Source organism: Helicobacter canadensis MIT 98-5491, from assembly GCF_000162575.1.
In the GTDB taxonomy this organism is placed as follows: Bacteria; Campylobacterota; Campylobacteria; order Campylobacterales; family Helicobacteraceae; genus Helicobacter_D; species Helicobacter_D canadensis.
In genome coordinates this window covers 1269629-1327299 of record NZ_CM000776.2, presented here as the reverse complement: position 1 = coordinate 1327299, position 57671 = coordinate 1269629, and the positions used below count along the sequence as shown (strand labels likewise).

General features: G+C 34.3%; 52 protein-coding genes (1 of these 52 cut by a window edge). 20 read left to right on the top strand and 32 right to left on the bottom strand.

The window, feature by feature from the left end; translation table 11 throughout:
- Both HCAN_RS06520 and HCAN_RS06515 read right to left on the bottom strand, forming a co-directional pair.
- Positions 1 to 639, bottom strand: the 5' portion of a protein-coding gene (locus tag HCAN_RS06520; RefSeq protein ID WP_006656313.1) for a glycosyltransferase family 2 protein. It extends 291 nt beyond the left edge of the window; only the first 639 of its 930 coding nucleotides appear in the window; its start codon is at positions 637 to 639; its stop codon lies beyond the left edge, outside the window.
- A gap of 27 nt (positions 640 to 666) precedes the next feature.
- Positions 667 to 2373, bottom strand: coding sequence for an ABC transporter ATP-binding protein/permease (locus HCAN_RS06515; RefSeq protein WP_006656934.1), 1707 nt, complete (start codon positions 2371 to 2373; stop codon positions 667 to 669).
- A gap of 159 nt (positions 2374 to 2532) precedes the next feature.
- Between HCAN_RS06515 and tviB the strand changes: the two genes are divergently transcribed.
- The 7 genes from tviB (at position 2533) to cutA (ending at position 9037) form a co-directional block, all read left to right on the top strand.
- Positions 2533 to 3786, top strand: coding sequence for a Vi polysaccharide biosynthesis UDP-N-acetylglucosamine C-6 dehydrogenase TviB (gene tviB / locus HCAN_RS06510; protein WP_006656311.1), 1254 nt, complete (start codon positions 2533 to 2535; stop codon positions 3784 to 3786).
- Between the two features lie 126 nt (positions 3787 to 3912).
- Entirely contained in the window at positions 3913 to 5340 is a 1428-nt protein-coding gene (gene gatB, locus HCAN_RS06505; RefSeq protein ID WP_006656310.1) for an Asp-tRNA(Asn)/Glu-tRNA(Gln) amidotransferase subunit GatB, read from the top strand.
- A 124-nt stretch (positions 5341 to 5464) separates the two neighbouring features.
- Entirely contained in the window at positions 5465 to 7195 is a 1731-nt protein-coding gene (locus HCAN_RS06500) for a M3 family oligoendopeptidase (RefSeq protein ID WP_006656933.1), read from the top strand.
- A 22-nt stretch (positions 7196 to 7217) separates the two neighbouring features.
- Entirely contained in the window at positions 7218 to 7697 is a 480-nt protein-coding gene (locus HCAN_RS06495) for a hypothetical protein (RefSeq protein ID WP_006656308.1), read from the top strand.
- Positions 7698 to 7844: 147 nt separating this feature from the next.
- Entirely contained in the window at positions 7845 to 8426 is a 582-nt protein-coding gene (locus HCAN_RS06490; protein ID WP_006656307.1) for a hypothetical protein, read from the top strand.
- Positions 8426 to 8707, top strand: a complete 282-nt coding sequence (locus HCAN_RS06485) for a hypothetical protein (RefSeq protein WP_006656306.1) — start codon at positions 8426 to 8428, stop codon at positions 8705 to 8707. Before HCAN_RS06490 ends, HCAN_RS06485 begins: the two co-directional genes overlap by 1 nt.
- Positions 8708 to 8710: 3 nt before the next feature.
- Positions 8711 to 9037, top strand: coding sequence for a divalent cation tolerance protein CutA (cutA, locus tag HCAN_RS06480; protein WP_006656305.1), 327 nt, complete (start codon positions 8711 to 8713; stop codon positions 9035 to 9037).
- Positions 9038 to 9040: 3 nt separating this feature from the next.
- On the opposite strand, the gene HCAN_RS06475 is transcribed toward cutA, so the two are convergent.
- From HCAN_RS06475 to HCAN_RS06410, 14 genes are all read right to left on the bottom strand, one after another.
- Positions 9041 to 9265, bottom strand: coding sequence for an HP1242/YdcH family protein (locus HCAN_RS06475; RefSeq protein WP_006656304.1), 225 nt, complete (start codon positions 9263 to 9265; stop codon positions 9041 to 9043).
- 68 nt (positions 9266 to 9333) lie between these two features.
- Entirely contained in the window at positions 9334 to 10524 is a 1191-nt protein-coding gene (argJ, locus tag HCAN_RS06470) for a bifunctional glutamate N-acetyltransferase/amino-acid acetyltransferase ArgJ (RefSeq protein ID WP_006656303.1), read from the bottom strand.
- The gene (locus tag HCAN_RS06465; protein ID WP_006656302.1) at positions 10517 to 11647 is read right to left on the bottom strand and encodes a potassium channel family protein; all 1131 of its coding nucleotides are present in this window, start codon (positions 11645 to 11647) and stop codon (positions 10517 to 10519) included. Before HCAN_RS06465 ends, argJ begins: the two co-directional genes overlap by 8 nt.
- A gap of 20 nt (positions 11648 to 11667) precedes the next feature.
- Complete coding sequence (rpmB, locus tag HCAN_RS06460) at positions 11668 to 11856, bottom strand: 50S ribosomal protein L28 (protein WP_006656301.1); 189 nt, start codon at positions 11854 to 11856, stop codon at positions 11668 to 11670.
- Positions 11857 to 11940: 84 nt separating this feature from the next.
- On the bottom strand, positions 11941 to 12897 hold the full coding sequence (locus HCAN_RS06455; protein WP_006656300.1) for an NAD(P)-binding domain-containing protein: 957 nt from the start codon (positions 12895 to 12897) through the stop codon (positions 11941 to 11943).
- A complete protein-coding gene (ccoS, locus tag HCAN_RS06450) occupies positions 12894 to 13091 on the bottom strand; it encodes a cbb3-type cytochrome oxidase assembly protein CcoS (protein ID WP_006656299.1) in 198 nt (65 codons plus the stop codon). Before ccoS ends, HCAN_RS06455 begins: the two co-directional genes overlap by 4 nt.
- Positions 13088 to 13639: a septum formation inhibitor Maf gene (gene maf / locus HCAN_RS06445; RefSeq protein WP_006656931.1), complete on the bottom strand. Its 552-nt coding sequence runs from the start codon at positions 13637 to 13639 to the stop codon at positions 13088 to 13090. The genes ccoS and maf overlap by 4 nt, the downstream gene beginning before the upstream one ends.
- A 60-nt stretch (positions 13640 to 13699) precedes the next feature.
- On the bottom strand, positions 13700 to 14068 hold the full coding sequence (acpS, locus tag HCAN_RS06440; protein WP_006656642.1) for a holo-ACP synthase: 369 nt from the start codon (positions 14066 to 14068) through the stop codon (positions 13700 to 13702).
- 3 nt (positions 14069 to 14071) lie between these two features.
- Complete coding sequence (fliL, locus tag HCAN_RS06435) at positions 14072 to 14605, bottom strand: flagellar basal body-associated protein FliL (protein ID WP_006656930.1); 534 nt, start codon at positions 14603 to 14605, stop codon at positions 14072 to 14074.
- A gap of 43 nt (positions 14606 to 14648) precedes the next feature.
- Complete coding sequence (gene pheA / locus HCAN_RS06430; protein ID WP_006656296.1) at positions 14649 to 15713, bottom strand: prephenate dehydratase; 1065 nt, start codon at positions 15711 to 15713, stop codon at positions 14649 to 14651.
- Between the two features lie 9 nt (positions 15714 to 15722).
- Positions 15723 to 16979: a diaminopimelate decarboxylase gene (gene lysA, locus HCAN_RS06425; RefSeq protein ID WP_006656929.1), complete on the bottom strand. Its 1257-nt coding sequence runs from the start codon at positions 16977 to 16979 to the stop codon at positions 15723 to 15725.
- Positions 16980 to 17032: 53 nt separating this feature from the next.
- Entirely contained in the window at positions 17033 to 18196 is a 1164-nt protein-coding gene (locus HCAN_RS06420; protein WP_006656294.1) for an FtsW/RodA/SpoVE family cell cycle protein, read from the bottom strand.
- Complete coding sequence (locus tag HCAN_RS06415) at positions 18189 to 19097, bottom strand: methylenetetrahydrofolate reductase (protein ID WP_006656293.1); 909 nt, start codon at positions 19095 to 19097, stop codon at positions 18189 to 18191. Before HCAN_RS06415 ends, HCAN_RS06420 begins: the two co-directional genes overlap by 8 nt.
- 32 nt (positions 19098 to 19129) lie before the next feature.
- Complete coding sequence (locus HCAN_RS06410) at positions 19130 to 19555, bottom strand: hypothetical protein (RefSeq protein ID WP_006656928.1); 426 nt, start codon at positions 19553 to 19555, stop codon at positions 19130 to 19132.
- Positions 19556 to 19669: 114 nt separating this feature from the next.
- Between HCAN_RS06410 and HCAN_RS06405 the strand changes: the two genes are divergently transcribed.
- From HCAN_RS06405 to tcuB, 6 genes are all read left to right on the top strand, one after another.
- Positions 19670 to 20914, top strand: a complete 1245-nt coding sequence (locus HCAN_RS06405; RefSeq protein WP_006656290.1) for an aromatic amino acid transport family protein — start codon at positions 19670 to 19672, stop codon at positions 20912 to 20914.
- The gene (locus HCAN_RS06400) at positions 20914 to 22542 is read left to right on the top strand and encodes an N-6 DNA methylase (protein ID WP_006656927.1); all 1629 of its coding nucleotides are present in this window, start codon (positions 20914 to 20916) and stop codon (positions 22540 to 22542) included. Before HCAN_RS06405 ends, HCAN_RS06400 begins: the two co-directional genes overlap by 1 nt.
- Before the next feature lie 58 nt (positions 22543 to 22600).
- Positions 22601 to 23251, top strand: coding sequence for a GntR family transcriptional regulator (locus tag HCAN_RS06395; RefSeq protein ID WP_006656288.1), 651 nt, complete (start codon positions 22601 to 22603; stop codon positions 23249 to 23251).
- A gap of 250 nt (positions 23252 to 23501) precedes the next feature.
- Positions 23502 to 24809 carry an MFS transporter gene (tcuC, locus tag HCAN_RS06390; protein ID WP_006656287.1) on the top strand — a complete coding sequence of 436 codons (1308 nt, stop codon included), beginning with the start codon at positions 23502 to 23504 and terminating at the stop codon, positions 24807 to 24809.
- Positions 24809 to 26206 carry an FAD-dependent tricarballylate dehydrogenase TcuA gene (gene tcuA, locus HCAN_RS06385; RefSeq protein ID WP_006656286.1) on the top strand — a complete coding sequence of 466 codons (1398 nt, stop codon included), beginning with the start codon at positions 24809 to 24811 and terminating at the stop codon, positions 26204 to 26206. The genes tcuC and tcuA overlap by 1 nt, the downstream gene beginning before the upstream one ends.
- A gap of 9 nt (positions 26207 to 26215) precedes the next feature.
- The gene (gene tcuB / locus HCAN_RS06380) at positions 26216 to 27328 is read left to right on the top strand and encodes a tricarballylate utilization 4Fe-4S protein TcuB (protein ID WP_006656926.1); all 1113 of its coding nucleotides are present in this window, start codon (positions 26216 to 26218) and stop codon (positions 27326 to 27328) included.
- Positions 27329 to 27449: 121 nt separating this feature from the next.
- Here the strand turns inward: tcuB and feoB are convergent, their stop codons facing one another.
- The 11 genes from feoB to HCAN_RS06325 form a co-directional block, all read right to left on the bottom strand.
- Positions 27450 to 29567, bottom strand: a complete 2118-nt coding sequence (feoB, locus tag HCAN_RS06375; protein ID WP_006656925.1) for a ferrous iron transport protein B — start codon at positions 29565 to 29567, stop codon at positions 27450 to 27452.
- Positions 29560 to 29790, bottom strand: a complete 231-nt coding sequence (locus HCAN_RS06370; protein ID WP_006656283.1) for a FeoA family protein — start codon at positions 29788 to 29790, stop codon at positions 29560 to 29562. The genes feoB and HCAN_RS06370 overlap by 8 nt, the downstream gene beginning before the upstream one ends.
- Before the next feature lie 397 nt (positions 29791 to 30187).
- Positions 30188 to 31888: an AAA family ATPase gene (locus tag HCAN_RS06365; RefSeq protein ID WP_006656282.1), complete on the bottom strand. Its 1701-nt coding sequence runs from the start codon at positions 31886 to 31888 to the stop codon at positions 30188 to 30190.
- A 155-nt stretch (positions 31889 to 32043) separates the two neighbouring features.
- A complete protein-coding gene (locus HCAN_RS06360; protein ID WP_006656281.1) occupies positions 32044 to 32829 on the bottom strand; it encodes a type ISP restriction/modification enzyme in 786 nt (261 codons plus the stop codon).
- Between the two features lie 153 nt (positions 32830 to 32982).
- The gene (locus HCAN_RS06355; RefSeq protein ID WP_006656280.1) at positions 32983 to 34005 is read right to left on the bottom strand and encodes a PDDEXK family nuclease; all 1023 of its coding nucleotides are present in this window, start codon (positions 34003 to 34005) and stop codon (positions 32983 to 32985) included.
- 3 nt (positions 34006 to 34008) lie between these two features.
- On the bottom strand, positions 34009 to 35034 hold the full coding sequence (locus HCAN_RS06350; protein WP_373973705.1) for a DNA cytosine methyltransferase: 1026 nt from the start codon (positions 35032 to 35034) through the stop codon (positions 34009 to 34011).
- Positions 35025 to 37208 carry a glutamine-hydrolyzing GMP synthase gene (gene guaA / locus HCAN_RS06345; protein WP_006656278.1) on the bottom strand — a complete coding sequence of 728 codons (2184 nt, stop codon included), beginning with the start codon at positions 37206 to 37208 and terminating at the stop codon, positions 35025 to 35027. Before guaA ends, HCAN_RS06350 begins: the two co-directional genes overlap by 10 nt.
- A gap of 13 nt (positions 37209 to 37221) precedes the next feature.
- A complete protein-coding gene (locus tag HCAN_RS06340) occupies positions 37222 to 38172 on the bottom strand; it encodes an HTH domain-containing protein (RefSeq protein WP_006656277.1) in 951 nt (316 codons plus the stop codon).
- Positions 38173 to 38610: 438 nt separating this feature from the next.
- Positions 38611 to 39645 (bottom strand): aldo/keto reductase, encoded by a 1035-nt coding sequence (locus tag HCAN_RS06335; RefSeq protein WP_006656274.1) that lies wholly within the window; start codon positions 39643 to 39645, stop codon positions 38611 to 38613.
- A 127-nt stretch (positions 39646 to 39772) separates the two neighbouring features.
- Complete coding sequence (locus HCAN_RS06330) at positions 39773 to 41026, bottom strand: MFS transporter (RefSeq protein WP_006656273.1); 1254 nt, start codon at positions 41024 to 41026, stop codon at positions 39773 to 39775.
- A 99-nt stretch (positions 41027 to 41125) separates the two neighbouring features.
- Positions 41126 to 42481: an ArsB/NhaD family transporter gene (locus tag HCAN_RS06325; protein WP_006656924.1), complete on the bottom strand. Its 1356-nt coding sequence runs from the start codon at positions 42479 to 42481 to the stop codon at positions 41126 to 41128.
- 178 nt (positions 42482 to 42659) lie between these two features.
- Here HCAN_RS06325 and HCAN_RS06320 point away from each other — a divergent pair, with 178 nt between their 5' ends.
- Both HCAN_RS06320 and HCAN_RS06315 read left to right on the top strand, forming a co-directional pair.
- Positions 42660 to 46139 (top strand): proline dehydrogenase family protein, encoded by a 3480-nt coding sequence (locus HCAN_RS06320; RefSeq protein WP_006656271.1) that lies wholly within the window; start codon positions 42660 to 42662, stop codon positions 46137 to 46139.
- A gap of 11 nt (positions 46140 to 46150) precedes the next feature.
- Positions 46151 to 47941 (top strand): sodium:solute symporter family transporter, encoded by a 1791-nt coding sequence (locus HCAN_RS06315; RefSeq protein ID WP_006656270.1) that lies wholly within the window; start codon positions 46151 to 46153, stop codon positions 47939 to 47941.
- A gap of 27 nt (positions 47942 to 47968) precedes the next feature.
- On the opposite strand, the gene HCAN_RS06310 is transcribed toward HCAN_RS06315, so the two are convergent.
- The gene (locus tag HCAN_RS06310; protein ID WP_006656269.1) at positions 47969 to 48805 is read right to left on the bottom strand and encodes an HpcH/HpaI aldolase/citrate lyase family protein; all 837 of its coding nucleotides are present in this window, start codon (positions 48803 to 48805) and stop codon (positions 47969 to 47971) included.
- Between the two features lie 96 nt (positions 48806 to 48901).
- Entirely contained in the window at positions 48902 to 50368 is a 1467-nt protein-coding gene (locus HCAN_RS06305) for an L-aspartate oxidase (protein WP_006656268.1), read from the bottom strand.
- A gap of 102 nt (positions 50369 to 50470) precedes the next feature.
- On the opposite strand from HCAN_RS06305, the gene HCAN_RS06300 reads away from it, so the two are divergent.
- Positions 50471 to 50911: a hypothetical protein gene (locus HCAN_RS06300; RefSeq protein WP_006656923.1), complete on the top strand. Its 441-nt coding sequence runs from the start codon at positions 50471 to 50473 to the stop codon at positions 50909 to 50911.
- Entirely contained in the window at positions 50899 to 52737 is a 1839-nt protein-coding gene (gene uvrC / locus HCAN_RS06295; RefSeq protein ID WP_006656265.1) for an excinuclease ABC subunit UvrC, read from the top strand. Before HCAN_RS06300 ends, uvrC begins: the two co-directional genes overlap by 13 nt.
- A gap of 6 nt (positions 52738 to 52743) precedes the next feature.
- Here the strand turns inward: uvrC and ubiE are convergent, their stop codons facing one another.
- Genes ubiE through hemJ form a run of 3 tightly spaced genes read right to left on the bottom strand, consistent with a single transcriptional unit; the run spans position 52744 to position 55308 of the window.
- On the bottom strand, positions 52744 to 53463 hold the full coding sequence (gene ubiE, locus HCAN_RS06290; RefSeq protein ID WP_006656264.1) for a bifunctional demethylmenaquinone methyltransferase/2-methoxy-6-polyprenyl-1,4-benzoquinol methylase UbiE: 720 nt from the start codon (positions 53461 to 53463) through the stop codon (positions 52744 to 52746).
- Positions 53453 to 54865 carry an argininosuccinate lyase gene (gene argH / locus HCAN_RS06285; RefSeq protein WP_006656263.1) on the bottom strand — a complete coding sequence of 471 codons (1413 nt, stop codon included), beginning with the start codon at positions 54863 to 54865 and terminating at the stop codon, positions 53453 to 53455. Before argH ends, ubiE begins: the two co-directional genes overlap by 11 nt.
- A gap of 14 nt (positions 54866 to 54879) precedes the next feature.
- Entirely contained in the window at positions 54880 to 55308 is a 429-nt protein-coding gene (gene hemJ, locus HCAN_RS06280) for a protoporphyrinogen oxidase HemJ (protein WP_006656262.1), read from the bottom strand.
- A 147-nt stretch (positions 55309 to 55455) separates the two neighbouring features.
- On the opposite strand from hemJ, the gene HCAN_RS06275 reads away from it, so the two are divergent.
- The 3 genes from HCAN_RS06275 to HCAN_RS06265 are packed head-to-tail and all read left to right on the top strand — an operon-like array spanning position 55456 to position 57547.
- Positions 55456 to 56124, top strand: coding sequence for an amino acid ABC transporter permease (locus HCAN_RS06275; RefSeq protein ID WP_006656261.1), 669 nt, complete (start codon positions 55456 to 55458; stop codon positions 56122 to 56124).
- On the top strand, positions 56124 to 56777 hold the full coding sequence (locus tag HCAN_RS06270) for an amino acid ABC transporter permease (RefSeq protein ID WP_006656260.1): 654 nt from the start codon (positions 56124 to 56126) through the stop codon (positions 56775 to 56777). The genes HCAN_RS06275 and HCAN_RS06270 overlap by 1 nt, the downstream gene beginning before the upstream one ends.
- 8 nt (positions 56778 to 56785) lie before the next feature.
- Positions 56786 to 57547, top strand: coding sequence for an amino acid ABC transporter ATP-binding protein (locus tag HCAN_RS06265; protein WP_006656922.1), 762 nt, complete (start codon positions 56786 to 56788; stop codon positions 57545 to 57547).
- Positions 57548 to 57671: the final 124 nt, after the last annotated feature.

Genomic DNA, 57671 nt, shown 5'->3' with positions numbered 1-57671 from the left:
GGATTCGGCGTGTATTCGATAAAATTTCAAAGGGCGATGGAGATAAAAACAGGGGCTTTGCTTGTGCATTCTAAGCCATAAAAGTCCGACATTTCCACGCTTTAGATTTTCATTAAAACGCCTTGTTCCAAGCAATTTTCTTTCAAAAAGTGTGATAAATTCTCCTTCTAGCTTACCGCATAAAACTTCTTTAAAAGACACTTCTCGTGTTTCATTGATACCTTTGCCAGAGAGAAATCCATCATCGCTTCTTGTGCAGTTTGCAAGAATGATTCCATAATGTTTGTTGAATTGCAAATAAACTTCTACCATTTGAGAAATAGCTTCTTTAAAAAGTAAATCATCATCATCTAAAAGCAATACCAAATCCCCGCTTGCATAATCTAAGCCATTATTGCGATTCCCAGCAGAACCTTTAGAGTGAGCATTTTGGACAACTTTAATATTAGGATGATCTTGGGCGTATTCACAGGCAAAGGCAAAGGTATTATCGCTTGATCCATCATCGCTAATAATGATTTCTAAATTTGGATAATCTTGTTCAAGGATACTCTCAATGGCTTCTGTAAAAAAGTATTCGCGGTTAAAAGTCGTAAGAATGACGCTCACCTTGGGAAGAGCTATATCTTTAGAAATCATTTGCGTCCTTGTTTTTGAAATCGTATTTTATAAATCGTCATAAGAAATCTTTTTTGGAATCCCTTTTTTAATTTGATAAATGGAATCGCATTTTTGAATAGTGCTTAGGCGGTGTGCTATGATGAGTAAAGTTTTGTTTTGGGAGATTTGATAGATTTCTTCCATAATTTTTTGTTCGGTTTGATTATCTAAAGCGCTTGTCGCTTCATCTAAGACAAGAATCTCAGGATCTCCATACAATGCTCTTGCAATAGCAATTCTTTGTTTTTGTCCGCCACTAAGTGCGATTCCGCTATCTCCTACTTGAGTGTGGATACCCTCTTTGGTTGTTAGAAAATCGTAAATATTGGCTAATTTTAAGCAATTTATCATTTTTTCTTCATTAAATTCCCTGCCAAAGGCGACATTATCTGCGACATTACCATCAAAGAGATAGACATTTTGTGGAATATATCCTATTTTGCTTCTCCAACTTTTAAGATTTTTATCGCAAAGCTTGGTTTGATCAATGTAAATTTCTCCACTATTTGGTTCTAAAAGGCTGATAATGAGATCCACTAATGTGCTTTTTCCACTACCTGATTCTCCAATAAAGGCAGTTTTGGAGCCTTTTTTGAGAGTTAGATTTACATTTTCTAACACCTTTTTATCTTGTGTATAGCCAAAACAAATATTTTTAAGTTCAATTTTTTCGCAGAATTCAATTTTTTCATCACCTAGTTTTTTGGTTTGCATTTGAATATCTTGATAGATGATTTCTAAAGAGCGGTAGTTAAAAAGGATTTTATTGTATGAATCTAAAATCCGATTAATAGAAGGTAAAAGCCGATAGAGAGCAAGGACATACATTGATAATAAAGGGAGATAAGCCGACATATTTTTGCCATCGGTGATAAAGAGATACAAGACAACAGCAATCATCATACAAAATCCAATGGCTTCCAGTAAAAGGCGAGGAATATGAAAAAAAGTTTGATTTTTGATATTAGCCAATGAATAACCCCAAGAGCTTTGAGTAAAATTGTCCAAAATGGTTTGGTTGTTGCTTTGAAGTTTGATGATTTTATAGTTTCCAAAACTACTTGCAAGACTTTCAAAGAAGCTTTTTTGGTAGAATTCTTTTTGTTTGCCTTGTTTTTTGATTTTTTGTGAGACAAATTTACTCATTAAAAGCCCAAAGAATCCAAGCATAATGGTAAGCCCTAGCGTGATTTTAAAATTAACAAACAAAAGCGTTCCATAAATCAAAAGCACTACAAATATTTCTGAAGTCATAAATAAAATTGCCGCAAGTAAAATAGTGAAATTATGAGCTTCAGTTGTGATTGTTTTGGTGAGATAACTTGTATTTTTAGTTAAAAAATCTTGGTAATTCATACCTAAATAATTCACAAATAAACGCCCTACAATAAGATGATATCGCCCAAAGGTAAAACGCGCTAAGAGATGTTGATAGATAAGGTTGGTAATACTTCTAAAGCAATAAAATAACAAAAGTGCAATTCCAAAAAAAATAACAAAATGATAAGTGGAATCAAACTTAAAAAGATGATAAAAATAAGCATAATAAGGTTTATTTTCTATTAATGATAAATCGCTTGCTATAGAAATAAAAGGAGCAATAGCAGAGATTCCTATTAATTCAATTAATGAAACAATAAGAGAAATAAAAAGCAAAAAATAAATATAGATTCTATCTTGTTGGGAGAGAATCAAGTTAAGTTTAGCAAACATATTTACCTTTTTTATTTAAAAGATTTTTATAATTATAAAACAAACTTAGTGTGAAATTTTTTAATTTTAGCAGATTTCTTTAAGAAGTTTGTATCTTTATAGGGTTTATTTAACTTAAAATAAAGTAAAATTCTATAAATTTTAAAAAAGGAATAAATAATGAAAACCTTAGCTGTGATTGGACTTGGTTATGTTGGATTGCCCCTAGCTGTAGAGTTTGGAAAGAAATATAAAGTGATTGGATTTGATATTTATCAAAAACGCATTGATGAATTAAAAGAGGGCTATGATAGGACTTTAGAAGTAGGAAAAGAAGAGTTGCAAAGTGCTAAGGGTTTGAGTTATACAACTAATTTAGAAGATTTAAGGGAAGCACAAATTTATATTGTTACTGTTCCTACTCCCATTGATCATTACAATAAGCCCGATTTAACGCCACTTCTTAAAGCTTCTAGTAGTGTGGGTAAAGTGCTAAAAAAAGGCGATATTGTGATTTATGAAAGCACGGTTTATCCAGGTTGCACCGAAGAAGATTGTGTGCCAATTTTGGAGCGTGAGAGTGGATTAAAATTTAATGTAGATTTCTTTTGTGGATATTCTCCAGAGCGAATTAATCCAGGAGATAAGGAGCATCGATTGCCTAATATTAAAAAAGTTACAAGCGGTTCTACACCACAAATTGCTGAAGAAGTCAATGCACTCTATGCGAGTATTATTGTAGCAGGCACTCATAAGGCTTCAAGCATTAAGGTAGCTGAAGCCGCTAAAGTCATTGAGAATTCCCAAAGGGATATTAATATTGCTTTTGTAAATGAACTTTCTTTGATTTTTGATAAAATGGGAATTGACACTCTTGATGTATTGGAAGCTGCAGGGACAAAGTGGAATTTCTTGCCATTTCGTCCAGGGCTTGTTGGAGGGCATTGTATTGGAGTGGATCCTTATTATCTCACACATAAAGCAGAATCATTGGGTTATCATTCTCAAGTGATTCTAGCGGGGCGACATATTAATGATAATATGGGTGTTGTAGTAGCAAATAAAGTGATTAAATTAATGATTAAACAAGCACATCAAATTGTGGGTAGTAAGGTGGCAATTTTAGGGATTACTTTTAAAGAAAATTGTCCTGATATTCGTAATTCTCGCGTAGTAGATATTATTAAGGAATTAAAAGATTTTGATTGTTGTGTTGAAGTGTTTGATCCTTGGGCTGATTTAGCAGAAGTGAAGCATGAATATGGATTGACACTAAAAGAAGTTAAAGACTTTAGAATGCAAGATTATGCCGCGGTTATTGTAGCAGTGGCACATAATGAATTTAAAAAGCTTGATTTTAGCAATAAAGGTAAGACAATCGTTTATGATTTAAAGGGAATTTTACCAAAAGAACAAGTGAATGGGAGATTGTAATGCAAAAATAATATTTGGATATTTAACATTTTTGTAAGTTTTATGGAAAACGCATTAAGAAATGAAGAATATCCATTTTTTTAAGCAAAAGATTGATAAAATTTTGTTAAAAAATCAAGGATTTTAATGAGTGCTTATGAGACCATCATCGGACTAGAAGTGCATGTCCAACTTAACACCAAAACTAAAATCTTTTGTTCGTGTGCCACGAGCTTTGGCGCAGAGCCAAATACCAATGTCTGCCCTACTTGCTTAGGACTTCCAGGTGCATTGCCAGTGCTTAATAAAGAAGTGGTAAAAAAAGCTATTGCTTTTGGCACCGCTATTAATGCACAGATTAATCAAAACTCGGTATTTGCACGCAAAAATTATTTTTACCCCGATTTACCAAAAGCCTATCAAATTAGTCAATTTGAAATCCCTATTGTAGGGCGTGGAAATATCGAAATAGAAGTCAATGGTGAGAAAAAAATCATCGGCGTTACACGCGCACATATGGAAGAAGACGCAGGAAAAAATATCCACGAACACGATTGCTCCAAAGTCGATCTAAACCGCGCTTGCACGCCGCTTTTGGAGATTGTGAGTGAGCCAGATATGCGTAGCAGTGATGAAGCAATTGCATATCTAAAAAAGCTCCACTCTATCGTGCGATTTTTGGATATTTCTGATGCGAATATGCAAGAAGGAAGTTTTCGCTGTGATGCCAATGTTTCTATCCGCCCAAAAGGAGATTCTAAACTCTATACGCGCGTAGAAATTAAAAATCTTAATTCATTTAAATTTATCCAAAAAGCTATCGAATACGAAGTGGAGCGACAGATTGAAGCGTGGGAAGATGGCAAGTATCAAAGCGAAGTAGTGCAAGAAACGCGTCTTTTTGATACTGCAAAAGGCATAACGCGATCTATGCGTGGCAAAGAGGAAGCTGCGGATTATCGCTATTTTCCTGATCCAGATTTATTGCCTGTATATATTGATGAAGTGCTTATGAAAGAGGGGAGAGAGATTCCAGAAATGCCTGATGAAAAAAGAGAGCGCTATGTGCGAGAATTTGGCATTAAACCCTATGACGCAGGGGTGCTTACCTCTAGCCTAGAGCTAACACAATATTTTGAATCTATGCTTGGGTTTGGTGCAAGTGCCAAAGGTTCTCTCACTTGGCTTACCACAGAGCTTTTAGGGCGTCTAAAAGGTGAGAATACTTTGCAAACTTGTGGGGTAGATTCACGCACGCTTGCGACTTTGGTGTGTCGCATTGATGAATCCAAGATTAGTGGCAAAAGTGGCAAAGAAATTTTAGATGTCTTGGTGGAGCAAAAAGGCGGTGATGTAGATAGCCTTATAGATTCTATGGGATTAGCACAAGTTAATGATGATAGTGCGATTCTTAGTGCTATAGAATCTGTGCTATCTGCCAATGCCGATAAAGTCGCGGAATACAAAAGTGGCAAAGATAAACTCTTTGGATTTTTTGTCGGTCAAGTGATGAAAAATAGCAAGGGAGCAAATCCTGCTAGAGTAAATGAGCTTTTAAAAGAAAAATTACAATAATGAGTTTGATTTTAATGCAAGAGATTCTAAGGGGTGAATTTGTATTAAGATTGGGCGAGATTTAAAGGACAAAATTATTAAATTTTATGCAGATTTATGCAATCAATAATATTTAGGAGAGTTTATGTGTAATTCACAAGATTTGTGGAATCTTACTCCGCTTTTTTCTAGTAAAGAATCATTAGAAGAATCGCTTTTTAGCGAAATTAATCGCGCAGTCAAGTTTGAGCAACAATACAAAGGACAATTAGCTACGCTTGATTACCATTCTTTTTCTCAAGCTATTAAAGGGTATGAAAAAATTTGTGAGAATCTATCAAGAGTAATGACTTATGCATTCTTATGTTTTGCAGCTAATACGAAAGAGGGTGCATTTTTAGCAAAATGTGAAATGGAAGTTAATAAAGCACAAGATAAATTATTGTTTTTTGATTTGGAATTTAATGCATTAGAAGAATCGCAAAAAAAAGATTTAATTTGCAATGTGAAAGAATATAGCTATTATTTGGAGCTTTTGGCTAAAAATGCAAAGCATCAACTCACTTTACCTGAAGAAAAAATACTGCTTAAAACGCAACCTGTAGGCGTAGATAGCTTCAAACGCCTTTTTGATGAGCATTTAAGTCGCTTGAAGTTTGAATTTCAAGGTAAACAATTAAGTGAAGAGGAGATTCTAAGCTTTCTTTATGATAAAAATCAAGCGATGAGAAAAGAAGCAGCAAAATCCCTTAGTGTAACCTTGAAAGAGAATTTGGAGCTTTTGGCTTATATTTATAATGTGGTGCGTAAAGATTTGAGAATCACAGCAGAATTAAGGGGCTATAAAACACTAGAAGAATCACGCCACAATGATAATCAAATTACCCAAAAAAGCGTAGATAGTATGGTTAAGACTATCAATGATTCAGTGGGGATTGTGGAGGAGTATTATTCTTTAAAAGCAAAGCTTTTAGGGTTAGAGAAATTATATGACTATGATCGTTATGCTCCACTTTTATGTAGTGAAGATTCGGAATTTCCTTATGAAGAATCAAAAAAAATCGTTTTGGAAACTTTTAGGGAGTTTTCACCGAGATTCTATGAGATTGCCAAAAAGGCTTTTGATGAAGGGTGGATTGATTCGCATCCAAGAGAAAACAAAAGAGGAGGTGCTTTTAGTCATAGTGCAGTGCCAAGTGTGCATCCCTATTTAATGTTAAATCATACTAACAAAAGACGAGATGCTTTCACAATGGCTCACGAATTAGGGCATACGATTCATCAATATCTTTCTTATAAAGTTGGTTATTTGAATGCAGACACTCCTTTGACAACGGCCGAAACTGCTTCTGTTTTTGCTGAAATGCTTTTGTTTGATAAAATGAAAGAAATGTTGCCAAAAGAAGAAAAGATCGCGCTTTATGCGGGGAAATTGGAAGATATTTTTGCGACACTCTTTAGACAAAATGTTTTTACTAATTTTGAAAGAAGAGTGCATCAAGAAGAAGCAGAGTTAAGTGTAGAAGAATTTAGTCAAATATGGCAAGAAGAGAATCAAAAAATGTTTGGCAAGAGCGTGATTTTGACCGAGGATTATCGGTTGTGGTGGTCTTATATTTCTCATTTTATTCATACTCCTTTTTATTGCTATGCGTATAGTTATGGGCAACTTTTGGTTATGGCGCTTTTTGGCGTTTATAAAAAAGAAGGAAAGAGTTTTGTAGGGAAATATGAGGAGTTTTTAAGTTTAGGTGGTAGCAAATCCCCAAGGGAATTAGTAGGTATTTTTGGCTTAGATATTGAAGATGATAATTTTTGGAAAATAGGGATTAAAGAAGTGGAATCATTGCTAAAAGGATTAAAAGCGATTTTATAAAGAAAAAAGGGAGATAATAACTATGAATTTAGATAAAATCTTGCACGATAAAAAATTTGTAGAGCTTAATAAATCGCATTGCCGTGAGATACTAGAGTATCTAATTCATAAAAAAATTAATTTTTCCATTGTTTGCAATGTTTCTTGTGTGAAGTTTGAACCAGAGCTTCCAAGTGAAATTAAAGCAGCTTTTAGTGAGCTAACCGTATTTATTTTGGCGGGTTATACTTTTGAGAGTTTGGAGCTTGATGAGAATAATCTCTATTTTGAAGCAGGGTTTGGTGAAGAAAATTTGGGTAGTTTTGTAACAACTCCTCTAGAATCTATTGTTCAAATTTTGCTTCCTAATGAGACAGATATTCGTGCTGATTTTTGCGTTTTTATTAATCTTTTAGCGACTTATGCTACACCTAAGAGTAAGGATAATTTTAGTGATGAAGGGGTTAATAGTTCTATGAAAGCTTTATTGTCAAATCCAAAAAATCATAAATTTAAAAGATAAAATGGGTTATATTTGGATTCTCTTTAAGAGTAGTGTATGGAAAAGAAAAGAAGCTTAAAAATATTCTGATTTGATGTGCAGACAGATTATTTATCTTATTTTTCAAAATTGCAAATTTGAGAAAAATTTCACAATAAAGAGAGTGTAATGAAGGAGTGTATTTTATTGCATAAAGTTTTTTACTCTAAAAGTGTTTTTATATTGATAAAAGATTTAAAGAATCTTTGTCAAAAAGTGGAGATTCCATTGACTGAAACGCTAAAAATTCGTTGTGAGAATCGATTATTGACTTTTGTGGATGAGTTAAAGTGTTATGGACTTTTAGCAGAAGCCAAGAGAAAAAAGAGTAAGCCTCTGATATATGATAGTCAAACTATGCTTGGAATTTGGAATTTTTTTAAAAAATATTATGAGTATTTGGAATTTAAAGAACAATTATTGAAGGATTTTGGCATAGAAGTAGATATTTTAGAATTGGAGGAATGTTTTGCTTTTATACTAGAAGCGATTTTGCAAAAGATTAAGGGGTTAAACAATAAAAATAGAAAAGAAAGTTTTAAATGTGTATTTTTATTAGATAGAGAGTTAGAAAGTGAAAATATTTTTAGATGCGATGATTTAGAGATTTCAATCTTGCTTATTCCTCAAGTATTTTTAGTGATATTTGAAGAGTGTAGAGTAATTAATCTTTTGCTTGATCAACATATTATAACTCCAAAGATGTTTTAATGATTACTATTTTAAAAGTTATTATATCATTAATTATTGCGATGATTTGGTATCAGCTTACTTCAAATCAAGAGACTGCTATTTTCTTTTTTATTTTAATGTTGATTATTTTTTTTATTCGCCCTATTGCTTACCAGAGTCCTACAGAAAGGCAAGAATATTTAGAAAAATTTCGTAAAGCAAAAGAAAGACAAGTCAATATCGAGCAACTTCGTAGAGAAGAAAAAAAGAAAGCACAAGAAGAACGCAATAGAAAAAAGTCTAAAGAAACAAAGGAGTAGCCAATGTCTTTGATGCTCTTACAGACAACCACAACAGAAGAAAACTCTCAAGTATTAATGAAAGATGCCTTAAAGAGTGGTTTGGTTTCTTGTATTCAAAAAGTGCCTATAGAGAGTTATTATTATTGGGAAAATACCTTAAAACAGGATAAGGAAATTTTATTAACTTTCAAAGTTAATCAAAGTGATTTTGAAAAATTGAGAGTTTTAATAGAAGCAAAGCATATTTATGAGATTCCAGAGATAGTAGGAATGCCTTTAGATTATATTTCTAGCAAATATCAAAGGTGGCATAATGAAACGATAAAAACCCTAAAAGATAAATTTTAGGGTTTATTTTTTGTTTTCTTTATATTCCATAATCATTGCTAAAGCTTCATCTTTTAAGCTAAGCTTTTTCTTTTTTAATTCACTTAGTTCAACATCTGTCGCGTGTTCTCTGCCCTCACTAATGTCTTGTATTTTTTGATCAAGTTCATTGTGTTCATCAAAAATTTTTGCAAAATGTGCATTCTCTTGTTTAAGCGCTGTGATCTCATCTCTGTATTCGTGTAGCATTTTTACTCCTTTAAAATAAAATAATATTATAAACAAAATTGCCTTAAAAACATTAGGTAAAACAAAATTTAAGTGCGATAATCTGCGTTGATTTTTACATATTCATAGCCCAAATCACAACCATAGGCGACAAAAGATTCTTTGCCTAAGCCAATATTGCAAGAGATTTTAAAAGAGTCTTGCTTTAAGACTCTAGCAGCTTTTTCTTCATTAAGGCTATCAAAATAGATTTTACCCTCGCTATACACGCAAATATCTCCAAAATAAATCTCTAAAGTATTAGGATTGCATTCAATCCCACTTGCGCCAATAGTAGAAGCGATTCTTCCCCAATTTGGATCGCAGCCAAAAAGTGCAGTTTTTACTAGCGGAGATTGGCTAAGAGCTTTAGCACAAATCTCAGCTTCCTTTTCTGTTTTAGCACCTTTAACTTCAAAGGCAACAAGCTTAGTAGCACCTTCCCCATCTCGCACAATATCTGTGGCAAGTTTGTGCATAATTTTTTCTAATGCAAAGAGAAACGCTTCTTTATCATAGTTTCCACTTTTTTGGTTACTAAGCAAGAGAATCGTGTCATTTGTTGAAGTATCACCATCGACACTAATGGCATTAAAAGTTGTTTTTGCAGCTTTAAGAAGAAGTGGGCGTATATCTTCTTTGGGGATAGCTGCATCGGTGGTAATAAAACATAACATTGTAGCTAAAGAGGGATTAATCATTCCTGCTCCCTTGCAAATAGCACCAATCTTAAAGCTTCTTGTGTCATCCAAAAAAACTTCAAAAGCAATGGTTTTATTGAAGCGATCAGTTGTCATAATGGCTTGAGAAGCGTTTTGATTATTTTTTGTTTCTAGATTAAAATAACTAAAAGATTGCATTATTTTTTCTTTTGGGAGTTGCACTCCAATAGTGCCAGTTGAGCTCATTATGGGATTGGTGATATGGGGGAAAGTGGTTTGCAATTTTGCTAAGATTTCTTGGATATTTTGGACACCTTCATCTCCAGTTAGCGCATTGGCATTTTTGGAATTAATTAAAACAAAATTGGTTTTAAAATTTTCTCCATATTGCCTAAAATGTGTAATAGGAGCAGCACAAAATTTGTTTTCTGTGAAGATACCTTCCACATCACACAAAGAATCAGCATAAATAAAAGCAATATCGAGTTGTGAATTTGCCTTTAGTCCTGCACTTACTCCATCACAATAAAAGCCAATAGGCGCACAAACTCCATTTTCAATTGGAAAAAGATTAAACATATTTTAACTCCTCTGGTTTATCTTTTTTGGATACTAATTGCTTGGTTAGGCGTATTCCATGTGAGGTTCCAATGACAAGCAATTTGCATTCGCTAGTTACAAGTGTATCTCCATTGGGCATAGAGATAAATTTTCCATCTTTTTGCGTGATTCCAACAATGGAAGTTTGTGTGATCTCACGCAAATGTGATTCTTTTAATTTTTTAAGAACAAGCCAAGAATAGCGTGGAACGACAATTTCTTCTAAATCTAAAGGCGTGTCTTTTTGATAAGCAAAGCGTTCAAGTAAATTTTCCATATCCGGTCTTGTTGCCATTGCATTTACTCTTTGTGCAAAAAGTTTGGATGGAGAGACAACGCAATCTGCACCGAGTTTTTTTAATTTTTCTTCTTCTTCACTATTGTTGGCATTAGCAATGATAAAATAAGGCTTCCTGCCTAATTCCTTTTCATAGAGTCTTACAGAAACGATTTGGGCAATATTATCAGCGATATTGTTAGACAATGCAATCACTCCTCTTGCACTAGATAAATGGGATTTTAGCATTGCAATTTCTTCCAAAGGATCTTCATTGATAAAAAAGGGATAACGATATTTTAGGGCAATGTCTTCTAGTGATTGATGGCTATCAACAACAACAAAAGGAATGTGAGCTTCTCTAAATTGTTTGGAGAGTTGAATAGTGTATTCATTGTGATGACAGATGATAAAATGATTCTTAAGACGCGCAATTTTGTAAATCATACTCCGTTCCTTGATGACTGAGATAAGTTTTCCTCGGTTTAAAGTGTCAATTACGCCAATGACGCAGAAGCTTAAAACAGCAGAACCTGCTAACATAACAATAGCAGTATAAATAATACTCAAAGCATCAAATTCGCTTTCTTTTAAGGCACCAAATCCAGTTGTTGTGAAAGTATAAGAGCTTTGAAAGAATGCTTCAATTAGAGTGTAATCGGTAATGACAATATAACCAAGTGTGCTAAGCAATAATCCTAGAAAAAGTAAAATAAAAGGAAGGCGAAAAGGCTTTAGTTGCTCATATAACAAGCCAGATAAATCAACATCAGGCTTTTGAGTGCCTTCCCAATGAAGAAGTTTTTTGAGTTTTGTGAAAGCCACCACTTAATCCTAAATCAGGATTAAGAGCGTTTTTTCATTGTGCGTAGAGTAGAAGCAGCGATTCTAACTTTTGCAGTTGTGCCATCTTCTAATTTGATTCGAACTACTCTTAGATTAGGTAATGAGCGTTTTTTTGTTTTATTGTTTGCGTGGCTCACATTGTTTCCAACCATTGGACCTTTTCCGCTAAAAACACATCTTTTTGCCATTTTTGTTTCCTTAAGAAATTAAATAAAATAAACCATAGATTCTAGCAGAATCTATGTAAAAAAAACTTTAAAATTACAAAGCTTTTATAATCTCTTTTTAATTTCTTGCACAATATGAAATCCGTGATTGAGTGCAGCTGCAATAGATCCACCATTTTTATAGAGAATATCTCCAGCAATATAAATTTTATTAATTGAACTTTGGTGATTTTCATCAATCAATGGAACTCCATTTTCATCAAGAGCTAGATTACATTTTTTGAGAAAATCAATAGGAGCCATTCCGCCAATAGCATAGACAATTCTATCAAAAGTCTCGCTTGTGCCATCGGTAAAATTCACTTTTGGTTTTCCATTCTCATCTTCAAGACTAGCAATGTCAATACCAAGTTTTGGGGTAATTTTTCCTGCTTTTAAACAAGCATTTAAGTTTTCTTGATTGGTGTCATTAATCCTTGCAAACTCTGTGCGTCTGTAATTAAGTGTTACGGGATTGGTTTCGCTAAGTATGCAAGCATATTCTACAGCAGAGTTTCCTCCACCAACTACAAGAATTTTTTCGCCATTTTTACAGCTATTAGCATTGAAATTTACTACACTTCTAATGGTGCTTGGAATTGAATAAGAAGGCTTGTTAGGTTGTCCCATTTTTCCAATAGAAATAATAATAAATTTTGCTTTAACAGAAGTGTTTTGTGTGGTGTGAATTAAGAAATATTCTCCCTCTTTAGTGATTGATTCGACTTCTGTTTGAAATTGTGCTTCAAAGTTATTTTCAGCAATAATCTCATCAAATAAATCCAAAGTGCTTTCTTTTGTGCCATCGCAAAAATAGATATTTCCATTAAGTTCTACTTTTTGCCCCTTATAATCTTTATCAACGCGTTTGTTATCTTTGTAGAATTTACGAATGGTTGTGGAGTGATTTTCTCCTTTTTCAAATAAGATAACATCTTTAATTCCTAAAATAACAGATTCTACTGCTGATCCAATTCCGCCTGGTCCTCCACCAATAATTGCAATATCATAAATTTCTTTCATTTTTTATCCTTTTTAGTAGGTTTATTATTTGCAGCACGGCGTAAATCTTCTTCATTATCAAACAAAACGCCTTGCATCATTTTCTTCTCATCATCAAATTGCCCATTTTTCAATCCCCAAAGAAATGCGATTAATCCTAAAAGCCCTATAATTAATGAAGTTGCAAGCATAACACCTACCATAGTTGTATTCATAGAAGCTCCAAAAAAGGCTGGATTGCTTCAAAATGCAAACCCATCGCATTGGAAGTGCTACCAATTTGCTTTTTGATGTATTTTTTGTGGAATCCTTCCACCATAACTGCCCCCGCCTTATTTTGCCATTGTTGGCTTTGAAGATAGACTTCCAAATCTTTTAGATTAAAGCTAGAAAATTCATAAGAGGTTTTACTTAGATTAATCAAATAAAATTTACTAGAATGTAAAATGCAACAGCTTAGAATATGGATAGAGTTTCCATTTTGCATTTGGAGAAATTTTTCTGCTTCTTTTTGGTTTTTAGGTTTTCTTTGTAGAGTATTGGCGCATTCTATGACGCTATCAACAACTAAAAGCGGAAGTTCTAAACCATAAGTTTCTAATGCTTTTTTGTGTTTGCAAATTGCAGCAGTATAAACAAAACTTCTTGGGTTAGATAATTCCAAAGTCTCTTCATCAAAGCCATTGTCGCATTGTGTAAAGGCGATTCCATTTTCTTTTAGAATCTGTTGTCTGCTAAGCGAAGTTGAACATAGTCTCAGCACAAAAATCCTTAGAATTGAATTTAGGCTCCTGATTATATTATTTTTTGGATTATAATGCTATTAAGTTTCTTTATTTTTAAAAATTACTGCTACAACTGCAATAGCAAAGCCGCTATCATGGGAGATGGAGAGGCTTAGTGAATGGAGATTAAAGTGCTCCATTTTATTTTTTGTTAAAGTAAGCAAGGGAGCACCTTTTTTATCTTTTGAGATAATCATATCATGAAAGTTTAATTCTTTAGAAATACCACATTTTAAAGCTTTAGAACAAGCTTCTTTTGCTGCCCAAAAACCTGCAATAGTTTGAGAGTTTTTGGCGAGTTTTATTTCTTCTGCGTTAAGAAATCGAGCAAGCCCTTTTTGATTAAATCTTTGCAAAAAAGTTTCTATTCTTGCAATAGAAACTAAATCTATACCTAATTCAAACAAGGATCATTGCACCACAAATTCAGTAAAGAAAACATTTGAAATTCTACCATCCACTAAAAATTCATTAAGACGAGCAATAATTTCTTCTTTAAGTTTTTGTTTGCCTCTTGTAGTCTGTATTTCTTCAAAGGTCTTAGAAGCTAAAATTGTAATGATAGTATCGCGTAAGATATTCACTTTTGTGTCAAGTTCTGGTTGCATTTCAGCGATACTCATTTCCAATGCAATTGCAGTTTTCAAATAGCGTTTTCCACCTCCTGTAGAAACTAGATTGACAATAAATTGATCAAGAGGATACATAGGACCTACATTTAAAAGTGAGCTATTTGGATTTGCGACGCTACTTTTAGAAGCAGAGCTTTGAGTGGGTTGATTTGCATCTTGGGATTGCGTTTCATCTCCACCACTAAAGATTAAAATCCCAACAACAATTAGGATAATCAAAAGCAATGCAACAACACCAATGATAATGAATAAAATCATTTTGTTTTGTTTGAGACTTGCTAGTTTAGATTCTTTTTGCTCTTCATCAGCCATTTTAACTCCTTATTTTTAAAAAAATATTATATTATTTATCGTATTAATTTTTCAAGTAGCTACCAAGCCATTTGAGTTCTTTTGGGTAACGCTGAAATAATTCATTAATGTTGGCATCATCAATATGTCCATCAATATCAATAAAAAAACAATATTGGAAATCATCACCTGTGTGTGCAGGGCGTGATTGTATAGAGGTCATATTGATATTTAAATCTCTAATATCATAGAGTAAATTATACAAAGCACCTGGTTTGTTGGTGTTGGTAAGATTAGCAAAAATTGAAGTTTTGTCTTTACCGCAGCGTTGATTTTTGAAATTGCTAATAATAATAAAACGCGTTTTATTGCCCGCACTATCTTCAATATTTTCAAATAAAATAGGCACATTATAGAGTTTAGCTGCGATGTGAGAGCAGATTGCAGCACATTGTGGATTTTGAGCGGCAAGTTGCGTAGCTTTAGCAGTGGAATCAACTGGGATTCTCTGGATATGATCAAGGCTGTGTTCGCTTAAGAAATGGTGACATTGACCAAATGCAATGTCTTTTGAATAGATGATTTGTATGTCTTGGAGCTTTTGTGAAATACTTGCAAAGCAATGATGGATAGGCATATAAATTTCAGCAACAATCTTAAGATCTGTTTCTTTTAGCATATCAAGAGTTTCTCCAACAGCACCATTTTGATTATTTTCAATAGGCACTACCGCATAACTTGCTCTCCCTTCTTTGACACTTTTTATAGCAGAAGTGATAGTGTTGTGTGAAAAATATTCGCATATAGCTCCAAAACGACTTTCAGCAGCTTGGTGTGTGTAGCTTCCAACAGGTCCAAGATAAGCTACGCGTTCTGGTAATTCAAGGTTTCGACTTACTGCAAAGATTTCTAGGTAGATTGATTCAATAGCACTTCTAGTTAAAAAGGTTGGTTTTTTGTGATTAAGCCTATCAATGATTTCTCTTTCTCTTTCTGGGCGATAAACTGGAGAGTTAGTTTGGATTTTAGCTTTGCCAATTTGTTTGACAATCTCCATTCGCTTCTCTAGAAGCTCTAGAATATTATCATCAATTTTATCAATTTCATTTCTAAAAAGCTGTAAATTCATTCAAACTCCTTATAAATAATCTTTTTCTAGTGCGATTAAATCTTCAAAAGTTTCTCTTTTGCGAATTAATCTTGCCTTTCCTTGTGAAATGGCTACTTCAGCACATCTAGGGCGTGTGTTGTAGTTGCTTGACATACTAAAGCCATATGCACCGGCACTAAGAATAGCAAGTATATCTCCAGCTTTTAAAGGGGGTAGTGCAATATTTTTACCTAAATAATCCCCACTTTCACAAATAGGTCCTACAATATCTGTAGGAGCTAGTTCTCCTTCTCTTGGATTAAGTGGAGTGATTTTGTGATAAGCATTATAAAGGCTAGGGCGGATTAAGTCATTCATTGCACCATTTACAATAACAAAGCGTTTTTCTTGAGATATTTTTTCATAAAGCACTTGAGTTAAGAAAACCCCAGAATTACCCATAATAAAACGACCAGGTTCGCAAATAATGGTTACATCAAGCCCTCTTAAGCATTCTAAAATACTTTGAGCATAATCATAAGGATTAATGGTTGTTTCATCTTTGTAAGTGATTCCTAAACCTCCTCCAATATCAAAGAATTTAATATCAATCTTAAGTGCTAAAAGGCTATGGAGTAATTGAGCGATTTTTTGTGCTGATTCTGCAATGGGTTGGAGTTTGGTAATTTGGCTACCTATATGAAAATGAATTCCTATAGGTTCTAAAGATTCTGATTTATGTGCATAAAGATAGAGACTTTTTGCCTCTTCAACTCCAATTCCAAATTTGTTTTCTTTGAGCCCTGTTGAGATATAGGGGTGAGTTTGTGGATCAATATCGGGATTAACGCGAATAGAGATTCTAGCCTTTGTATTGAGAGTTTTTGCGATTGATTCGACTTTAAGTAATTCTTCTTTGCTTTCAATATTAATAAAAAGTATTCCAAGTTTGATGGCTTCTTGGATTTCATAGTCTTGTTTGCCAACTCCGCTATAGATGATTTTATAAGTTGGGATTCCAGCTAGAATAGCGCGTTTAATTTCTCCTAGTGAAACACAATCTACACCGCTTTCTAAAGAAGCTAGTTTTTTAATAACGCTTAAATTAGAATTTGCTTTTAGGGCATAGCAGATTAATGATTTTCTACCGCTAAAGGCAAGTTTAAATTGATTGAAATACTCTTCAATTTTATCAAAATCATAAACAAAAAGAGGGGTTTGATATTCTTTTGCTACTTGCAATAAGAGTTTTTTATCTAGATTACCTTCAAGAGTAGGAGTATTTGGTAGGGGAATGTTTTTCATAAAACTCACTTTAAAATAAAATTTTTGAGAATTGTAATCAAAAAATCTTAAAATTAGGATATTTTAGCTTTTTTACCAATGGATAAAACTAGTCCAATCATTATGCTTGTTGAGAGCATAGAACTGCCCCCATAACTTAAAAAAGGGACGGCAATTCCTTTAATAGGAATTAACCCAGAAATTCCAAAGGCGTTGATAAGAAAAGAAAGCCCCAAAACAATTCCAATTCCAGAGCAAAATAAATAATACATTGTGTTTTTGCAGCGATTGGCGATTCTTAAGATGCGATAAATCATTGCTAGAAAAATAAGACTAATAACAAATAAACCAATAAAACCAATTTCTTCTGTGATGCCTGCTAAAATGACATCGGTATGCACTTCGCTTAAAAAACCAAGTTTAATAAGCCCATTTCCTAATCCTTCTCCAAAGATTCCTCCATTAGCAATTGCATTAAGAGAATGTTGTATTTGATAGGGTTCAGGGAGATTTTCAACGCGTAAGGAATTGGCAATGGATTGCGGAAAGAAAGATAAAATGAGATCTTGCGTTCCTGCCCACCACGCCTTAATACGCATAATGCGGTGAGCACTTGTGATAATTACCAAAATAAACAAAACAGATGCAAGAGCTAAGAGATTTGCAAAGAGTTTAAAAGAAGAACCTGCAAAAATCATCATTAAGGCTAAAGTAACTCCAAGAAGAACGATTTGTCCTAAGTCATTTTGTAAAATGGCAATCAGATAAACTGCAATCAAAAACACAAATACATAAGGCAGGAAAGTAATAAATTCTTCTTTGAGCGTTTTGGTTTCAATAAGGGAAAATTTACGCGAAAAACTCCAAGCCAAAAAAGCAATAAAGCCAATTTTAAAGAACTCTACAGGTGCTAAGGAAAAAAGAGGGAATCTAATCCATCGTTTCGCTCCTCCAGCGCTTGTAGCAAGACTTTCGGGGAGAAAATGCATAATAAACATTAAAAAGATTCCGCCAAAAAATAAAATAAAGCCAAATTTTAAAACAAAATTATCAGGATTGCATCGAGAAATTCCCCACATCAAAAGAATCCCTAAAATTCCTGCAATCAGTTGCCTTAACATAAAATGAAATTCATTGTAATCATAATATAAAATCGCAAAAGAAGAAAGCGAATAGGAAAAGATAATGCTAATAGTAATGAGGCTTATGCTTAAAAAAAAGAGTGGCTTATCAACCATTAAGAATTTTTCCAATAATGTCTGCTTTATTTGCACTCATAAGGTGAATTTTGTTGTGGATTTTACAGAGATGATTGAAAAGCTCTTGGCTTTTTTGTAATCCTATCTCAAATTCCATTCCTTTTTGGGAAGCTTTTTCCATAGATTCTAAATAGCCTTGTGGCACAAAAACTCCAGGTAATTTATTGTGCAAAAAAAGGGCAGTTTTATAAGAAGTGATGGGGAAGAATCCAAATATTAATACGCAATGGGTGTTGCATTCTTGATTGATTTGATTTGACCATTGGAGCAATTCTTCTGCAATTTCAAGATCATAAATGGGTTGTGTAAAAATTGCCAAAGCCCCATTTTGAATCTTTTCTTGCATTTTCTTATAAAGATTTTGCTTTTTGTTAGAATAAGAATTTAGCACACTAAAAGGATAGAAGGGCTTAAAATCTCCTTGTATTGGATTGTTATTGATGTCTTTTGCGGTATTTAATTGACAGATTGTTTTGAGTAAAACATTGCTATTACCCTCAAAGATTCCTTTGGCTTGTGGCTGATTCCCGTGTCTTATGGGATCTCCAGTGAGTGCTAAGATTAATCGCAAATCAAGGCTATTCATACCAATTAATTCACTTTGAAGCGCTAAGGTATTTCTATCTCTCATTGACATTGTTGTAATGCTTGGAATCTCAAAAGTATTTTGGAGTTTTAGGCTTGCTAAGATTGCATTGTGTTTGAGTTTTGCAAGGGGAGAATCAGTGCAAACAAAAGCATCAATCTTTGCGGGGAGATTTTCTTTCTTTATTGTCTCAAAGAGTGCTTCTAGAGAAAAACTAGCCGGAGAAGAAAACTCGTAAGTAAAGCATTTCTTATGACTTCTTAGAGTTTCAATAAAAGTTTCAATTTTATTCATTTTGTAGCAATAAAAGCCTGAAATTAAGGCTTTTATTGGATTCCAAGAATTTTATTGATTGCTGCATTCATTTTGGATTCAAGATTGTATCGAACATTGCGTTCTTCGTGTTTGTTTTGCTGAATTTGTGCTTCTTTTTTAGCAATAGACTGGTAAAGATTTTGGATTTTAGTTTGATCTTTTTGGATTTTTGCTTCTTCTAAATCAAGCAAAAGCAAATCTTTCTCTAGGCGTAATTTGTCGTTATTGTTGCGGTATTTTTCGGTTTGTTTGCGAAGATCTTGATGAAATTGGTATTGAATATTGCGAATTTCTCTTTTTTGACTAAAGCTAGAGTCGCGATAAAGTGTTTCAGTGATGCCTTTTGGTGCTTTTGGAGCCTCTTTTGGCGGTAGAGCGTGAGCAAGGGAGGCAGCAAGCACTAAATTTGAAATTAAAAATAAAAATTTTTTTTGCATCGGCAATCCTTTTTGTGTAAAATTTTACCTCAATTATATCATATTCACATTGTTTTAGAATTAAATTTGCTATAATCTTGCAATTTAATTTATATTTTGGCATTAGGTAAGTGAATGTTTGGAATTGGAAAAAAGCCTAGCGTATTAGGTGGAACAATGATTATTTCAGGGACAGCAATTGGGGCTGGAATGTTGGCTTTGCCAACAATCTCTGCTGGAATGTGGATTTGGTGGTCTTTGGGGCTTATGGTGGTTACTTGGTTAATGATGTTACTTTCTTCTCAAGCCATTTTGGAAGTTAATCTTAATTATAATCCTGGGGCAAGTTTTCATACGCTTGTTTATGATAATTTAGGAAAATTTTGGAATCTTGTAAATGGTTTGAGTGTAGCCTTTGTGCTATATATTCTACTCTATGCTTATGTTAGCGGTGGAGGTTCTATGGTGGCACATACTTCTGTTGCGTTATTTGGATATGAACCCCCTAAGCTTTTATCGGGATTGCTTTTTGCGATTTTATTGAGTGCTTGTGTATGGTGGAGCACTTATGCAGTTGATAGATTTTCGGTAGTGATGATTGGTGGGATGGTTATTACTTTTATTTTTGCAATGAGTGGAATGCTTGGTGAAATAAAAACTTCTTTGCTTTTGGATTTACAAAATGATGGAAGTAGTTATGGAATTTTTGTGTTTGCAGCGGTCTCAACTTATTTGACTTCTTTTTGTTTTCACGCTTCAGTGCCAAGCTTAGTGAAGTATTTTGGTAAAGATTCTATTTCTATTAATAAATGCCTTGTTTATGGGACATTGATTGCACTTTTAGCTTATGTAATATGGATTGTTGCGTGTGATGGGAATATTATGCGAAGTGATTTTAAAGAAGTCATTGCAGCAGGTGGGAATGTTAGCCATCTGATTGAAGCAGCAAGCAGTAATCTTAATGGTAATTTTTTATTAAGAATGTTGGACGCTTTTGCGTTTTTAGCGGTAGCCACTTCGTTTTTGGGGGCTGGACTTGGGCTATTTGATTATATGGCAGATTTATGTGGATTTGATGATAGTAGAGTAGGGCGAACAAAAACAATGCTTGTGACTTTTGCACCACCAATTATTGCGGGCATGGTTTATCCTGATGGATTTTTGCTTGCAATTGGTTGGGCAGGACTTGCTGCGACGATTTGGTCGGTGGTGATTCCTGCCTTACTTCTTAGAGCTTCGCGAAAAAGGGTGGCAAATCAAGAGATTAATTATCGAGTTAAAGGTGGTAATTTCACTATTTATACGCTTTTAATTTTTGGTTGTGTGGTAGGAATTTGCCATATTTTGTTTGTCTTTAATGTTTTGCCAATGTATCAATAATGTTAAAAGAATTATTGCAAATTTTTCAATACCTTCAAAAATTCCACAAAGATAATCTTGATGTTTTAAGAATTATTTTGGAGTTTTTGCTGATCTCCAAAGATAAAAAATGCCTAAAGGGATTGATAGATGGAGATAAGCAGCAAATTGATGAGGATATTTCTGCTATTTTAAAGGGTTATGGGCTAGAAGCCTTTAGTGCAAATCCAAAGATTAATCGCAAAAAGATTTTAAAAGCATTGCTAGATTATGAAATTACTCCAAGAGATTTGGAAAATTTTATTCAAATTATTGTGTTGCATAAGACGATTTTGGGGCTTTATGAATACGCTACTCCTATTGAAGTGAATCTTTTGGTTTGCAAACTCTTAGATATGAAAAGTAACGAGAGTATTTATAATCCTTGTTGTGGTTTGGGGAGTTTATTGTTTGGGATGGATGAAAGAAATTTTGATTATTATGGGGAAGATATTCATCCAAAGATTCTCTATCTTGCTAAGATTCTATCCATTTTTATGGGATTTAAACGAAGTTATTTGGCAGTAGCAGATATTTTTAAAGAATCTGCCTTTAGGAGTTTGGAAGCTAATAAAGCTTTTTGCTATTTTCCTTTGGAATCATCTTTAAATCTATGGGATTTTAGAGACAATGATTTGGAACCTTTTGTGAAAAGTATTCCAGAGATTCCTTTTTTGGCTTATACGCTAAGACATTTTAAACAAAAAGGTATTTTTATTGTTCGTTCTTTGTTGTTGCAGAAAGCTTATGGTAAGCGTTTAAGAAAGTTTCTAAAAGAAAAAAGACTGCTTGAGGGCGTAGTAGAATTTCCTAGAAATATTTTTCCTCATCAGGTTGAAGAGTTTTCATTGCTTATTTTGTCAAAACAAGAAAATAAAAAAGTTTTTTTTATTGATGCTCAAAAATTTTACCTCAAAGAGGGAAAGTATAATAGACTAACAAATATTGATAGGATTTATGATGAATATCTTAGCAAACAAGATTCAGATATTTCTAGGTTGGTTGATTATAGAGATCTTGATGAGGGGAATTTCAAAGCTTCTTATTACACGCAAAAAAAAGATATTTGTGATTCTGTGCTGCTTGGTGAATTTTTGGAGTGTGTTTATAGGGGGCAGAGGGTTGAATCTAAAAAAGATGAAGTTTTGATGGACTGCTATAATGTTGGAATCAAAGATTTTGAAGATTATGGTTTTAGTGAAGTTTTTTTGGAGTTTTCACCTAAAAGCGATCAAAAGCGAATTGAAAAACTTAGAATCCAAGCTTATGATATTTTGCTTTCTATGCGTGGAGTTTCTCCTAAGTTAGCAATTATTGGAGAAAGAATAGGCGATAAAAGAGTGTTGCCTAATGCGGGAATTTTAGTTTTGCGTCCTAAGAGTAGAGAGATTGCAAAAGCTTTGTATGTGTATTTTTTATCTAAAGCAGGATTTTTGGCATTAAGCGAGATTTATCAAAAGAATCAAGATCGTATTGGAGAAGAAGAGATGCTAAATTTTTTGCTTCCAAAGAATTTTTTGGAATATCAAAAGCGGTTTGAGCGATTAATAGAAGAAGGCAATCAAGTAAGATGGCATCAGAGGGCTATAAAGACATTGCTTGATTTTTAGAAACATTAAAAAAGAAATTAAGTTATAATTTACAAAATAAAATATTAAAGAAGTTTTTATGCAAAAAAGTAACCAAAAAAATTCTAGTGATAAAATCTATGATTATGTTATTGAAGCTATTAGGCAAGGCAAATTTAAACCCAAAGACAGAATCAAAGAACAGGATTTGATTCAAGAAACAGGATTAAGCAGAACGCCTATACGAGAGGCATTGGGAATCTTGGTTAATGAGGGTATCTTAGTCCAAGATGGGAAAAAGGGATTAATGGTTTCTGGTTTGGACTTAATTTCTATTACCAAACTTTATGAAATGCGCGAGTTTTTGGAGGGAGAAGCAGCAAGATTGGCGACTTTGTTTGTCTCTAAGGTTGAGATAGAAATTTTGCACAATATCATAGAAGAACAAAAACATATTAGTGATATTGCAGAGGCAAGGGCTAATAATGTGTTGTTTCATGAGATGATTTATCGTTGCTCTAATAATAATTACCTTTTTAAAATTATGCAAAATTTGGATAAATCCCTTATCTTGCTTGGAGAAAGCACTTTGGCAAAGCCAGAGAGAATCCAAGAAACTTATATGGAACATGCAAATATTTTTGAAGCCATTAGAAAAGGTGATGAAAAAAAAGCACAAGAAATGGCACGATTTCATATTCATCAAGCCTACAAAATACGCCTTGAGAGAGTTTTAAAAAATAAATCTTAGATTCTCTAAAAAAGAGAATCTCGCATTCCTTAGTAACACTAACTCCTTAAAAACGCTTCCCTACGCCACATTTCTACACGCATCAATCTTACATTTATTGGAGAATATACTCATATTGTGTTTTTTTGTAACAAAAATAAATTTTTGTATACAAAAGAATGCTTTTTAATATTAAAAAAGTAAAAAAATTTTTAAAATTATTCCAAGTAGAACAAGATATTGTTTTATGAAAAAAAAGAAAGGATGATTTATGTCAAAAGCAAGAGAAGATGCTAAAGCGATTTTTCGTGTATCAAGTGGTAACTTTTTGGAAATGTATGATTTTGCGGTGTATGGATTCTATGCTGCTTTTATTGCAAAGATTTTCTTCCCTGCAGAAAATGAGTTTATTTCCATTATGCAAAGCTTTTTAGCTTTTGGAATGGGGTTTTTAATGCGTCCATTGGGTGCGATTGTGCTTGGTGGATATATGGATAAACATGGTCGTAAAAAAGGACTTTTGGTTACGCTTACTTTAATGGCAATAGGCACACTCACTATTGCTTTGTGTCCGGGTTATGAGAGTATTGGAGTTTTGGCACCAATTATTATTGTGATTGGACGACTTTTGCAAGGTTTTAGTGCTGGAGCTGAAGTAGGTGGAGCAAGTGTGTATCTTGCTGAAATTGCACCAAAAAATTTGAGGGGATTCTATGTTTCTTGGCAAAGTGGTAGCCAACAAGTTGCCACGGTTTTTGCGGGAGCTATTGGAGTTGGATTGCATTATTGGATTGGGGATGCTGTTATGGAAGCGTGGGGTTGGAGGATACCTTTTATCATTGGTTGTCTTGTTGTGCCATTTATTTTTTATATTAGACGCACATTAGAAGAAACACCTGAATTTGAGGCAAAAAAACATCAAGCTCCTAAAACTTTTGCAGCAATCTTTAAGAATATGGCAGAGAATTATCCTGTTATTATTGCTGGGGTATTTTTTGTAATGATGACAACGGTTACATTTTATTTTGTTACCTCCTTTACACCACATTTTGCAAGCAATATTTTGAACTTTACTAAATTAGAAGCGTTTATTGTAACTGCAATTGTAGGGGTGAGTAATCTTTTTTGGTTACCTGTTTCTGGATTTGTAGGTGATAAAATTGGTCGTAAAAAAGTTGCTTTGTTTATGACTTTTTTGGGTATGATTTCTGCTTATCCTATGTTAAATTGGTTAGCAGGAATGGCAGAGAGTGGCACATTAACTTTTGGTAAATTTGTTTTGGTGGAGCTTTGGTTTAGCTTTATTTTTGGTGGATACAATGGAGCGATGGTGTGTGCATTATCTGAAATAATGCCAAAACACGTAAAAGCCTTAGGATTCTCCTTTTCATATTCTATTACGGTAGCCATTTTTGGAGGCTTTACTCCCGCGGTTTCAACTTTCCTTACTAAATATACAGACAATCCAGCGTCTCCAGCACTTTGGCTTACCTTTGCTGCGATTTGCTCTTTTATAGCTAGTGTGGTTATTTTTAGAAGAGGTGGTTTTTATGATAGACAACAACAAGGAGAACATTAATGAAATTAAAAGAATTTGATATTATTGTTATTGGTGGTGGTAATGCTGCATTGTGTGCGGCTATCAGCGCCAAAGAAGCAAATAATAATCTTAAAGTTGCTCTCTTAGAATCCTCGCCAAAAAAATGGCGAGGGGGCAACTCCCAACACACAAGAAACTTGCGTTCTATGCACGATGCACCAACTGATGTTTTGACTGATAAATATAGCGAAGATGAATTTTTTGATGATGTCTTTAAGGTTACAAAAGGACAGACAAATGAGGAATATGCGAGATTTGTTATTTCTCATACACCAGAAGCGGTAGTGTGGGCGAAAAATCACGGCGTTAGATTCCAACCCTCTATGCGTGGGACTTTGCATTTGGGTCGGACAAATGCCTTTTTTCTTGGCGGTGGAAAATCTTTGGTGAATGCGTATTTTGCCTGTGCAAATGAGCTAGGCATTGAGATTTTTTATGAACACGAGGCTTTAGACTTAATCATAGAAGATAAAACTTGCAAAGAAGTGATTGTTTTAGATAAGCAATCTAAAGAAGAATTGCGATTTATTGCAAAAGCCTTTATTATTGCAAGTGGTGGGTTTGAATCAAACCTAGAATGGCTTGAAGAAGCGTGGGGTGAAAAAGCAAGAAACTTTATCATTCGTGGCACACGATTTAATCAAGGTAAAATGCTAAAAGCACTGCAAAAAGGAAATGCGAAAATCATTGGAGATCCAACACAAGGGCATATGGTGGCTATCGATGCGAGAACGCCAAAATATGATGGAGGGATTGCCTCAAGGGTGGATTGCGTTTCTTTGGGGATTGTGGTTAATAAATATGCAAAAAGATTCTATGATGAGGGTGAGGATTTTTGGCCTAAGCGATATGCGATATGGGGAAGACTTGTTGCACAACAAGAAGATCAAATTGCTTTTTCTATCACAGATTCTAAAGTGCAAAAATGCTATATGCCTTCTCTTTTCCCTCCTATTGTTGCACAAAGTATCGAAGAGTTAGCCCAAAAAATTGGACTAGATTCTAAAGCCTTGCAACAAACCATAACCGAATATAACGCAAGTGTGGTTGATGGAGATTTTAATCATACAATTCAAGATAATTGTCATACTAAAGGCTTAGAAGTAGAAAAAACGCATTGGGCATTGAGAATTGATACCCCACCTTTTTATGCCTATCCATTGCGACCGGGCGTTACCTTTACATATATGGGTGTCAAAGTCAATAAAAATGCTCAAGTCTATGCGAGTGATGAGAATCTCTTTGCCAATCTCTTTGCTGCTGGAGAAATTATGGCAGGAAATATCTTGACACAAGGCTATGTAGCAGGTTTTGGTATGAGCATTGGAACGGTGTTTGGTAGATTAGCTGGACAAAATGCCGCCAAAAGTATATAAGGAGTAAGTATGCAAACAACACAACCTATTTGGACTATCAAAGAAACCAAAGATGATTCAAACATTTATACTATCGCGACAAAATCTTGCGTGATTTGCAATTCTTGTCGGTATTGTGAGGGGCTTTGTGCAGTGTTTCCGGCAATGGAAAAATATCGAGAATTTTCAGATAAACAAATTGATTATCTAGCAAACCTCTGTCATCAGTGCAGTGAGTGCTTTTATGATTGTCAATACGCTCCTCCGCATGAGTTTAATGTCTCTATTCCTACGCAATTTGCAGAAATTCGTAAAGAAAGCTACAAAAAATATGCTTTTCCAAACTTCTTGGGCAGAGCTTTTGATAGCAATGCGTGGCTCACAACGATTTTACTTGTTGTGGCACTATTTGCTGGGTTTTTTGTAGCCTCTACACAAACAATGGCAGGAGAACAAGCAAGAGGAGACTTTTTTGCCGTGATTCCATATGAATATATGGTAAATACTTTTGGTATTGTCTCTCTTTTTGTTTTGGTGGCTTTAATTGGCGGATTTGTGAGATTTGCTAGGGCTATTGAATTAAGCGGTGTGAATGCTAGAGTGTTTGTGCGAAGTCTCAAAGATGCGCTCACGCTAAAATATCTTGGTGGGCATAAAAGCGAGGGCTGCACATATCCAAATGACAAAAGAAGCAACGCACGCAGAATCTTTCACCATTTTACAGCCTATGGATTTGTATTTTGTTTTATCGCGACAAGCTTAGGAGCGTTTTATCATCACTTTTTACATATCTCTGCACCTTATGATATAACACAACTTCCCAAGATTTTTGGTAGCATTGGTGGGGTTGCCCTTTGTATCGGTGTTTTGGGATTGTTTGTGCTAAAGCTTATAGCTGATAGAGAAATTGTAGATGAAAAAAGTGTAAGTATGGATTATGCCTTTTTGTTTATGCTATTTATCGCAAGTTTTAGTGGATTATTATTGATGTTTGTGAGAGAGAGTGCTTTATTGTCTTATGCGTTATGGTTTCACTTAAGCTGCATTATGGTCTTTTTCCTTATGATTCCATACTCTAAATTCGTGCATATTTTTTATCGCTTTATAGCATTGCTCAAATACAACGCACAAGAAGAAGCTTAGGCTTCTTGCTTGTTTTTGTATTCTCTTTTAACTAAGATTATTAAGATAATTTTATTTAAGTGTAGAATATTAAAAAAGAAAATTAAAGGGAGAGAATCACAAGATTATAGAATCTTGTGAATTAAATTAAAAAACTAGCAATCAATGTGCCAATATAAGCGACAATATAAGCAGTAATGGTTGTTAATAAAAAGAGATAAACAATATATTTAAATCCACCCGCTTCTTTTCCAAAAACCACAGTTGCAGCAAGGCAAGGATTATAAATCATAATAAACAAAATATAAGCAACGGCAACTTTTAAAGGAATGATTGCTTTAATAGTTTCCATTAAAGTAACGCTACTTTCATCGACTTCTGCACCTAAGGAATATAAAACTCCCATAGTGGAAATGATAACTTCTTTAGCCGCAAGTCCGCTAAGCAAAGCAACACTCATTTTCCAATCAAATCCTAGAGGTGCAAAGATTGGTTCAATGAGTTGTCCGGTTTTGCCTAAATAACTATTTTCAATAAGCTGTTCTTGCAAGGTAAATTCTAAAGCCTCTTTTTCTTCTTGAGTGTTAGCTTGTTCTATTTTTTGAGCATAAATGGCTTGAGTTTCTTCTTGGAGTGGGAAAGTGCTAGCAAACCAAATAAGAATTGTCGCAGCTAAAATAAAAGTTCCTGCTTTTTTGAGATACATTTTTGCTTTGTTATAGACAGAAAACCAAACAAGATTCCAATTTGGGATTCGGTATTTTGGCATTTCCATTACAAAGGGTTCATCTGGTCCTTTAAAGACGCTAAGGCGTAAGATTTTTGCCATAATTAATCCAAATAAAGCCCCTAAAATGTAGATTCCAAAGAGCCAATTTCCTGCTTGTTCTGCGGGGAAAAATGCCCCTACAAAAAGCACATAAACAGGCAATCTAGCACCACAACTCATAAAATTGACAATAAAAAGAGTGAGTAATCTATCTTTGCGGCTTTTGAGTGTTCTTGTAGCCATAAAAGCAGGCACCGAACAACCAAAGCCCGTAACAAGCGGTATAAAGCTTTTTCCGTGTAAGCCAAATTTGTGGAAGAATCCATCAAGTAAAAAAGCGACACGAGACATATAGCCTGTTGTCTCTAAAAGTGCGATTCCAAAAAATAAAATAATAATGTTAGGCAAAAATAAGATAACTGCACCCACTCCGCCTATAACTCCATCAGCCAATAAAGAAGCAATGTGTTCATTAGAAATATTTTCTTTAATGCTATCACCAATTCCAATAAAGAATGTTTCAATATAATCCATAGGAATCGCACCTAGCGTAAAGGTGAGCTGAAAAAGTAGCCACATAAGAATCAAAAAGATAGGGATTCCAGCGTATTTATTAATAAGAATTTTGTCAATTTTTTTGGTGTAGTTTGGCAGAGCTTTGTTTTCGTATTTGAGTGTTTCGGTTACTAAGCCACTTACAAAAGCGTTTAAATCATCAATAAAAATATCCTTGCTTGACTTGGTATTGTAGATAATGTAGAGATTATTAAGAGATTCTTGTAAAAGCGGGGAGATTTCCATCCAAATGGGTTTTTCGTGTAGGAATTTAAAGAGTTTTTCATCTTGCTTAAGGAGTAAAATAGCAATTTGTCGATTTGTGAGATGAAGTGATTCTATACTTTTGTCATTTTTAGCATTTAGAAACTCTTCAAGTTTGAGAATTTCTGTCTCAATTTCATTGCCATACACGCGTTTATTGGGAGAGATATTTTGAGTATGGGTTTGAAGAATCAAGTCTAAAAGCAAATGAAGATTTTCTTTTGTCCTAGCAGAGATTTTTAAGCAAGGGATTCCAAGTAGATTGCCAAGTTCTTTGTGGTTGATTTGCACACCTTCTTTTGTCGCTTCATCGCTCATATTAAGTGCTAGAATCATTTTCTTTTGGAGTTCTAGTAGCTGTGTGGTGAGTAGTAGATTGCGTTCAAGATTGGTTGAATCAACTACATTGATAATAAGATCATATTCTCCATTGTCAATAAAGTCTTTAGTGATTTTTTCTTCTTCGGAATAACCATAGAGTGAATAGGTTCCAGGTAAATCGATGATTTCTAATTCATAGTCTTTGTAAGTGGTTTTGGCTTGGGCTTTTTCTATGGTTACGCCTGTGAAATTTCCAACTTTCATATTAGAATGGCATAAGGCATTGATTAATAAGCTTTTTCCGACATTAGGCTGTCCAACAAGAGCGATTTTGATATTTTTTTTATTCATTGATATTTCCTACTTTGATTGCTTTGGCTTCTTCTGCGCGTAAGATGATGCAGCTTCTATCAAGCTCTACTAGGATTGTAGAGCCACCTAATGAAGTTTCTAGTTTTTTGATTTTTTTGGATTTGCAAATACCAAGACTGAAAAATCTATCTTTAAGTTGTGTATCAACATCTAATTCTGTGATGATTGCACTTTCACCATCTTTTAAATCTTCAATTGTCATAAGATGTCCCTTAAGAATTAGTTTAATTTGTATTGTAGTCTTAATACTCTTAGAATAATATTAATATTGATTATCATTTGTAATAGAGTTAGTAAAGATTTTATAAAAGCAAAAAAGTTAGGGTAGAATAGGGTAAAGGGTGGATTTGCAGGTGTGAAACTTTTAGAATCTATCTTTTGCGGTTAGGCATTGTTAATTTCTTTGTTGAAAACGCAATCCAAATGTGTTACAATTACGCAAAGTTCCTAGCTATCAATAAGACTTCAAGGAAGGCTTCCCTTAGCGGATAGATAGCATAGGTCATCAATAATACTCCTTTTTAAATCTTAGAATCAACTCAAAGAATCATTTAAAATGTTTATTGTTTTTGCAAGTATGAAACTTTTAGAATCTAAGCTTATCTGCTTAAAAATTCATCAATAATTTCTAAAATCACTTTAAAATTTTCAAAATCTTCTTTTGTTCCATTTTCGCAAATCCAATTACATAAATTTCCTTTTTCATCTTTATTAATAGAATATGTATAGTTTTCAGTTTCTTCTCCTCTTATTCTTTTATGTGATTGATTAAGATCAATATATTGAGGTTTTTCTTTATCGATTTTGTTAATAGTTTCTTTAGAAAAAAGATTTTCTATACCTCTGTCAAACAAAGCATCTTTTTGTGGTGGAATTATTCTTTTAAAAATATTATTGCTATCTTTATTTTCTACTTCTGTATCACAATCATAAAGAAGTAAAATTTTCTTATCAAAATATTCTATTACTTTTTTGTTTTTCCATATTTTATTTAAATTTTCATATCCGTTTGCATCAGACAATGTAATACTATTTAAAATTTCTTCTCTTTGAAATAATTTACATATATGTTTTATATATCTAATATCATAATCACCCTCTACGAAAACTAAAGGCAATTTACTCTTTGCAATATTTTCTTTTATATCTTCTTCAAAAGTCTTTGTTTTGGTAAATGTTTCATAGGCTTTTTGAAATTCACTAAATCTTTCTGCACTTATCCTTGTGCCATTTGGCATTTCAAGCAAATCAAAACCATCATCTTTGAATTCTTCTTGCATACCCAAAACAAAAAGTGGGGAATGCGTTGTGATAATAAATTGAATTTTTGGAAATAGCTTAATCAAACTAGGCAAAACTTTGCTTTGTAAATCACTATGTAAATGCGCATCAATCTCATCAATAACAACTATTCCTTCAAGCTTATCCATAGTTTCATTAGACAAATCTGTATGCCTTATGATATTGATAAATAAATTTAAAAGTGTAAGTTCTCCTAAAGAAAGTTGATTAATATTGCTTAGAAAGGGTTTTTCATCTTTATCAATTCCGATTCTGCTACCAAAATTTCTATGTAATAATCTAAAATTTGAAGTTTTATCTTGTTTGATTTCTTGTAAAATTTTTTCGATTGCATTTAATATGTTGTTAGCTTCTTTGCTATCAGCTAATTTATCTAAAACTATATCCATAATATAAGAATAATTTTTTTCAAAAGAAGTTATGATTTCTAGTTCTTTATTATATACATTGTTATATTGTTTTTCTTCTTTAAAGTTAATATTAAAATTTGGATTTTTCCAAAAAGGTTCTTCATATCTATTTGCAGGTTGATAATAATGTGCTTGGGTATGCCATTCTTTCTGTAAGTTTTCTATGTTGTTTTCAGAAAATTGAGTAATTATTTTGCCAATGGCTGTTTGTAAATTAAGAGAGCAAAACTCTTTAATATCATCGGTGTTGCAATTAATATAATCTATGTATTCTATAGGATTTTGCATTGCCTTACTTTTGTATTTTATTATCGCAAAGCCTTTGTTTTCATTGCAGCTAAGATTTAATTCGCCATTTACTTTATAAAAATTTCTGCTAGTATTTTCCATCCTAGCAACATTGGTAAATAATGCACTACCAATCTCATAAAAACTATCTATAATGTTTGAGAGCAAGGTGGTTTTACCGCTCCCATTTTCACCGACAATCACTATAGGCTTTGGATTCCCTTCTTTAGTAAAACTAGAAGTAAATTCAAGATTTTTTATAGCAGATATATTTTTTATAATAATTTTCTCTAAATACATTTTTGTTCCTTATAATTAACTCCACTTACACAAAGCTAATTTTTGTAATCTTTCTTTCAATCTCCAAGCTTTTATGTAAAGTTTGGATAATTTTTTGAAAACATTTGCAGACGATTATATATAGTAAAAACTTAATTTAAAATTTTAATTATAATTTAGATAAAGCTAATTTTTGCAATCTCTCTTTCAATCTCCAAGCTTTTATGCAAAGTTTGGATAATCTTTTGAAAATACTCAAAGTCGATTGCTTCATCTTTATGGCTTTTTAGGTATTTATCCAATACTTGATACCCTCCGATTTTATACTCCCATACGCTAGATTCTACTTTTTCAAAATATAGGCTTTTGTTTATAAAAAGCTCTTTTGTGTCTTTGGCATAAGTGATTTTAGAGATTTTTAAATCCTTGTTTGCAGTATCTTTATAGAGTGGCTCTCCAATAGGTGGCAAATCCTGCTCTTTTAGCGAATGCAGTGTGATGAGACTATTTCCCAAAGCACTAAATTGTAAAAATAGCCCTTTAGATTCTACAAAGGGGATTTTTGGAAAATCCACTTTCAAAAAGTCAATGTAATTTTCCCTGTCCATTTTGGAGTGATTTATTTTAGGGCTATCATCCTTATATGTTTCAAATAGATAATTTTCAAAGTGCTTTCTTTTGCTTTCATCAATTTTATCATGCAAGACTTTTAGCAAGATAGAAAAAGTCGTAAGTCTTTGTTGCCCATCAATAACTATAGCAAAATTATCATTGCCTCCATTTCTTTTTAAAATCACAGAGCCAACAAAATGAGTAGTATTATTTATAAAGCTATCGTATAAATCATCAAACAATCTTTCCCAATGTTCTTCATTCCAAGTATAATGTCTTTGAAAAAATGGGATATCTAGGCGATTTTCATTGGTAACTATTGACTTAAAGTTATTCTCCCTCGCTTCCATTGCATATCTCCTTAAAATAGCTTAATCTTCTCGATTATGCCAAATGATAGAAAACACAATTATTTTACTCAATAGTTTGGGTAATACTATATTATGAATTTATGTCTTACAATAATGTGATTTGTTTATCGTTTGCTCCAAAGTCTATATCATCTACCATTTTGATAACACTTCTTCCAATGTTTTTCTAGTTAAGTCTTCAGACGAAAGAATTCTTGTATTTTGTTGCATGAACTCTGATGTATTATAAATTTCACTAGCAACAATTATGTAATATTTATCTTTTTGCAAGATGGAGTTTATTTTATCTTGATTTAAATCTGTTCCTAGCGTAATTAAAAATACAGCATCTACGTTAAGATTAGCAACATTTTCATGATTTTGCTTATACCTTTCTCTTAATGTTCTTTTTGCAGAAACACCTACTTTCTTGCCCTTTATTGTAAAAATAAAATCATATTCCATTGCTTGAATATTTTCATCATGTAAATGACTTAGCAAATCATCTGCTATAGGCCTCAATGTTGCTTCAACCCTTTCTTCATAGGACGAACCTGCTGTGCTTCGTATTGATTGATTAACACTCTCACTGACAATTAATAAAAACATATTATTGCAATTAATGTGATAAGCATTTGCTAATTGTAAAACAAGCTGATGAACACTTTTAATCCTTTGATTACTGGAGGTTAATAAAAACTCACTTTCTCTTTCAATATTTGTTAGAGCAAAACACAACAAAGAGCTTAAAACTCTTTGTCCATATGGCAAACTTAAATTTTTGGTATCATATTCAATGCTTAGCTTATCTATTTTTTCTAACATTTGTTGTTTGGCATTAGTGTAGGCTTTTGCTTCTGCTAAAATTAAATCCTTAAATAAGAGTAACTCTATGCCAACATTCACTACATAAAACCACATCGCACTATTTCTCTCAATTAAGCTAGTTAATTCATCGTAATTGCTTTTCTTTGTATTGCTTCTTAATGTATCTCGATATGAGCTTAGCTGATTGTTCAAATTAAGTCTATCACTTCCATTGTTCTTGATTTTATTAAGCAATGATTGAAAACATATGAGTTGGCTATCGGTAAATTTACATTGCACTAATATTTTTAAAATCGTATAAAAATAGAGATTATTATCAAATACCACATCGTTGATTTTGTTACACATTATTTACTCCTGTTTTTTAAGCGTTATAAAGATTTGTTTTGCAACTTCATGGATCATCTTGGTAGGCACAGAGTTGCCAAATTGCTTATAGGCTTGTGTATCACTGCAAACTATTTTAAAATCATCAGGGAATCCTTGAAGTCTTGCTGCTTCTCTAATTGTTAATTTTCTTGGATTTTTGTTCTTTTGGGCAATTAAAATTTCACTTCCATCTTTATAATATCTTGCCGAAATTGTGCTTGTATATGGTGAATTCTCATCAAATAAACGATATCCAAAGCCATTTCCTTTTGCTTTTTGCAGCTCTTTTCTTTGTTGGTGAGATTCCCACAAGCGATTAGAAATGGTATATTTTTCATCAGGTGTTTTTTCTAAAATATCCCCTAATTTCACACTATAATTATAAGGCTTTGGAAAATCAAAATGCACATTGTGATCTTTAAAACCTACTATAATAATCCTTTCTCTATTTTGTGGCACTCCATAATCTCTAGCATTTAAAATTTTATAAAATACTTTGTATCCTAGCTCAATCTCTAAGATATTTTTTATAATTTGAAAGGTTTCGCCTTTATTGTGATTTAATAACCCTTTTACATTTTCAAGCATGAAGCACTTCGGCTTATGATAATCTAAAATCCTAGCTATCTCAAAAAACATTGTTCCACGAGTATCTTTAAATCCTTTTCTTTTACCAGCAATGCTAAAGGCTTGGCAAGGAAATCCGCCTAGCAAAATATCAAATTTGGGAATATCACATGCTTCTATTTTTGTAATATCACCACTTGGTTTTTCCCCCCAATTAGCTTCATAAGTTTGACAAGCAAATTTATCGATTTCACTTGAAAAGACACATGTGCCTCCTTCTATTTCAAAACCTCTCCTAATACCACCAATGCCAGCAAATAAATCAATGAAAGTATAAGGTTTTGTTTTTGAATCCATAGTTCTTAATTTAATGATTTCAAGACTTTGCTGCTCTGGAAGCATTAAAATTGTGTCCTTTCTGCCATCTTTCTTTACTCCCACTCTATCGTGCCTGGTGGTTTGGAAGTAATGTCATACACCACGCGGTTTATGCCCTCTACTTCATTAATGATACGATTAGACACAGATTCTAAAAACTCGTGAGGCAAATGCGAAAAAGTCGCTGTCATTCCATCAAGCGCTTCTACCGCACGCACACAGATTGTGTTATCATAGGTGCGGTTATCGCCCATTACCCCCACGCTTTTGACATTTAATAGCACACAAAACGCCTGCCACACGCTATCATATAGATTCCACTTATGCAACTCTTCTATAAAAATAGAATCCGCTTCTTTCAAAAGATCCAAATCCGCTTGATTGACTTCTCCCATAATGCGAATAGCAAGTCCCGGTCCTGGGAATGGGTGACGCATAAGCATAGATTCTGGCATACCAAGCTCTCGCCCCAAAGCTCTCACTTCATCTTTGAAAAGCTCCCTTAGTGGCTCGATTAGCTCAAATTTCATCCAATCAGGCAAGCCCCCTACATTGTGATGAGATTTTATCGTTTTGCTTGGTCCTTTCACGCTCACAGATTCAATCACATCAGGATACAGTGTGCCTTGTGCTAGGAATTTTATCTCGCCATTAGCATTGTGCTTTTTAGCTTCTCCATCAAATACCTTGATAAAAGTCTCACCGATGATTTTACGCTTACTCTCAGGATCTCGCACACCTTTAAGCAATCCCAAAAACTCTTCACTTGCATCAATAGTGATAAGTGGCACACGCAAGTTTTCTCTAAACATTTTCTCCACGGCTTCTCTCTCGCCTTTGCGTAAAAGCCCTGTATCCACAAAAATAGGGATAAGATTTTCCCCAATCGCACGATAAAGCAAGGTAGCTACGACACTCGAATCCACCCCACCACTTACCGCACAAAGCACCTTGTGAGGTTTGGCTTTATCTGTATGCCCAAATGCACAGCTTGTCAAATGATCGCACACAAGTCCCACAGACTGCATAAAAGCATAAATCCCTGTGCTTCCTACAAAGCTAAAGCCGCGCTTTTTGAGATCATTTGCGATTGTGTCAGAAAGTGGCGTATGTGTGGGAATCTCCTCCAAACTCTCAAAATGATTGATAAGCGGTGTATTATCTACATAACCCCAAAGAAACTTCGCAAAGCTCCCAAACTCACGCTCAATCTCTAAGAATCTTTTGGCATTGTTGATAGCAGATTCTATCTTGGCTCGATTGCGGATAATATCTGGATTTTCCATAAGTTCTTGTATCTTTGCCTCATCATAAGTGGCTACAATATGAGGATCAAAGTCATCAAAGGCTTCCCTAAAAGCCTCGCGTTTTTTAAGTATCGTGATCCACGAAAGCCCTGCTTGCATACCCTCTAGCACAAGTTGCTCAAAAAGTCGCTTGTCATCGTGCTGTGGAATGCCCCACTCAAAATCGTGATAATCTTGATAAAGCTTTTGTGTGGCTTCATCAGAGGCATTATACCCTTGATAAATCCAACCGCAACGATTTGAAGAAGTCGCTTTTGTGTTAGATTCGCTATTACTTGCTTGAATCCCTGTGATTTTACGAATCTTATCTATCTCATAGGTGATAAAATTTTTCATATTCCAGCTTGTATCTGCTCTGCAAATATTCACCGCGAAATTTTTGAGAATCTCCCCACCGCACTCGCTATGCACGACTTCAGGGTGAAACTGCAAGGCATAGATTTGACGCTTTGTGTCTGCTATGGCGCAATAATGTGTATTGCCACTTTTGGCTAATTCACTAAAGCCTTGCGGGATTTTTTCTACCTTATCAGCATGACTCATCCACACAATAGAATTATTTTTGACATTTGCAAAAAGTGCTGTGTCAGGAGCTAGAATCTCTAATTGTGCCTTGCCAAACTCCTGCTCTTTGGCTCGCACCACCGCACCGCCAAAATGATACGCGATATATTGCATACCATAACAAATCCCAAGCACAGGAATGCCAAGCTCAAAGACTTTGTTATCAGGCTTATACGCTCCCTCCTCATACACGCTCGCAGGACCACCGCTTAAAATAATGCCCTTAGGATTCTTAGCCTTGATAGAATCTATGCTTTCAAAATAAGGCACAATCTCGGTATAAACGCCAAACTCCCGAAGTCTCCTAGCGATAAGCTGTGTGTATTGACTCCCAAAGTCAAGCACTAACATTTCAACATTATTCATTTTCTTTCCTTACTTAGTCTAAATATATGGTGTTTTTGAGATATTTTTCTAGGACTTCTTCCTCTAGCACCTCATCAAAACAAGCTTGGATTTTTGTATCCGCTCCGGCTTTAATTTGTTTGTTGATATCCGCTACAAACTCCCTAAAATTAGGATTTGAATCCACAAGTCTATTCATAGTTTGCAAATCAATCTCGCTTCTTTTTGCCGACAACAACACTCGAGAATCCAAAGGATTTGCCTCTAGCTTAATCACTCCTATCCCAAAACTTGCATTAAGTCGCCTTAATTCCTCTAGCACATCATCTTCTATGTCTTCAAAAATCACCAAATAGCCTTCATTTGCCCAACTAGAATTAGAAACTGCTTGGAAATAAGATTCTTTTAGATTCCCAAAATTTACCTTGACTTTTAATTCAAACGAAAAGAGGCTGCACACATTGTGATTGATATGTTTGAGGATTTCAAGGGTTTGGGGTTCATAATCATTAAAAGGTATATAAACGCCTACAATATCGGGGTTTTCCCATTTGTCTTTGCCACTTATTTGTTTTTTGCTTTTTTCGTGGTAGATTGTTTTGCATTGCAATCTAAATTCAGTTGCATTTGCGAGATAATACACAAGCAAAGGGTGCAAATCTCGCTCTTTATATTTGGTGTTTTTTAGGCTTTCTGTCTCTTCTTTGGTGATGAGTTCTTGCACATCTTCTTTGAGTTCATCTTTGCGAGATTTGAGCCAAAAGGTGGTAGGTCGCTTGGTAGCAATGAAAAAGATAGAATCTTGCCTTTTAATATTGAGATAAAGTTGTGCTGCTAAGGTTTGCCAAGGCGTTTTGCCAGCACTTTCTAAAGATTGCGTAAGTCCCTTTTGTGTAGCCATATCCCATATTTGTTGGTAAGTCATAGGCTGCTTAGCTTCTTGCAAAATCTGCTTTGCTAACTCCAAAAATGTCATTTTTGCCATAGGATTCCCTGCTGTTAGGTTTTGATGTGGGGTATTATATTGTATTTTTACTTAAAGACATAAGGCTAATGTATAAGCAATTTTGTTAAAATGCAAGTATCTAGCCTGAAAGTATAAAAAAATTTTCATACAATATTTTTGGATAATAGGCAAATAGCATTACAAAAAGCAAGGCAAAAAATGAGCAAATTTAAACTTACTCAAATCCAAACTAAAAGCATTTTGAGCAAATCCAATCTTCCTGTGGCTGATTATTCGGTAAATCCTTGTAAATTATTTTTCACAAAGAAGTGAAGAAAAATCCCACAAAGCAAGACTCAATACATTAAAGCTTAATGGGATAAATCTTGTGATGAAAATATCACGCATTTTTGGTTCTTGTGTTAGCTCATTATCAAGCAAAATTTTGTGCTTGTTGGGGCTTTATTGTTAATAATTTTAATACAGATTCACAGGATAAGGATCTCTGTTATCTACCGTAAATCTCTGATGCCAATATGGATATGCCAATTTTGTTTGACTAGCCTTATCTAATCTTTTGATATGTTCTACATCAAGCTGTAACTCACTAGCTTGCAAATTTTCTTTTAATTGCTCAACTTTTGTAGCACCTATCACAAGAGAGCTAATTGTCGGTCTTGATAATACCCAAGCAAGTGCAATTTGTGCTATTGAATAACCAGTTTCTTTACTAATAGATTCTAACTCATCTACAATACTTAATAAATGCTCTCTATCCATATCCCAAGCACCGCCTCTTCCTAATCTAGAATCATCGATGTTTTGTTTGCTTCTTGTGATTTTGCCTGATAGCAGAGATCCACTCAAAGGACTCCAAACAAGTGTGCCGATTTTTTCTTCTATTCCAAGTGGCATTAACTCATTTTCAAATTCTCTCGCACCAAGCGAATAATACGCTTGATGCACCACGGGTCTTTGGAGATTATAGGCATCTGCAACACTAAGCATTTTCATCAAATGCCAACCCGAATAATTGCTCACTCCAAAATAGCGTATTTTGCCTGATTTGACTAAGTCATTAAGTGTTTGCAAGGCTTCTATATGCGGAGTTCTTGCATCATAGCAATGCAAATGATACAAATCAATATAATCTGTTTGTAATCTCTGCAAACTCGCTTCAACACTTTGTAAAATCTTTGATCTTGAAGTGCCGATGTCATTTGGATTATCGCTCATCCACATACCTGTTTTTGTAGAGATAAAAACTTCTGATCTTTTGTAATCTTTAAGTGCTTGTCCCAAAATAATTTCAGAATCTCCAAGAGAATAACAATCTGCGGTATCAAAGGCATTAAACCCTAAATCCATACACACTTTAATCAAAGCCTTAGCCTCATCTACTTGAGTGCTACCCCATTTTTTAAAAAGTTCTGTGCTGCCTCCAAATGTCGCAGTTCCTAGTATCATATTTGGTATAACTTGCCCACTATTGCCTAAGTATCTATATTTCATATTTATCTCCTTTTAGTTTAAAGTTTATTTTATTGTGTAAAATCATTCAAAAATTATTGATTTTATAAATTATAGCATAGAAAAAATGATTACCACCTAGCTAAGAATGCGGTTTTTTTTATTCTTTTTAAGCCGTGTTTTTTGAGAGATATTTAAAAGCAGTCCAAGAAAAACTCCACACAATTAACCCAAGCAATGCTGCACTGCCCAAAACTATATATGCATAAAAATACCCAAAATACTGCGCCACAAAGCCACCCAAGCTTCCACTTAATGCACCACCGATACCACCCCAAGTCATCACAAAACTAAATCCGGCATTGATATGCCCACTACCACGCAAGACTATCGCCACCAAAATAGGCACAATCACACCTGTAATCCCAGCACCAACTCCATCTAGAATCTGTGTAGCGACCATACCGCCCAAGCCCTCATAATTTGCCGCAATCATCGCACGCACACAAAGCCCTAAAAGAGAAATTGCCATAAGAGCAAAAAGGGTTTTTGAGAGCTTGGAATTACTATCATCGTGCAAATCTCTATGAGAACCCCCCAAAGGATTTACAATAAGTTTGCCACACACAAGCGCGATAAGAATCATTGTGCTTTGAGCGATGATAATAGTAGCTGCTGCATACGCACCACTTGAATCTATCCCCAAAGTATGTGCGCGCTGACTTAAAAGCGGAAGCATAGCAGCATTACTAAGATGAAAGCAAAACATTGCAAAACTTAGCGCCATAATGCGCTTGTCCATAAAACTTCTTTTAAGAGACTTTGACTTAAACATAGTGGTAGTAGATTCTTCATCGCCCCTTGCTAAAGCGTGGTTTATAGAGACATTGCGTAACAATGCAAGGCATAAAAGAGCAAAGATTCCCATAAGAATAGTGATGATAAAAATCGAAGTTATCCCATAATACCAAGCACACACGAGGCTTAATCCTGCACTAAAAGCAGTCCCAGTGTGTTTGTAAGCTTCATTTTTGCTTGTTTGGAGTGCATATTGCTTCCTACCAACAATCCCAAGCGTTATCGCTGCAAAAGCAGGAGCGAGAAACACAGCACACAAAGCAATAGTAAGTTGTGCGATGAGTGTAAAAAGAAATGTCGGATACAAGAAGTTTAACAGCACGCTGCCACTAATAGCACAAATACAAAATGCAATAAGTGTGCGTTTATAAGGTGTCTTATCGACTAAGATTCCAAGTGGCACACCAAAAAGCAACGCACAAAGAGAAGTAATTGTGCCAATAAGCCCAATTTGCCCCTCTAAGAAGTGATGATTTTTTAAAAATACGCCTAGATAAGGACCTAAGCCATCTTGCACATCAGCAATAAAGAAATTTAACCACGCTAAAGTGTTATATGTATTCATTGTTAGTTTTTGTGATGATTTGAAATAAAAATGTGATTCTACACTAAAAGTAATTTAAATTAAAGGTTTGTAAGGGGTTTGGTGCTAGTTTTAAGGAGTTTAATAGAGAATTATTGTGCTTATCCATAGCCCAAAAAGAGCAGCTAAAAGAACACAAAAGGTAAGAATAAAAGCAAAACTTATGTATTGTAAAAGTGAAATTTTGATATTGTAGATTTTAAGTTTAAGCAAAAAGAGTAGGGTGGCAAGTGATCCTAGGGGTGTAAGTTTGGAGCCAATATTGCAACCTAGTAAGTGTGCAAATGCAAGGATTTGAGTTTGTAGTGAATTAAGCTCAAAAGATTGAAGTGTGAGATTACCTAAAAGCACCATAGGAAGATTGTTTATAATGCTAGATCCAAGGCTTGAGAAGATTCCAACGCTAAAAATTTGCATTAAAAGCGGTGCTAGATCTATGGTATCAAAAATAGTTCGCATAGTGCTTAAAAATCCTGCATTTTTCACTCCAAAGACAACAATAAAAAGTCCAAAACTAAAAACTACCACAGAAAAAGGAGTTTCTTTTAATAAAGTTTTGGCTTGAATCAAGCCTAAAGCTTTGGCATAGATAAGTGCAATAAAGCTAATGCTAAATAAAAATACATAGAGTTCTATACCATAGCGTTGCCCAATAGTGATGCCTATAAATAAAATGATGATTAAGATATAGCATAGAGTGAGAGTTATTTTGGAGGGCTTGTAGTTTGACTTTGGATTAGAATGTGCATTGCTATGAGTTGGAGTATCTAGGGTGAAGTGTAGGGTGTGTGGTAGAAAATGCTTAAAACAAATCCAAGCAATGATGATAAAGACAAATATTCCAAAAATTTGAGGTAGTGCCATCATCATAGCAAAGTGTAAAAAGTTGATTTCAAACATTTCTGCTGTGATAATGTTAGTAAGATTGGAAATAATAAGGGCATTGGAGGCAAAATCGCTAATAAAGCTAATAAGAAGCAAGAAAACTACAAGAGGTGAGAAAGAAGCAAATAATTTTATTTTTGGGGTGGTGAGTTTTTGTTTGCTAAAGTCTATTTTGTTAAAAAGTGCCAATACAAGTGGAGTTAGCACTAAAATTGCTCCATCATTGGCAAAAACCATACTCACTACACTGCCTAAAATGATAAGTAATACAAAAAATTTCCAAGTATGAATAAAATGCGAGTTAGGGATGATGTGTGAGGCAAGATGAGAAAAGAATCCAAGTTTCTCAAAAGCAAGGCTAAAAAGAATAAGTCCAATGAGTGCTAAAGTGCTAGGTTTGGTGATTTTCCACACAAGCATAATATCATCAAGACTGACTGCATTTAAACCATAGGCACACATTGCTCCAAGTGTGCTAAAGATCCATATGGGTAGTTTAAAAGGGCGCATATAAATGCAAAGCATTGTAAGTGCAAAAATAAGATATCCCATAGTGCCACTTAGTTTGAAAAATCAATCTGAAATTATAGCATATTTGAATTATTGATGTTACTAAAATAGACATTAAGACTAAAAAGTAAGATAATTTTTATAGAACCTTATTGGCGTTTTTGTAATTTTTTGTAAAATGGTGATAAATGTATTTAAAAATAACCTTAAGGAGTTATAAATGAAACAAATAATAGAAGAATCTCTCAAATTTGCTGAAGAGCTACAAAGCAAGATTGAAGCAAATATTTCACAAAGTGAGCGAGAATTTCATGGCAAAATGCAAAAATTACTTAGCAATCCCAAAAATAAAGTTATGCTTATAGAGCTTTTGGATCGATCTTTTAGATGCAAAGATAAAAGAGCTTCTTTTGAGTTAATAGAACACACTTTAAATAAATTTGGTATAGCAGACTTTTTCTCGCCCTTTGAAAAATTCTTGCTTTATAGTTTTATTACTTTGGGTCGATTCGCGCCAAATGTTTCTGTTCCCTTTTTTGTCTCTCATTTGAGAAAAGATACAAGTGCTATGGTGCTAGATGCAAATGAGAGTTTTTTAAAACCACATATGGAGAAAAGAAAGCAAAATGATCACATTACTTTAAATGTAAATTTAATTGGTGAAGAGGTCTTGGGTGAAGCAGAATCGCAATATCGAATCCAAAAGTATGAAGAAGCTTTGCAATCAAGTTTTATTACATATATTTCTATCAAAATCACCACTATTTTTTCACAAATCAACATTATAGACTTTGAATATTCAAAAAATGAAGTGGTAAAAAGACTCGATCATCTTTATGCCCTAGCCGAAGTGGAGGAAAAAAGGCAAGGTGTGGAGAAATTTATCAATCTTGATATGGAAGAATTTCGGGATCTTGAGCTAACAGTTGCTGCCTTTATGGAAAGTCTTTCTAAATTTAATATTAAAGCAGGTATTGTTTTACAGGCTTATATACCGGATTCTTATGAATATCTTAAAAAACTCTTTGCTTTTTCAAAACAAAGAGTGCAGGAAGGTAAAAAACCTATAAAAATTCGCTTTGTAAAAGGTGCAAATATGGAGAGTGAGGAGACAATCGCTAGTCAAAGGGGCTGGGAGCTTCCTACTTTCTCTAAAAAGATTGATACAGATAGTAATTATAATAAAATGCTTGATTTTATCTTACAAGATGAAAATTATAAATATATCAACATTGGTATAGCAAGTCATAACATTTTTGAAATTGCTTATGCCTATACAAGAATCAAAGAAGCAAACGCATTTGGGAGCTTTACCTTTGAAATGCTTGAGGGTATGAGTTTGCAATGTTCTTATGAGATTTCTAAACTTCATAATCTTATTTTGTATGCACCCGTGTGTGATGAAGCGCATTTCAACAATGCCATAGCTTACCTTGTTCGAAGACTTGATGAAAATACTAGTGAAGATAATTTTATGCGGTATTTCTTTAATTTAAAGGTCGGTGATGCAAATTGGCAAGCACAAAAAGCATTGTTTTTAAAAAGCCTTGAAGGCATCAAAAATTTGGATAACAGCACCCATAGAACGCAAGATAGAAATAAAGAATTAACAATCAAAAGTGCCTATGAAACTAAGGTATTCAAAAATGAAAGTGATACAGATTTTATTTTGCCTCAAAATAGAGAATGGGCAAAAAAAATCAAAGAAAAATATGAAAATTTAGAAGCCTATGAAGTCTATCCTGTGATTTCTGAAGTGATTAAAAAGGCGGATTTAAAACACATAGAAGTAAGAGATAAGATTAAAAATCGTTTGATTGCTCAAGTGCATTTAGCTGGTGAAAAAGAGATTAAACAAGCCCTAGAAGTTGCTAAAAATTCTAAATTTAAAGAAAAAAGTTTTGATGAGATTCATCAAATTTTAGCCAAGGCAGCCAAGATTATGAGGGAAAAAAGAGGGGATTTAATAGGAATTGCAGCCCTAGAAGTAGGAAAGACTTTTTTAGAAATTGATCCTGAAGTGAGTGAAGCTATTGACTTTACTGAATTCTATCCTCATTCTTTGGCTACATTAATCAAGCAAAATCCAAAAACAAAATTTGCACCCAAAGGTGTTGGAGTAACAATCGCCCCTTGGAATTTCCCTGTTGGAATCTCAGTGGGGACAATAGTAGCTCCATTAGCAGCGGGTAATGCAGTGATTTATAAGCCTTCATCTTTATCTACACTCACAGGGTATATGATATGTGAATGTTTGTGGGAAGCTGGAGTGCCAAAAGATGCCCTTATTTTCTTGCCTTCAAAAGGAAGTGATATTTCAAAATATTTACTCACTAATGAAGCGATAAAATTTGCTATTCTCACAGGAGGAGAAGAGACAGCCTATAGGATGCTAGAAGCTAACCCAACCTTGCTTTTAAGCGCAGAAACTGGCGGTAAAAATGCTACCATTGTCTCAAAATTTGCCGATAGGGATAGTGCGATTAAAAACATTATCCACTCTGCTTTTTCAAATTCAGGACAGAAGTGTTCAGCTACTTCTTTGCTTGTTCTTGAAGATGAGGTTTATAATGATAAGGAATTCAAAAAAACCCTTGTGGATGCAGCTTCATCTATGCTAGTTGGCTCACCTTTTGAATTTAAAAATAAAATTGCAGCACTTTGTGATGAAATTGATCCAAAAGTCCAAAGAGCCTTAGATGAATTGAAGCCTTATGAAGAATGGGCGTTAAAACCAAAATTTATAGATGACAATAAACATTTAATGAGTCCGGGCATAAAATATGGCACCAAAAAAGGTGATTTTACGCATATGACAGAGCTTTTTGCGCCCATTCTTAGTGTGATGAGGGCAAAAGATCTTAAGGAAGCTATTGAGATAGTTAATGCTACAGGATATGGTTTGACAGCTGGTTTTGAAAGTCTTGATGAAAGAGAATGGGAGTATTTCCATACGCATATAGAAGCAGGAAATATTTATATCAATAAGCCAACTACTGGCGCTATCGTGCTTCGTCAGCCTTTTGGTGGAGTGAAAAAATCAGCCATAGGTTTTGGTAGAAAGGTGGGAATTTATAACTACATTACGCAATTTTTAGAAATTACCCAAGAAGAAGCAGATAATCATTTGCTTGAAAATAGAATTTCAACAACACTTAAAGATTTGGGAATGAGTGAGCTTGATAAAATGGCACAATCTTATGCCTATCATTATAAAAATGAATTTTCTGTAGCAAAAGATTATGTTGATATTAGGGGCGAGGATAATCTCTTTTCTTACACTAAGATTAAAAATCTAGCTTACAGGGTTTGCAAAGAGGATAGCCTAAGAGATATTTTGGGGGTTATTTTGGCTGCAAATATAGCAACAATAGAGCTTTTAGTAAGCTTTGAAGAAAATCCACACATACAAAAAGCAAAGGAATTGTGTCAAAAGCTAGGCTTTAAAGTTGAGTTCTTAGAAGAAACACAAGAGGATTTTGTGAATAAAATTTCAAATTATGAAAGAATCCGCTACCACTTGATACCAAATGTTGATGATAAGATTTATAGAGAAGCTTCAAGATTAGCTAAGATTATTATTAGAGAGAAGCCACTTATAAATGGTCGATTTGAGCTTCTATTCTATCACAATGAAAAATCTGTGAGTATATCTTATCATCGCTATGGAAATTTAGGAATCCGAGCTTTAGAAAAATAAAAGGAGAATGAATGGAAGTTGTAAATATCAATACGCCTATTGCAGTTATGTTTGTTGCTTATGCGGCTTTAATGTTATTTATAGGTTTTTATTTTTACCGACAAAATAAAAGCAGTGAAGATTATTTTCTAGGTGGGCGTTCTATGGGTCCTGTGGTTTCAGCACTAAGTGCTGGAGCTTCAGATATGAGCGGATGGTTGCTTATGGGCTTACCGGGAGCTTTGTATGTAAGTGGGTTTATTGATAGTTACATTGCCATAGGTTTGACTATAGGAGCGAGTTTGAATTGGATTTTTGTCGCCAAGAGACTTCGCATTTATACAAGTGTTGTAGCCGATTCATTAACAATTCCGGATTATTTTGAGACACGCTTTAGTGATGATAAACATATTTTGCGTGTAGTTTGTGCGGTGGTGATTCTTATTTTCTTTACTTTTTATGTTTCATCGGGGCTTGTAAGTGGGGCAAAACTTTTTGAAGAAGTCTTTGGGATTAAATATTCTTATGCACTCACTACAGGAACTTTGATTATTGTAGCTTATACCTTTTTTGGAGGTTATAAGGCAGTGTGTTGGACAGATATGATTCAAGGCTTATTAATGCTTTTAGCACTTGTTGCTTTGCCGCTTGTAATGCTTTCACACATTGGAGGTTTGAGTGAAGCAAAGAAATACATTAGCCTTTCTGATGATTCAAGTAAAAAGATTATTGAAATTCAAGGGCAAATCCCAAATATACTAAACAATCTCCAATCTGTAGAATCTCAAGAAAAAATACAATCTTTAATCGCAGCACTTAAAAATACTCAAGATCGTAATATTAGTGCTACTAATCTTGATAAAAATCTTAAAAATGATACACAAATTTTGATGCTTTTTAATCAAGATTTAAACTCTTTAGTTACTTCAAGCGATCTTGCTAAAAGACTTGAATTAGCAGTAGAAACCAATGATAGTGAAACTTTAACTTCGTTGCTTTTAGCATTCTCAAAAATACCTTTTGTGGCAAAAGAGAGATTACAATGGTTTAGTGGTGTGTCCTTAGTGGGAATTATTTCTGCTCTTGCTTGGGGGCTTGGTTATTTTGGACAGCCTCATATTCTTGTGCGTTTTATGTCGATTCGATCAACTAGGGATATCCCAAAGGCAACTTTTATTGGTATAGGTTGGATGGTAGTTTGTCTTGTTGCGGCTTGTTTTATTGGTATGTTAGGCGTAGCTTATATTAATAAATTTAACCTTACTTTAGCAGATCCAGAGAGGATTTTTATAGTTATGTCTCAATTGTTATTTAATCCTTGGATAGCTGGAATCCTATTGAGTGCAATTTTGGCAGCTATTATGAGCACAGCTAGTTCGCAATTGCTTGTTTCTAGTTCAACAATTGCAGAGGATTTTTATAAAAAGATTTTTAAACAAGAAGCTTCAAACGCTATGGTGTTGCGTTTGGGTAAAATTGGAGTGCTTATAGTGGCTTTGATTGCGTTTGTTATTTCTACTGATAAAGATTCAAGCGTTTTAAGCATTGTAGCCTATGCTTGGGCAGGGTTTGGAGCATCTTTTGGATCGGTGATGATTTTTTCACTTTTTTGGAGTAGAATGACAAGAATTGGTGCCATTGCTGGAATGATTAGTGGTGCGGCTGTAGTAGTGCTATGGAAGCAATTTTTTGCTTATACGGGTATCTATGAGATTATCCCAGGATTCTTAGTGGCATCTTTAGCAATTATCATCTTTAGTTTAATAAGCAATGTGCGACCTGGGACTAAAGCTGCTTATCAAAAAATGCTAGAAAACCTTTAAGCTAGAAGCTTTTAAGCTTCTAGGCTTTTAGTATTTTCTCTCCAAAATACCTTGTGCTTTTTTAATCATAGGAAGATCTACGACATTACCTTCAAAGCTAAATGGCTCTCCTTTGTGAATTGCTACTAACCGCATAACTTCTTTTGCCCATTCAATTTGATTATTGCCTTGAGCAAAAATCGCATTGATAATTGGAAGTTGATTTGGATAGAAAGTTAATGAACCACCAAAACCCATAGAATAAGCTAATTCCATATTTATTTTGAGTCTTGATTCATCTCTAGTGTTAGGGAAAACACGATTAATAGGGGGTAAAAGATTGTTGATTCTGCTTGCTAATGCTATTTGTGTTCGCACATAATTAAGCATAAAATCTTTGCCTTCCCCATCTCTTAAACCTAGATCTAAAATCATATCAAAAGCCCCAAAGGCAAGTTGTCTGACATTGGGTTGTGAGGCGGTAAGATTAACATTTTGCACACCCATTGCACTTTCAATAAGTAAAAGCAATGGAATCTTGCCAAGTGCTGCATTAACAGATTCTACATGTTCTTTTTGTTCGGTTTTGGCTAACATAATACCATGAAGTTTATCTAAACCAAGTTCTTTTAAAAACTTCATATCATCTGCAAAAAATGGACTTTGTGCATCATTGACACGCACAAAGAATTTATATTGACTATGATTGCGACAAAAATTTAAAATATTAGCCCTACCTTCATCTTTGCGATCACTTGGAACTGAATCTTCTATATCCAAAATAATCGCATCCGCTTCGCTTTCAAAACTAGGTGTAAAATTTTCGGGTTTAATGCCAGATACAAAAAGAAGACTTTTTGCCTTGGGGTAAGTTGAGTTAGACATCGGAGTATCCTTGAAAAAGAGTGTAATCTATAATAGATATGGCAGGGATTATAGCAAAAAATACAAAAATTTTTGAACTTTTTTGAAATAAAAAATTTATTGAATGTAATGTGCTCCAATTGACTCTTCGCGTGTAAGTGCGGATTGAATGATATTTTGTGCGGTTAAAAGGCGTAATTTAAGTAATCTTCCGATTCCACTTTGTAACATTACTTCCACTCCACCTAAGGCTTCATTTAAACCACTTTTTTTGCGAATGATTCCAACTTTATTCCACATAAGATGACGCAAAAGGGCTTTTAGATTCTCATCTCGTTCTTTTTGAAGAATTTGTGTGTGTAAAGGGAATTCTCTAATCTTAAAAGAAAGGCTATTGGCTAAAATATCTTGAGTAGCGCGACGAGAAAAAACTAATCCTTCTAAAAGAGAGTTTGAAGCAAGTCGGTTAGCTCCATGCACACCTGTGCAGGCACATTCTCCTACTGCATAGAGATTTTGCATTCCTAGGACTTTGCCTACATTGTCTGTTTGGATTCCTCCCATACAATAATGGAACGCAGGAGAAATAGGCACTCTATCTTTTGGGACATCAAAGCCCACAGAATTAAGATTGCGTGCGATATTTGGAAATCGTTCATAAAAAAAGTCTTTATCAAAGGCACTAAAATCTAGATAAACTTCTAATTCTTCGGGTTTTGCATTGGGGTATTTTTCTTTAAGTTTAAGTTTATAATCAAAGATAGATCGTGCAACTTTGTCGCGTGGTGCGAGTTCTCCTTTAGAATCATAATCAAATAAAAATCGTTTGCCCCAAAAATCTACTACAAATGCACCTTCTCCACGCAAAGCTTCACTTAAAAGCATTTTTCTTGCGTGTGTTGTTTGGACAAAAACCGTGGGGTGGAATTGTAGCATTTCCATATCTTTGAGTTTTAAACCATTTTCTAAAATCATTCCATGCAATTCGCTTGAAATGGTGTAGGCATTTGTATGGTATTCAAAAAGTGCGCCAACTCCACCACTAGCTAAAATGACATTATTAGCATAGAGATTATAATTTCCTCGCTTAGTTAGCACACTCACGCCACAGCAGTGATCATCATCAATAAGCAATTCAGTAACACTAGCATTTTTCCATAGAGTGTGTGTGATTTGTGCAATTAAATGGCTATGCAACACGCGACCTGTGCAGTCGCCACCAGCGTGAATGATTCTTGAAGTGCTATGGGCAGCTTCTTTGGTGAAGAGTAGATTTCCATTGGAATCTCTATCAAAAGGCGTTTGGCGTGCAATCAAATCTTCTAAGACTTCCAAACTTTCTTTACTAAGAGTGGCAACAGCATCTTCATTGCACATTCCTGCTCCAGCCTTTAGAGTGTCTGTGATATGTAAGGGGATATCTGCTTGATTTTTGGCAACGGCGATTCCGCCTTGTGCATAAAAGGTGTTGCACTCCCAAGGTTGATCTTTACAAAGAATAAGCACCTTGAGTTCTTTTGGAAGATTTAAAGCTGCATATAATCCAGCAATTCCAGCACCAACAATAATCACATCATATTGCATAAAAATCCTTTATTGTGTTTGCTCACTTTTGGGGTTAAATGGATCATCTTTGAAGCCACAGCCTACTAATAAAAAACCAGTAAGATATGCTATAATTATGTAATGAAAAAAGCGTGTGAAATTTTGTCTCATCTTTGCAATAATCCTTTATACGAAAAATTATATCAACGGCAGCAAATTCAGCATTTTGTCATTATGCTACCCTTTAGTTTGCGACAAGGAATTCATTTTTGTTATAGCAAAAATAGCACTTTGTATTTTGTCCTTAAGCATCCCTGTTTTAAACAAGAGTTTGATTATAAACTAACAATTATAAAGCAGTTATTAAAACAATATCAAAAAATTCAAAACAAATTGCTTGATATTAAGGATTTAAAGGCATTTGTGGGTAAAAGTGCTTATCAAAAGTCCTTACAAGAATCAACGCAAGAAGTTACTAGTTATGGTGAGTTATCAAGTGGAGAATTTAAAAACCTAGCAAAAAATCAAGAAATTTATGAAATCTTTGAAGAAATCAAAAAAGCGATTGTATGCAACCATTAGAGCAAAAGTTACCTCCTCTTAATGACACTTTGTTAGAAATCTTAAAAAAACTTCCTAATCAAAGCGGTGTGTATCATTATTTTGATAGCGAGGGGAGATTGCTTTATGTAGGGAAAGCAAAAAATCTTAAAAATCGTGTCAAAAGTTATTTTCGATTCACGCCCAAACTCTCTGTAGCACCAAACTTAAGTGCTAGAATTACGCAAATGGTTTCACAAATTGCTTTTATGCGTTATATTGTGGTAGAAAATGAAAATGATGCCTTGATTTTAGAGAATTCATTCATTAAGCAGCTTAAACCCAAATACAATATCCTTTTGCGAGATGATAAGACTTACCCTTATTTGTGCGTGGATATGTCCGTTGATTTTCCACGCATTGTGCTAACAAGAAAGATTCTAAAAAGCTCAAATATTCGCTATTTTGGACCTTATTCAAGTGGTGCTAGAGATTTATTAGATTCGCTTTATGAGGTTTTTACTCTTGCGCAAAAAGAAAGCTGCCTTAAGGGAAAAAAAGCTTGTTTGTTTTATCAGATTAAGCGTTGTTTGGCTCCTTGTGAGGGTAAAGTGAGCAAGGAAGCTTATCAAGAGATCTTACAAAAGGCTTTGGAATGTATCCATAATCCTAAAAAAATTTTAAGCATTTTAGAAAAAAAAATGGAATTTTTATCTGAAAATTTGCGGTTTGAAGAAGCGATGGTGCTAAGAGATAGGATTAGTAAAATCAAGCAAATTAATCCACTCTCAAGTGTGGATTTTGCAAGAGTGGAAGATTTGGATATTTTTGCTTTGGAGAGTGAGGGGAATAGAGGCGTTTTGGTGAAGTTTTTTGTGCGTGAGGGGAGGGTTGTTTCTAGCGCGACTAATGTTATTAAAAGCCAATATGAAATAAATTTTGAAGAAGTCTATACGCAGAGTTTAATCAATTATTATAGTAAGACACTTCCTATCAAGCCAAAGCAGGTTTTGATTCCTTATGATTTTGGCGAAAAAAGAGAAGAATTAGAAGCGTTTTTGGCTAAGCAATTAGGAAAGAAAATCCCTATCCATTTTCCAAAAAGTGGAGATAAAAAGAAGCTTTGTGATTTGGCATTGCAAAATGCTAGAGAAACTTTGAAAATCAATGTTACCAATGAAGAAGCTTTGTTATTAGCATTAAAAGAGCTTTTTTCTCTTCAAAGCATTCCTTATAAAATTGAAATTTTTGACACTTCTCATCATAGAGGAAAGCAATGTGTAGGAGCTATGGTGGTTTATGAAGAAGGGTTTATTAAAGAATCTTGTCGGCATTATTTGCTAGAGGGTAGTGATGAATACTCGCAAATGCGTGAAATGCTAGAGCGTCGAATCGCGGATTTTAGCACCGATTCTCCACCGGATTTGTGGGTGCTTGATGGAGGGATTGGGCAGATTAATTTGGCTAAGGATTTATTAAATAGTGCAGGAGTGAATCTTGAAGTGATAGGTATTGCCAAAGAAAAGCTTGATGCTAAAGCCCATAGAGCAAAGGGTAGTGCATTAGATATTTTGCGTGATGAAAAAAGACAAGAATACCGATTAAGTAGTAGTGATAAGCGTTTGCAGTTTTTGCAAAAATTGCGTGATGAAGCACATAGATTTGCAATCACATTTCACCAAAAGCAAAAACAAAAAACAATGCAGCAAAGCAAGGTTTTAGAGATTAAGGGTGTAGGCAAAGCAACTCAAAAGCGACTTTTGTCGTATTTTGGAAGTTTTGAAGCAATCAAAGAAGCTAGTTTAGAGGAATTAGAAAAGGTGCTTTCAAAGAATTTAGCTAAAAGTGTGTATGAGAGCTTAAAATAAGCTCCATTATTTGCGTCTAGCGACAAATAGTGTGCAGACATTTGCCGAAAAGGATTTGGTATAGAGTGGTTCAAAGCCGTTTTCTTGGAGTTCTAAATTGAGTTTATTTGCGGTTAAAAATTCTTCAATGGAATCTGGCAAATACTTGTAAGCACGATAATTTTTGGAGATGATTCCGCCCACAAAGGGTAGAATATTTTTGGTATAAAAACCCATAAATTTTTCTAGCATTTTTGGATTTTCACATTTGGTAAATTCTAAAATCACCAAAATTCCGCCTTTTTTTAGTACTCTTGCAAACTCACTTAGAGCTTTTTTGCGTTCTACTACATTGCGGATTCCATAGGCAATAGAGAGAATATCAAATTCATTATCCAAAAAGGGTAATTTTGTGGCTTCACATTGCGTGAAATCAATTTGGGGGAGCTTTTTTTTAGCTACTTCTAGCATACCGCTACTTGGATCTGCGCCAACGATTTTTTGGAGATTAATTTTGGCATTTTTAGCGTTTTTTTGCCAATGGGTTATCATATCGCCCGTGCCACAAGCCACATCAAGAATCTTTAGGGATTGTAAGTTTTCTGTAGAGAGATTTTTAAAAGCAAGGTTACAAGCCTTTTTTCTCCAAGCAATGTCGATTCCGCAACTCATTACGCGGTTTGCTAGATCATAGCTATTGGCAATATCATCAAACATTGAAATAATTTTTTGTTGTTTATCGCTCATTACATTCCCCACTTTTAGCGATTTGTAGCCATGCTAATAAACTTTGTATTTGAGTTTGTGTAGCTTTTGTGGAAGTGCCACCATAAGAATCGCGACTATTCATTGAAGCTTCTAAGTCTAGTGCGTTATGAGCTTTTGGTGGGATTCTAGAATCAACGCTGCAAAGCTCTTGAGCGCTAAGTTGGCTTAAGTCTTTGTTGAGACTTTCAGCATAAGTGACCGCTTTTCCGGTGATATGGTGTGCTTCTCTAAAGGGAATATTGCAACTTTGCACAAGAAAATCTGCCAAATCTGTTGCGGTTAAATGCCCTTTTTGACAAGCTTCTTTCATTTCTTTGGGATTGATTTGCATCGTTTTTAGCAAGTCATTTAGAATTTTAAGGGAGATTTCTAAGGTTTCAAAGCTATCAAAAACGCCCTCTTTATCTTCTTGTGTGTCTTTATTATATGCAAGTGGTAAGCCTTTCATAATGGTAAGTAGGCTAAAGAGATTCCCATACACACGCCCACTTTTGCCCCTAAGGAGTTCAGGGACATCAGGGTTTTTCTTTTGTGGCATAATTGAGCTTCCAGTTGAATAAGAATCGCTAAGCGTGATAAATCTAAATTCATAGCTACTCCACAAAACAAGTTCTTCTGCCATTCTTGAAATATGCATTGCAATTAAGCTTAAATCATAGAGAAAATCAAGCGCAAAATCTCTATCGCTTACACTATCAGTGGCATTGAGTGTGGGAGCGGTGAAACCTAGTGCTTTTGCAGTGTAGAATCGATCGGTTTTATAAGGTGTTCCTGCTAATGCAGCACTTCCTAATGGGCAGTAATTGTTGCGTTTAAATGAATCACTTAATCGTTCAAAATCTCTTACAAACATACAAGCATAAGCACACATTAAAAAGCCAAAATTTACAGGTTGTGCGTGTTGGAGATGTGTCATTCCAGGGAGTATAGTTGTAGTGTGAGAATCTGCAATGTTAAGTAAGGTTTGGATAAGTTCTAAAAGAAGGACGCGGATTTGCCGATTTGAATCAAGCACAAAAAGGCGAAAATCTAAGGCGACTTGATCATTTCTGCTACGCGCAGTGTGAAGCTTTTTGCCCACTTCCCCAATGATTTCTATGAGGCGTTTTTCTACTGCCATATGAATATCTTCATCGCTAATATCAAAGGTAAATTCACCTTTTTCTATTTCTGCTTGAATTTGATCTAAGCCTTGGCAGATTTGTTTTGATTCTTCTTGGGTGAGAATCCCACAATGGCTAAGCATTTGTGAGTGGATTTTTGAGCCTAAAATATCTTGTTTGTAAAGTTTTTTATCAAAAGGAAGTGAGGCGTTAAATAAATCAAGTATTTCAGACGCCTTTTCTTGGAATCTTCCTCCCCATAATTTATTATTTTTCATTTTTTAAGACCTTTTTAGAAGGGTTTGATAATAACAAGGAAAGTAACAATGATTAAAATTAGAGTTGGCACTTCATTATACATTCGGAAGAATTTTCCGCTTTTTTGGCATCTATCTTCTCTAAAAGCAACTAAAAAATGATGAAGGCTAAAGTGATAAATCACAAGAATCACAATGAGTAAAATTTTCGCGTGTAGCCAACCGCCTTTAAGCCAACTTGGCTCTAATACTAAAAGCCAAATTCCAGAGAGTAGTGTGCAGATAATTGCGGGATAGCCAATGAAGTTATAAAGTTTTGCTTCTTGGATTTTAATGACTTCACAAAAGCCCTTGTTATCTTTGTGTTCGGCGTGATAGACAAAAAGACGCGGTAGATAAAATAACATAGCCATCCAAGTAACAAAAGAGATAATATGAAAGACTTTGACATAATAATAAGTCATAATGCCCCCTCATTTTCTAAGGTAATTTTAGGATAAAATTCTATCAAAAGAGACTTAAAGATACGAAAAATTAATGGTATTTTTTGTATAATTTACCTAAAATTTTATCAAGTTAGATCCATATATTAAAGAGTTTTAAGGATTTTATTGACTGCTTTATATTTAGACTTAGATTTTATCCAAAATGCGATTCCTGTTTTTGGGAAAGCCTTGTGGCTTACTTTGCATTTATCGTTTTTTGGGATTGTATTTTCTATTTTGCTTGGCTTTTTTATTGCTTTGGTGCAGTTTTATAAAGTGCGATTTTTGAGTGCGTTGTGTCAAGCTTATATTGAATTATCTCGCAATACGCCTTTGCTTATTCAGCTTTTTTTCTTGTATTATGGATTACCACAAGTTGGATTGCAGCTTACAAGCTATACTTGTGCGTTAATTGGAGTAATCTTTTTGGGTGGAAGTTATATGGCGGAATCTTTTCGTGCAGGGCTAGAATCAGTAGGGAGGATTCAGTTAGAATCAGGTAGAAGCTTGGGGCTAAGTGAAATGCAATTAATGTTTTATGTGGTATTGCCTCAAAGTTTGGCGGTGAGTTTGCCTTTTATTGGAGCTAATGCGATATTTTTGCTAAAAGAAACTTCAGTAGTGAGTGCGATTGCATTAGCCGATATTTTGTATATTACTAAAGATTTGATTGGTAGCTATTATAAGACAAATGAAACGCTTTTGTTGCTTGTTTTGTGCTATCTTGTCGTGCTTTTGCCACTTTCATTTTTATTTTTGGCTTTAGAGAAATACTATAAAAGGAAAATGGCATAATGGAAATTCTTTTTGATCCTCAAAATATTTTGCGTTTATTGCAAGGTGTTTTTGTAACTTTCCAAATCGCTTTCATTGCGATTTTCTTTTCTTGTATTTTTGGTTTTGTGCTTGGATATTTGATGACTTTGCCAAACCGATTTTTAAGCTTTTTGTGTCGTTTTTATTTGGAGAGTATTCGTATTATTCCGATTCTAGCGTGGCTTTTTATTGTTTATTTTGGATTTTCATCGTTTTTAAATCTTAATGGAATAGGGGCGTGTATCCTTGTTTTTAGTTTATGGGGTATTGCAGAAATGGGAGATTTAGTGCGTGGAGCGATTTCAAGTTTGCCACGGCATCAAAGCGAGAGTGGAAGGGCTTTGGGCTTAAGCGAGATTCAAATTCAAGTTTTTATTATTTTGCCTCAAAGTTTTAGAAGGCTTTTGCCTCCATTAGTGAATCTTTTTACTCGTATGATAAAAACAACTTCACTAGCTGCACTCATTGGAGTTAGCGATATGTTAAAGGTGGGACAACAAATTATTGAAGTCAATCTCATTCATTATCCACAGGCAAGTTTTTGGGTTTATGGTGGAATCTTTGCCTTGTATTTTTTACTTTGTTATCCTTTGTCGCTTTTTGCTAAGCATTTAGAAAAGAAACTTGTATAAGGAAAAAAATGTCAAATCATATGAGTAATGAAGTTTTGTTAAGCGTTTCAAATTTGGTTAAGAAATTTGGCGATACTTTGGTGCTTGATTCGGTATCTTTGGAAGTCAAAAAAGGCGAAGTTTGTGCGATATTGGGACCTAGCGGATGCGGAAAAAGCACATTTTTGCGATGCATTAATGGTTTGGAGAGCATCAATGGTGGAAGCATTACTTTTAATGGAGAAGTGATTAATGCGGCAAATGATTCAAAGATTAATTGGAGCAAGATTCGCCAAAAGATTGGAATGGTTTTTCAAAGTTATGAGCTGTTTCCGCATTTGAGCGTTTTGGATAATATTCTCTTGGCACCTTGTAAAGTGCAAAAACGCAAAAAAGAGGAAGTTACTACTCAAGCAATCAAGCTTTTAGAAAGGGTAGGGTTGGCACACAAAAAGGATTCTTATCCTAAGGAATTAAGCGGTGGGCAAAAGCAGCGAGTGGCGATTGTTAGAGCGTTGTGTATGAATCCTGAAATGATGTTGTTTGATGAAGTTACTGCTTCTTTGGATCCTGAGATGGTTAAAGAAGTGTTAGAGGTTATCAAAGAGCTTGCAACGCAAGGTATGACGATGATTCTTGTTACTCACGAAATGAAATTTGCCCAAAATGTCGCCGATAGAATCGTGTTTTTTGATAGTGGAAAAATCGCTGAAATCGCTACTCCACAAGAATTTTTTACTAATCCTAAAAGTGAGCGAGCCAAGAGATTCTTTAATATTTTTGAGTTTTGATAATCTTTTTTAAATGCAGAATCTCACTTTTATTTTTTATGTTTAATGGGGAGTTGATTGCTTTTTGACTTTTTATGTTACAATAAAACCATAAAAAGTTAAAAAATATTTAAATAAAAAATAG

What these genes read in the sequence shown, in the direction of transcription:
- argJ (WP_006656303.1), bottom strand. Translation starts at nt 10,524, where the DNA reads ATGTTTAATCTTTTTCCAATTGAAAATGGAGTTTGTGCGCCTATTGGC.
- HCAN_RS06335 (WP_006656274.1), bottom strand. Translation starts at nt 39,645, where the DNA reads ATGAAATATAGATACTTAGGCAATAGTGGGCAAGTTATACCAAATATG.
- HCAN_RS06415 (WP_006656293.1), bottom strand. Translation starts at nt 19,097, where the DNA reads ATGAATAAAATTGAAACTTTTATTGAAACTCTAAGAAGTCATAAGAAA.
- HCAN_RS06420 (WP_006656294.1), bottom strand. Translation starts at nt 18,196, where the DNA reads ATGGTTGATAAGCCACTCTTTTTTTTAAGCATAAGCCTCATTACTATT.
- HCAN_RS06495 (WP_006656308.1), top strand. Translation starts at nt 7,218, where the DNA reads ATGAATTTAGATAAAATCTTGCACGATAAAAAATTTGTAGAGCTTAAT.
- HCAN_RS06310 (WP_006656269.1), bottom strand. Translation starts at nt 48,805, where the DNA reads ATGTCTAACTCAACTTACCCCAAGGCAAAAAGTCTTCTTTTTGTATCT.
- HCAN_RS06490 (WP_006656307.1), top strand. Translation starts at nt 7,845, where the DNA reads ATGAAGGAGTGTATTTTATTGCATAAAGTTTTTTACTCTAAAAGTGTT.
- HCAN_RS06365 (WP_006656282.1), bottom strand. Translation starts at nt 31,888, where the DNA reads ATGTATTTAGAGAAAATTATTATAAAAAATATATCTGCTATAAAAAAT.
- cutA (WP_006656305.1), top strand. Translation starts at nt 8,711, where the DNA reads ATGTCTTTGATGCTCTTACAGACAACCACAACAGAAGAAAACTCTCAA.
- hemJ (WP_006656262.1), bottom strand. Translation starts at nt 55,308, where the DNA reads ATGACTTATTATTATGTCAAAGTCTTTCATATTATCTCTTTTGTTACT.
- lysA (WP_006656929.1), bottom strand. Translation starts at nt 16,979, where the DNA reads ATGAAAAACATTCCCCTACCAAATACTCCTACTCTTGAAGGTAATCTA.
- HCAN_RS06395 (WP_006656288.1), top strand. Translation starts at nt 22,601, where the DNA reads ATGCAAAAAAGTAACCAAAAAAATTCTAGTGATAAAATCTATGATTAT.
- uvrC (WP_006656265.1), top strand. Translation starts at nt 50,899, where the DNA reads ATGCAACCATTAGAGCAAAAGTTACCTCCTCTTAATGACACTTTGTTA.
- HCAN_RS06410 (WP_006656928.1), bottom strand. Translation starts at nt 19,555, where the DNA reads ATGCAAAAAAAATTTTTATTTTTAATTTCAAATTTAGTGCTTGCTGCC.
- HCAN_RS06400 (WP_006656927.1), top strand. Translation starts at nt 20,914, where the DNA reads ATGTTAAAAGAATTATTGCAAATTTTTCAATACCTTCAAAAATTCCAC.
- guaA (WP_006656278.1), bottom strand. Translation starts at nt 37,208, where the DNA reads ATGAATAATGTTGAAATGTTAGTGCTTGACTTTGGGAGTCAATACACA.
- HCAN_RS06370 (WP_006656283.1), bottom strand. Translation starts at nt 29,790, where the DNA reads ATGACAATTGAAGATTTAAAAGATGGTGAAAGTGCAATCATCACAGAA.
- argH (WP_006656263.1), bottom strand. Translation starts at nt 54,865, where the DNA reads ATGAAAAATAATAAATTATGGGGAGGAAGATTCCAAGAAAAGGCGTCT.
- tcuA (WP_006656286.1), top strand. Translation starts at nt 24,809, where the DNA reads ATGAAATTAAAAGAATTTGATATTATTGTTATTGGTGGTGGTAATGCT.
- ubiE (WP_006656264.1), bottom strand. Translation starts at nt 53,463, where the DNA reads ATGAGCGATAAACAACAAAAAATTATTTCAATGTTTGATGATATTGCC.
- HCAN_RS06330 (WP_006656273.1), bottom strand. Translation starts at nt 41,026, where the DNA reads ATGAATACATATAACACTTTAGCGTGGTTAAATTTCTTTATTGCTGAT.
- tcuC (WP_006656287.1), top strand. Translation starts at nt 23,502, where the DNA reads ATGTCAAAAGCAAGAGAAGATGCTAAAGCGATTTTTCGTGTATCAAGT.
- HCAN_RS06405 (WP_006656290.1), top strand. Translation starts at nt 19,670, where the DNA reads ATGTTTGGAATTGGAAAAAAGCCTAGCGTATTAGGTGGAACAATGATT.
- HCAN_RS06340 (WP_006656277.1), bottom strand. Translation starts at nt 38,172, where the DNA reads ATGGCAAAAATGACATTTTTGGAGTTAGCAAAGCAGATTTTGCAAGAA.
- HCAN_RS06500 (WP_006656933.1), top strand. Translation starts at nt 5,465, where the DNA reads ATGTGTAATTCACAAGATTTGTGGAATCTTACTCCGCTTTTTTCTAGT.
- fliL (WP_006656930.1), bottom strand. Translation starts at nt 14,605, where the DNA reads ATGGCTGATGAAGAGCAAAAAGAATCTAAACTAGCAAGTCTCAAACAA.
- HCAN_RS06485 (WP_006656306.1), top strand. Translation starts at nt 8,426, where the DNA reads ATGATTACTATTTTAAAAGTTATTATATCATTAATTATTGCGATGATT.
- HCAN_RS06475 (WP_006656304.1), bottom strand. Translation starts at nt 9,265, where the DNA reads ATGCTACACGAATACAGAGATGAGATCACAGCGCTTAAACAAGAGAAT.
- HCAN_RS06355 (WP_006656280.1), bottom strand. Translation starts at nt 34,005, where the DNA reads ATGTGTAACAAAATCAACGATGTGGTATTTGATAATAATCTCTATTTT.
- tcuB (WP_006656926.1), top strand. Translation starts at nt 26,216, where the DNA reads ATGCAAACAACACAACCTATTTGGACTATCAAAGAAACCAAAGATGAT.
- tviB (WP_006656311.1), top strand. Translation starts at nt 2,533, where the DNA reads ATGAAAACCTTAGCTGTGATTGGACTTGGTTATGTTGGATTGCCCCTA.
- HCAN_RS06515 (WP_006656934.1), bottom strand. Translation starts at nt 2,373, where the DNA reads ATGTTTGCTAAACTTAACTTGATTCTCTCCCAACAAGATAGAATCTAT.
- feoB (WP_006656925.1), bottom strand. Translation starts at nt 29,567, where the DNA reads ATGAATAAAAAAAATATCAAAATCGCTCTTGTTGGACAGCCTAATGTC.
- gatB (WP_006656310.1), top strand. Translation starts at nt 3,913, where the DNA reads ATGAGTGCTTATGAGACCATCATCGGACTAGAAGTGCATGTCCAACTT.
- HCAN_RS06455 (WP_006656300.1), bottom strand. Translation starts at nt 12,897, where the DNA reads ATGAAAGAAATTTATGATATTGCAATTATTGGTGGAGGACCAGGCGGA.
- rpmB (WP_006656301.1), bottom strand. Translation starts at nt 11,856, where the DNA reads ATGGCAAAAAGATGTGTTTTTAGCGGAAAAGGTCCAATGGTTGGAAAC.
- HCAN_RS06270 (WP_006656260.1), top strand. Translation starts at nt 56,124, where the DNA reads ATGGAAATTCTTTTTGATCCTCAAAATATTTTGCGTTTATTGCAAGGT.
- pheA (WP_006656296.1), bottom strand. Translation starts at nt 15,713, where the DNA reads ATGAATTTACAGCTTTTTAGAAATGAAATTGATAAAATTGATGATAAT.
- HCAN_RS06360 (WP_006656281.1), bottom strand. Translation starts at nt 32,829, where the DNA reads ATGGAAGCGAGGGAGAATAACTTTAAGTCAATAGTTACCAATGAAAAT.
- HCAN_RS06325 (WP_006656924.1), bottom strand. Translation starts at nt 42,481, where the DNA reads ATGGGATATCTTATTTTTGCACTTACAATGCTTTGCATTTATATGCGC.
- HCAN_RS06305 (WP_006656268.1), bottom strand. Translation starts at nt 50,368, where the DNA reads ATGCAATATGATGTGATTATTGTTGGTGCTGGAATTGCTGGATTATAT.
- HCAN_RS06320 (WP_006656271.1), top strand. Translation starts at nt 42,660, where the DNA reads ATGAAACAAATAATAGAAGAATCTCTCAAATTTGCTGAAGAGCTACAA.
- ccoS (WP_006656299.1), bottom strand. Translation starts at nt 13,091, where the DNA reads ATGAATACAACTATGGTAGGTGTTATGCTTGCAACTTCATTAATTATA.
- HCAN_RS06300 (WP_006656923.1), top strand. Translation starts at nt 50,471, where the DNA reads ATGAAAAAAGCGTGTGAAATTTTGTCTCATCTTTGCAATAATCCTTTA.
- HCAN_RS06315 (WP_006656270.1), top strand. Translation starts at nt 46,151, where the DNA reads ATGGAAGTTGTAAATATCAATACGCCTATTGCAGTTATGTTTGTTGCT.
- HCAN_RS06265 (WP_006656922.1), top strand. Translation starts at nt 56,786, where the DNA reads ATGTCAAATCATATGAGTAATGAAGTTTTGTTAAGCGTTTCAAATTTG.